The organism is Palleronia pelagia, assembly GCF_900110115.1.
In the GTDB taxonomy this organism is placed as follows: domain Bacteria; phylum Pseudomonadota; class Alphaproteobacteria; order Rhodobacterales; family Rhodobacteraceae; genus Palleronia; species Palleronia pelagia.
On record NZ_FOCM01000005.1, the window covers coordinates 56212 to 109860 of the forward strand.

Genomic DNA, 53649 nt, shown 5'->3' on the forward strand with positions numbered 1-53649 from the left:
GCGCGGGCAAGATGAAGGGCCTGCTCGACACCACGCGCGAGACGCCCGCCGATACGGCCGAGGAAGAACAGGTCTCGGGCCTGATGATCCGCGCCATGATCCAGGCGGCCCGCGCCGATGGCGAGATCGACCAGGCCGAGCGCGCCACGCTGATGGAGATCATCGGCGACAGCGACCCGCAGGAGACGGCATTCATCCAGGCGCAAATGACCGCGCCCGTCGATCCCGAGGCGCTGGCCCGCGACACGCCGCAGGGCCACGAGATCGAGGTCTATACTTCCGCCGTGCTGGCCATCGATCCCGACAACCGCGCCGAAGCCGTGTTCCTCGACACGCTGGCCAAGGGTCTGTCGCTGGGCCAGCAGCAGGTGAACGATATCCACGACGCGCAGGGCAAGCCGCCGCTCTACACGGTCTGAACACGCGTGCCGGTTCCCTACCTCGTCTACGACGTCTTCACCGACCGCCCGTTCGGCGGCAACCCCCTGGCGGTTTTCCCCGATGCCAGCGCGTTGCCGCAGGACCGGCTGCAAACCATCGCGCGGGAGTTCAATTTTTCCGAGACGGTGTTCCTCTTCCCCGCGGAAGACGCCACCGCCCGGCTGCGGATTTTCACGCCCTTGCAGGAGGTGCCCTTCGCCGGGCACCCGCTGATCGGCGCGGCGGTCGCGCTGGGTGATGCGGGCCACGGCCCCCAGCTGTCCCTGGCCCTGCGGGATGGGACCGTGACGGCACAGATCGCGGACGGGCGCGGGGAGTTCACCCGCACCACCCCGCTCGAGATCCTGCACCGGCCCGACCCGGCCCTGGTGGCCCGCTGCCTGTCGCTGCCGCCGCACTCGATCCGCGGCGCGGTCATGGCGTCGGTCGGGCTGCCCTTCGTCCTGGCCGAGATGACATCGCTGCAATGTCTCGACGCCTGCCTGACCGACATGGACGCCTTCCGACGCGGCCAGGCGGCCTATCCGTCCGAGTTCGATTTCGCCGTCCTCGCCTACGTGCGCGATGGCGAGCGGGTGGACGCGCGGATGTTCGCGCCGCTCGACAACATCCCCGAGGATCCGGCCACGGGCAGCGCGGCGGCGGCCCTGGGCGCCTACCTGCGCGGCGACGCGGCCGAGCTCAGGCTCGAGATCCGGCAGGGCGAAGCCATGGGCCGGCCCAGCCGCATCGGCGTGATCGCGACACCGGACGGTGTCACGATCTCGGGCCGTGCCGTGCGGGTCATGGAAGGCCGGTTGCTGGTCTAGCGGCCGGATTTGCGGTGGTCGCCGATCGCAACCGGCGATAGACAGGGCACGCCTTGAGACGCCGGGGGCCGCATGTCAGACACCATCCTCGACCGTTGCGCCGCGCACGGTCTGCGCATGACCGAACAGCGCCGCACCATCGCGCGGGTGCTCGAGGACAGCCGCGACCACCCGGATGTCGAAACCCTGTACGGCCGCGCCGTCGAGGCGGATCCCAACATCTCGATCGCCACCGTCTACCGCACCGTGAAGCTGTTCGAGGAAAGTGGCATCCTGGAGAAGCACGAATTCGGCGACGGACGCGCCCGTTACGAGGATGCCGAGCGCGATCACCATGATCATTTGATCGACCTGCAATCAGGGGACGTGATCGAATTCGTCGATCCCGAGATCGAGGAACTGCAGGAACGCATTGCAAAGCGGCTCGGATACGAGCTGAAGGGCCACAAGCTGGAGCTCTACGGCGTGCGGCGCCGGAGCTGAGCCGGCCTGCCCCTCCGTTGACCGAATGACGGCCGTGGGCCACTGATGGCCATGCGGCGCGCGCGACAGTCGACGGCGCCGCCAGTCTTAACCGATCGACGGGGTCACGATGGACAATTTGCGCGCCATTGCGCTCATGTGCGTGGCCATGGCCTGCTTCGCGATCGAGGACATGGTCATCAAGATCGTCGCGCGGGACCTGCCGACCTGGCAGATCTTCTTGCTGATGGGCGGCGTGGGCCTTGTCATGTTCGCAAGCCTCTGCCGCCGCCATGGCCTGCCGTTGATCTCGCGCGCGTTCCTGCATCCCCTGGTCCTGGTGCGGAATACCGGCGAGATCATCGCCGCACTGGGATTCGTCACGGCATTGACACTGGTCGAGCTGTCGCTGGCCACGGCGATCCTGCAGGGCACCCCGCTTGCGGTCACGGCCGCAGCGGCCCTGGTGCTGGGCGAACAGGTGGGCTGGCGCCGGTGGGTGGCGGTCGGGCTGGGCATGGTGGGTATCCTGATCATCCTCGACCCGTTCGGCGCGGATTTCCGCCCCGAGGCCCTGCTGGCGCTGCTGGGGGTCCTTGGCCTGGTGTTGCGCGATATCGCGACCCGGCGCATCCCGCAGACGATCCCCACCCCGCAGCTGACCTTCTGGGGCGTCTCGTCCTACGTGCTCTGCGGTGTCATCCTGTTCCCATTCCAGCCCGGCGTGGTGGTGCCCGCGCCCGCGACCTGGGCGGTCCTTGTCGGCGGCGCGGTTATGGGCGCCAGTGGCTACTGGGCCCTGACCACGGCCACGCGCCTGGGCGAGGTCTCGGCCGTCGTGCCCTTCCGCTATACCCGCCTGATCTTCGCCATGGCGCTGGGGGTTCTGGTTCTGGGCGAACGACCCGCGGCCACGACCCTTCTGGGCGCGGCGCTGGTCGTGGGCACCGGCCTTTACACCGTGCTGCGCGAAAGACGGCTGGCCCGCGCGGCCGCCGCCCCCGCATGTTAGCGCAATAGCTTTCATCGCCACCGGCCCTGCGCTAGGTATCGGGCAACGCAAGCCATACCGACAGGAGAGACCCATGAGCACGATCATCGACATCATCGGCCGCGAGATCATCGACAGCCGGGGCAACCCGACGGTCGAGGTGGACGTGGTGCTCGAGGACGGGACCATGGGCCGGGCCGCCGTGCCCTCGGGCGCGTCCACCGGCCAGCACGAGGCGGTCGAGCGCCGCGACGGCGACAAGTCGCGCTACATGGGCAAGGGTGTGCTCGAGGCCGTGGCCGCCGTGAACGGAGAGCTGGCCGAGGGCCTGGTGGGCATGGATGCGACCGAGCAGCAGGCCATCGACGCCACGATGATCGAGATGGACGGCACCGACAACAAGGGCCGCCTGGGCGCCAACGCTATCCTCGGCGTCTCGCTGGCCACGGCCAAGGCCGCCGCCGAATATACCGGCCAGCCGCTGTTCCGCTACGTGGGCGGCACGGCCGCGCGGGTGCTGCCGGTGCCCATGATGAACATCATCAATGGCGGCGAGCATGCCGACAACCCGATCGACATCCAGGAATTCATGATCATGCCGGTGAGCGCGGGCAACATCCGAGACGCCGTGCGCATGGGCTCCGAGGTCTTTCACACCCTCAAGAAGGAACTGTCGGCCGCCGGCATGTCCACGGGCCTGGGCGACGAAGGCGGCTTCGCGCCCGAGCTGGGCTCGACCCGCCACGCGCTGGATTTCATCCTGAAATCCATCGAGAAGGCCGGCTACACCCCCGGTGACGACATCATGCTAGCCATGGATTGCGCCGCGACCGAGTACTACGAGAACGGCAAGTACGAGATGAAGGGCGAAGGCGCGACGCTGAGCTCGGAAGAGAACGTCGCCTACCTGGAAAAGCTGTGCAGCGACTACCCGATCCTGTCGATCGAGGACGGCATGTCCGAGGATGACTGGGATGGCTGGAAGATGCTGACCGACGCCCTGGGCGGCAAGGTGCAGCTGGTGGGCGACGACCTGTTCGTCACCAACCCCAAGCGACTGGCGGACGGCATCAAGAAGGGCTGCGCCAACTCGATGCTGGTGAAGGTGAACCAGATCGGCACCCTTTCCGAGACGCTCAGGGCCGTCGACATGGCCCACCGGGCGCGCTTCACCAACGTCATGTCCCACCGCTCAGGCGAGACCGAGGATGCGACCATCGCCGACCTGGCCGTGGCCACCAATTGCGGGCAGATCAAGACCGGATCGCTGGCACGCTCGGACCGGCTGGCGAAATACAACCAGCTCATCCGCATCGAGGAGATCCTGGGCGAGTCGGCCGAGTTCGCCGGTAAGTCGATCCTGCGCTGATGCTGGGAGAAGGTCACCACGACGTCCCGAAAGGCATGCTGGCGGCGGTGGTCACGCATCTCGTGTGCCACCGTCCCGCGCCGGCGCAACCCGCCCCGGCGGGTGTGCGGCTGAGGCGCGAGACGCGGATGCCGGCGGCCACCTACCGCGACCTGTTCCGGCTGATCGGGCGCGACTGGCTGTGGACCAGCCGCCTGATGCTGGGCGACGAAGACTTGCTGGACGTGATCCTGGACCCGAAGGTCGAGCTTTACCTCGTCGAAAGCGATAACGGCCCCTTGGGCTTGGTCGAGCTGGACTTCCGCGAAGAGAACAACCCGCAGATCGCCTTTTTCGGGCTGACCCCCGCGGCGGTCGGGCGCGGCATCGGATCGTGGCTCATGCCCGAGGTGCAGCGCCGCATCTTCGACCGCGGCGCCAAGACCGTGCGGCTGAACACCTGCTCGCTCGACAGCCCGAAGGCGATCCCGTTCTACATGAAGCACGGGTTCGAGGCCGAGCGGCGCGAGGTCAACATCTTCCCCGACCCGCGCGCCATCGGCGTGCTGGATTCCGAGGCCGCGCCCATGGTCCCCGCGTTGTGAGCGCGCCTGCCGCGCTGATCTTCGACGTGTTCGGCACCTGCGTCGACTGGCGGGCTTCGGTGGCCCGCGACGTGGCGAACGCGATCCCGTCGGTCGATGCCTTCGCCTTCGCGGACGCGTGGCGCGGCGAGTATGACCCGGCGATGGAGCGGATCCGCTCGGGCGGGCGGGGCTACGTGCCGCTGGACGACCTGCACCGCGAGAATCTGGACATCGTGCTGGACCGGTTCGGCGCCTCCTGTGCCGATCCGGACGCCTTGAACCACGCGTGGGAACGGCTGGATCCCTGGCCCGACACCGTCGCCGGGCTGACGGCCCTGAAGGCGGGCCACATCATCGCGCCCTGCTCGAACGGGTCGATCGCGTTGATGACGCGTCTGGCCAAGTGGGGCGGCCTGCCGTGGGATTGCATCCTCGGGGCAGAGATCGCGCGCGACTACAAGCCCAAGGCCGAAGTCTACCTTACCTCCTGCGCCGCGCTGCGGCTGACGCCGGGCGAGGTGATGATGGTCGCCGCCCATAACGGCGACCTGCACGCGGCACGGGCGGCGGGGCTTCTCACCGCCTTCGTCCCGCGCCCGACCGAGCATGGAACGTCTCAGACGACCGACCTTGCGGCCGATGGCGACTGGAACCTCGTGGCGCGCGATTTCAACCACCTGGCCGAACTGCTGTCATGACCGCCGACGAGATCGTCGCACAGCTGGACCTGCGCCCTCATCCCGAGGGCGGGCATTACCGCCGGACATGGGAAGGTCCCGAGACGCCGCGCGCCAGCGGGACCTGCATCTACTTCCTGCTGAGGGACGGTGAGGCCAGCCACTGGCACCGGGTCGACGCCACCGAGATCTGGCATTTCTACGCCGGCGCGCCGCTGACCCTGTCCATCGCCGCCGACGAGGACGGCCCGGCCACCGACCATACCCTGGGCCCGGACCTGGCCGCCGGCGCCGCGCCGCAGGTGATCGTGCCACAGGACCACTGGCAGATGGCGCGGGCGCATGGCGGCTGGACGTTGGTGGGCTGCACGGTCAGCCCGGGCTTCCGGTTCGAGGGTTTCACGCTGGCGGCGCCGGGTTTCGATATTCCGCGCGGCTAACCTTCAGCACCCGAACGGAAAAAGGGCCCCGCGCGGGGGCCCTTCCTCAAGTCGTCTTTCGCAGGCCGGATCAGTTCCAGAAGCCTTCGTCGACGCCTTCAAGCTCTTCCAGCTCTTCTTCGCTGCGGTTGGTGACGTAGCCATAGGTGGCATCGTCCACCGCGACGAGGTTCACGTCTTCGACGGGGATCATGACCGTCTTGTCACCTACGTCGAGGAAGCCGCCGATCTCGGCCACGATGCCGATCATCTGGCCCGACTTGTTGAGGACCAGGTCCTCGATCTCGCCGATATTGGTCCAGTCGCCGCTGACGGCGTCATACATCGACCCTTCGACCCAGTCGTCCAGGCCGGCGGTGGTGTAGACATTGCCGCCGGTGATGTCGCGGCTGCGGATCAGGTCGGCGCTGTCGGCGTTGGCCATCTGGTTGTCGGTGGCGGTCATCGCGCCCTCCGACTGCATGCTGTCGCCGTTTTCCGAGCTGTGGTTCTCGGCGTGAACACCGGTCGCTGCGAGGCCAAGGGCGAGTGCGGTGGTGGTCAGAATTTTCATTGCTAAACCCTTTCTTGTTTCGATTTGCTGATGGACCAACGGACACCCCGCCCGGGGCAGTTCCTGAGGAATCTGCCAAGACCCTGAGAAAAGGGGTTATTTTTCATAGAACCAGGCCCCGCGGCGCCGTCTCGACCCGGACAGGATGTCACAGGACATAATTCGCCGCCGCGCGGCATCGGCACGCGACACCGGCGCGCCCTGCCCTATCTGTCGCTGCAACGCAGAACTCCAAGGCAGCAAGAAAACATGAACGCACGACACACCGATTCCCGCGCCCTGATCCTCGGCGGCACCCAGGGCGTGGGCCTCGCCATCGCGAAGCGGCTGATGGCCGAGGGCTGCGAGCACGTGGTCATCACCGGCCGCGACGCGGACAAGGGCAAGCGCGCGGCGGACGAGATCGGGGCGACCTTCGTTCAGGCCGATCTCGAGGACGTGGCGGGGACCATCGACACCGTGGACCGCGCGGCCGGGATCATGGGCCGGGTGGATACGCTGGTGGTGGCCGGCGCGCTGACCGACCGGGGCACGATCCTCGACACCACGCCCGAGCTGTTCGACCGCATCCTGAAGATCAACACCCAGTCGCCCTTCTTCGCGCTGCAGCGCGTGGCCCAACGGGCGCGCGAGGCCGGCCACAAGGCGGCCTGCGTGAACATCCTGACCATCAACATCCACGGCGGGCAGTCCTTCCTCGCCCCCTACGCCGCGTCGAAATCGGCCCTGGCGCTCATCACCAAGAACGCGGCGTCGGTGCTGGCCAAAGACCACATCCGGGTGAACGGCATCAACGTGGGATGGATGGAAACCCCGGGCGAGGCCGAGGTGCAGAAGAAGTTCCACGGCGGTGACGACGACTGGGCGCTGAAGGCAGCCGAGGGGCGGCCCATGGGCAAGCTGGTGCAGCCCGACAGCGTGGCGGGGCTGACGGCCTACCTGCTCAGCGACGACGCGGGCGTGATGACCGGCGCGCTGATCGATTTTGACCAGGTCGTGCCCGGCATGTATCCCGAGTAGGCTTCCCAGCCGAAGGACCGCAGCCGATGAAGATCCTGGACGGACAGCACCCGTTCTTCCGTCCGCTCTGGCGGCGGGTGGTGGTCACCGCCATCTGCGGCGCCTGGACGATCGTCGAACTCGTTTCCGGCAACACGTTCTGGGCCGGGGTCTTCGGCGTCATGACGGCGCTGTGCGTCTGGGAATTCTTCGTGGCGTTCAAAGGCGACGACGTGGACGGCGGCCCGGACAAATAAAAAGGGCCCCCGCGGGGGCCCTGAGTTTCGTTGACCAGGCTCTGTCATTGCTGCTCGATATAAATTTTTGCCTGTGGCCTGGCCGACGTCCAGGGCGAGCGCACCCGCCCCGTGACCGGTAATCACCCTAGATTGTTCCTTCTGGATCTGTCTGGGTTCGAAGCGACGAATTTTGTGCCACTACATGTTTCGCGAGTGTGGTAGCCAGGGTGTTGTCCACGCTCGACTTCCTTCACGAGTTTATGCCGTGGCATGTGCCCCCGCCCCGGAACATTGAAGCCAATGTTCAGACCAGTTGGGGTCTCCTTCGTCACCTTGATGTTTTTCTTGGCAGCCATGGTGGGCTCCTAAGTTGTCCACATACTGTCCTCCGCTTCGGAGAAACTGGTGGATAGAGACAAGCACGCTATTGATTGCTTAGTCCGCCGATGTTTCTTCGTCTTATCGACTCGTGAGAGCCGAACTAGCTTACCGGCAGCGTGCTAGGCGATTGCCGGATGAGCTGGGGGCCGATGCGCCAACATCGGTCCCCAACCCTCAATTTCTCAGCTGCACCCCGACGTCCCGCCGCAGGTGTTGCACTTCATGCAGGTGCCGTTGCGCACCAGAGTGTAGTTGCCGCACTCGCCGCAGGGGTCGCCCTCGTAGCCCTGCATCTTGGCCTTGGCGCGGGCGTCCATGGACACCGCCGGCTTGGTCTCGGTCGCCACGGCCACCGCCGCGTCGCCGGTGTCGAGCGCGCGCTCCTCGAAGGACCCGCCCTGCAGGACCACGAAGTCCTTGGGCGCCCGGCCCCGCAGGTACCCGGTCGAGGCGACCTGCCGCAGCACGTCCAGCGGCGAGGCACCGGCACTGTCGGGCACGTCCGAGAAGTTGCGCTTGCCCTCTTCCTCGCCCCGGCCCAGGTCGTCGAAGCTTTGACCTTCAGGCTTCACGTGGGCCAGGTCGCTGCGGTCGAGATAGCTGACGGCCAGCTCGCGGAAGATGTAGTCGAGGATCGACGTGGCATTCTTGATGCTGTCGTTGCCTTGCACCATGCCCGCCGGCTCGAACCGGGTGAAGGTGAAGGCGTCCACGAATTCCTCGAGCGGCACGCCGTATTGCAGGCCCACCGACACCGCGATGGCGAAGTTGTTCATCATCGCCCGGAAGCCGGCGCCTTCCTTGTGCATGTCGATGAAGATCTCGCCCAGGCGGCCGTCGCGGTATTCGCCGGTGCGCAGGTAGACCTTGTGCCCGCCGACGATGGCCTTCTGGGTATAGCCGCGGCGGCGTTCGGGCATCTTGTCGCGCCCGCGCGCCTTCTCGACCTCTTTCATCACCACGCGCTCGACGATCTTCTCGGCCAGCACGGTCGCCTTTTCCTGGGCGCTGCCGGTGGCGAGGGTCTCCTCGGCCTCGTCGTCATCGGCCACGAGGGCCGAGGCGAGCGGCTGGCTGAGTTTCGAGCCGTCGCGGTAGAGCGCGTTGGCCTTCACCCCCAGCGACCACGACAGCTCGTAGGCGCGCTGGCAATCCTCGATCGTGGCCGAGTTCGGCATGTTGATCGTCTTCGAGATCGCACCCGAGATGAAGCTTTGGGCGGCGGCCATCATGTGGATGTGGCTGTCGACGCTCAGGTACCGCTTGCCGGTCTTGCCGCAGGGGTTGGCGCAATCGAAGATGTGCAGGTGCTCATCCTTGAGGTGCGGCGCGCCTTCCAGCGTCATGGTCCCGCAGACATGGTCGTTCGCGGCGTCGATATCGGCTCGGCTGAAGCCCAGGTGGCGCAGCAGGTCGAAGGACGGATCGGTCAGCTTCTCGGCCGGGATGCCCAGCGTCTCGGTGCAGAAATCGGCCCCGAGGGTCCACTGGTTCATCACGAAGCGGATGTCGAAGGCGGACGGAAGCGCCGCCTCGATCTTGTCGATCTCGGCCTGGCCGAAGCCGTGGCCCATCAGCGACTGGTGGTTGATGCCCGGCGCGTTGCCCAGCGTCCCGTGACCCACGGCATGGCTGATGATCTGGCTGATCTGCGCGCTGCCGTAGCCGAGGTTTTCCAGCGCGTTCGGCACCGAGCGGTTGATGATCTTGAAGTAGCCGCCGCCGGCCAGCTTCTTGAACTTCACCAGGGCGAAGTCGGGCTCGATCCCGGTGGTGTCGCAATCCATTACGAGGCCGATGGTGCCCGTGGGGGCGATCACGCTGACCTGCGCGTTGCGGTAGCCATGGGTCTCGCCCAGCGACAGCGCCTCGTCCCAGGCCTGGGTCGCCAGCTCGACCAGCGTGGCGTCGGGGCAGTTATCGTGGTCCAGCGGGACCGGCTTGACCGCCAGCCCATCATAGCCGCTGGCCTTGCCCTGTGCCGCGGTGCGGTGGTTGCGGATGACACGCAGCATGTGCTGGCGGTTCTTGGCGTAGCCCGGGAAGGGTCCCAGTTCGCCCGCCATCTCGGCCGAGGTGGCGTAGCTGACGCCGGTCATCAGCGCGGTCAGCGCACCGCACAACGCGCGGCCCTGATCGCTGTCGTATCCCAGCCCCATGTTCATCAGCAGGCCGCCGATATTGGCATAGCCAAGACCCAGCGTGCGGAAGTCATAGCTGCGCTGCGCGATTTCCTTGGACGGGAACTGCGCCATCAGCACGCTGATCTCGAGCGTCACGGTCCACAGCCGCGTGGCGTGCATATAGTCCTCGGCCTGGAACACGCCGTCCTTCAGGAAGGTCAGCAGGTTCATCGACGCCAGGTTGCAGGCGGTGTCGTCCAGGAACATGTACTCGCTGCACGGGTTCGAGCCGCGGATCGGCCCGTCCTCGGGGCAGGTGTGCCAGGCGTTGACGGTATCGTGGTACTGGATGCCCGGATCGGCACAGGCCCAGGCGGCGTGGCCGACCTTTTCCCACAGGTCGCGGGCCCTCACGGTCTTCGCCACTTCGCCCGTCGTGCGGTTCATCAGCTGCCAGTCGGCATCGTCCTCGACCGCCTTCAGGAAGGCATCCGTCACGCGGATCGAGTTGTTGGAATTCTGCCCCGAGACCGAGTTGTAGGCTTCGCTGTCCCAATCCGTATCGTAGGTGGGGAACTCGATACGGTCGTAGCCCTGGCGGCCGTAATCCAGCACGCGCTTGATATAGGTCTCGGGGATCGACACCCGCTTGGCCGCGCGAATTGCGGTCTTGAGGGCGTCGTTCTGGGTCGGATCATAGGCATCTTCGGCCTTCCCGTCCCAGGATTTGAAAGCTGCGAAGATGTCGTTGAGATATTTCTCGTGCATCTTCGATCCGGCAACGATACTGGCGACTTTCTGTTCTTCCAGCACCTTCCAGTCGATGAAGGCCTCGATGTCGGGGTGATCCGCGTCCACGATCACCATCTTCGCTGCTCGACGGGTGGTTCCGCCGGATTTGATCGCGCCGGCTGCCCGGTCACCGATCTTCAGAAAACCCATAAGACCCGACGACCGGCCACCGCCCGACAGCGGCTCGCCCTCGGCACGCAGGCTCGAGAAATTGGTGCCGGTGCCCGAGCCGTACTTGAACAGCCGCGCCTCGCGGACCCACAGGTCCATGATGCCACCGTCATTCACCAGGTCGTCGCTGACGGACTGGATGAAGCAGGCATGGGGCTGCGGGTGCTCGTAGCTGGACTTGGACTTGGTCAGCTTGCCGGACTTGTAGTCGACATAGTGGTGACCCTGCGCCGGGCCGTCGATGCCGTAGGCCCAGTGCAGGCCGGTGTTGAACCACTGGGGCGAGTTCGGCGCGGCCTTCTGGGTGGCCAGCATGAACCGCATCTCGTCGTAATAGGCGCGCGCGTCCTCTTCGCTCGAGAAGTAGCCGCCCTTCCAGCCCCAGTAGGCCCAGGCGCCGGCCAGACGGTCGAACACCTGCTTGGACGAGGTCTCGCCGCCCATTACGGCGCCGTCGTCGGCCTCGGAGCGCCACAGGAACTCGGGCACGCCGCGCTCCTTCACGCGGCGCAGCTTCGACGGGACGCCGGCCTTGCGGAAATACTTCTGGGCGATGACGTCGCTGGCCACCTGGCTCCAGCTCGTGGGCACTTCGACCGCGTCGTTGTGGAACACCACCGTGCCATCGGGATTGCGGATCTCGGACACCGTCGTGGTGAACTCCAGCTCCGCGTAGGCGTCCTGCCCGGCCTTGGTGAATTTGCGGTCGATCTTCATGTCAAATGCCCCGTCACTTTGGTTGTCAGCCCGCGGTGATCCGCGTGATTTTTCGTGCAAGCCATAGGACCGCCCCGGACATGAGGGGGGTGTGGGCCGAGGATGTGTGCGCATCCCCTGCCCTATGCGTATCCACTATATCTGGTGGTCGTCTGGCTTGCCCACACTTGGTGCAGTATCGGGCCGCCAGGGGTCAACGTAAAATTCGCCGTTATTCACAGCTAAAAAATGCCAAGGAACTTGATGAATTCGACGATCGCACATCCGATCGGAGAAAATCCCTTGTTTATAGTTAATTAGACAAGGTGCGCACAATCCGATGGCGATGAAGCTCGAATCACTGCCGCTGCGAAGCGGACGCGGTCAAGGTCGAACTGTGGGGATAACTGCCAGATTTCGTTGCAGTCAAAAAACGCTCCACCAGATGTGGAAGGCGTGGTCGGGGCGATAGGATTCGAACCTACGACCTACGGTACCCAAAACCGCCGCGCTACCAGGCTGCGCCACGCCCCGACGCGGCCTGCATAGACGCAGGCCCGCGCGATGGAAAGCCATTATCGGTGGGCTTCAACCCTCGGAGCAGGCCCAGGCGGCCACATCCTGTGGCAGCGCCGCGTGGCGCATCTGGGTGCCGGGCGTGATACCGATCTGCGCGGCCAGCCCGCCGTTGATCTCAAGCACGCTCAGCACCCCGTCACCCCCCGAGATCGAGGTCTCGTCCAGAGGCACGGCGTTCTCGTGCACCCGGGTCACGGTGCCGGTTTCGTCGGCGAAGATCATGTCCAGGGGAATCAGCGTGTTGCGCATCCAGAAAGACGCACTGCGCGGGCTTTCGTAGACGAAAAGCATCCCCTTCCCGCGCGGCATGTCCTCGACGAACATCAGACCCCGGGCGCGTTCCTGCGGATCATCGGCCAGGTCCACCCGGAACGAGGCTTGCCCGAAATCGCCCCGCAGCTCGACCACGCCATTGCGGCAGTCCGCCTGCGCCGCTCCGGCCAGCAACACGGACCCGAGCGCGAAGATCAGTCGGTGGAATTGATTGCGCTTTCCCATAAGCTCACATGCGTCGCCAGACGCCCCCTCTCGCCGATGGCCACGCGAATGGCGACCGCTTCTCCCGGTTGCAGATCCGCCAGCGTCGAGCGGCGCAGCACGTCCACGTGAATGAACACGTCATCACTGCTGCCGAACTCGTTGGCGAAGCCGAACCCCTTGGACCGGTCGAACCATTTTACGCGCGCGGGCACAAGAGGCCCGCCCGGATCAACGACCTGCGGCTCGGAGAGAGGGGCGCCCAGAGGATGTTCGGAGGGGTCCGGCGGCTCGATCTCGAGCACGGAGTGAGCCTGTTTTCCCCGATGGGTTTCGATCACGCGGATCCGCACTCGCGCGCCCTCGGCCACCGAGCTTTGACCAAAATTTCGCAGGACATTGGCATGGAGCAATATGTCTCCGGTCACATCGGGCGCAGTGACAAAGCCGAATCCCTTCGACGTGTCGAACCACTTGACGTGGCCGATGATGACTTCCCCGTCCTCACCTCCGGTGTGAGTCATAATGCACCACGGCGGGTTCTCCGCCGTCCCTTAAATTTCAGGTACCCTCTCCACTCGTCATGACAACGAATACGTAATGCTTTGATTTATACTATGGGAAAAGACGTAGTGTCCGCCAGCCCCTGCCGCTCGGCTCGGGGCTCCAAACTTCGCGATCGTGGAGCCGGTGCGCGCCATCTGCCCAAAATTCAATCGATTCAGGCCGCAAGCGGAAGCCGCCCCAGTGCGGCGGGCGACCCGGATTATCGCCAAGCGTGTTTCGCGCTTCCGCCACTCGCGCCTCAAGCGTTTCACGGCTGTCAAGCGGCCGCGATTGCAGCGACGCCCACGCCCCCAGCCGAGACCCGAGGTCGCGCGAGGCATAGTAAGAATCCGACTGTGCGGCCTCGACCCGCGAGACTGTCCCGCGCACCCGGATCTGCCGCCGCAGCGTTTTCCAGTGGATCACGAAGGCCGCCCGGCCCGACTGCGCCAGTTCCTGCCCCTTGGTGCTGTCGTAATTGGTGTAGAAGACGAAGCCGTCCTCCTCGATCTCCTTCAACAGCACGATCCGTACGTTTGGCATCCCGTCCGCGTCGACACTGGCCAGCGCGATGGCGTTGGAGTCGTTCGGTTCGGACGCTTCGGCCTCGGTCAGCCAGTCACGGAACAGCGTGACGGGATCGCTGGCGCCGAAGATGCTTGAGGTCTGGGTCATGATGAGCGTTCACCCGCGTCTTGAAGGGGTCTGGCAGATACCCTAAGCCTTTTGCGAAGCATAGGAAATGGCAGGGACGGCACCATGGCGAACGATCTGATGGCGGGCAAGCGGGGCCTGATCATGGGCCTGGCCAACGATAAATCCATCGCCTGGGGCATCGCCAAGGCGCTGGCCGACGCGGGGGCCGAGCTGGCCTTTTCCTACCAGGGCGAGTCGCTGAAGAAGCGCGTGGGCCCTCTGGCCGAAAGCCTGGGCTCGGGCATCGTTCTGCCTTGCGACGTGAGCGACGGCGCCAGCATCGACGCGCTGTTCGACGACCTGAAGGAACGCTGGGGCAAGCTGGATTTCGTGGTCCACGCCATCGGATTCTCGGACAAGTCCGAGCTGCGCGGCCGCTATGTCGACACCAGCCCCGAGAATTTTCGCATGTCCATGGACATCTCGGTCTATTCCTTCACGGCCGTCATGCAGCGGGCCGAGAAGATGATGACCGACGGTGGGTCGGCCCTGACGCTCACCTATTACGGCGCGGAACGGGTCATGCCCCATTACAACGTCATGGGCGTGGCCAAGGCCGCGCTCGAGGCGTCCGTGCGCTACCTGGCCGAGGACCTGGGCAAGGACGGCATCCGCGTGAACGCGATCAGCGCGGGGCCCATCAAGACCCTTGCGGCCAGCGGCATCGGCGATTTCCGCTACATCATGAAGTGGAACGAGTACAACTCGCCGCTGCGGCGCAACGTGACCATCGGCGACGTGGGCGGATCGGCGCTGTATCTGCTGAGTGAACTGGGCGCGGGCACCACGGGCGAGGTTCTGCATGTCGACGCGGGCTATCACGTGGTGGGCATGAAGGCCGTGGACGCGCCCGACATGAGCAAGATGTAGAGTAGACAGGTGTCGCTGCTGGCTTTCTTCGGCGTCGCGCTGGCGCATCTGCTGGCGGCGATCAGCCCCGGCCCGTCCTTCGTGCTTTCGGTGCGCACCGCCATTGGCGAGGGATTCCGCCCCGCCGCCGGTCTGGCCCTGGGGTTCGGTATCGGCGCCATGCTCTGGGCCACGGCGGCGCTGGCCGGCTTGGCCCTGGTGTTTGAAATCCTGCCGCCCGTCTTCGTCGCGCTGAAGGTTCTGGGCGGGCTGTTCCTGGTCTGGCTTGGCATCACCATGTGGCGCCATGCTCCTGCCCCTCTGCCCACGGTCGACGCTGGCCAGGCCCCGCGCGGCACCCTTGCGGCCATCCGTCTGGGCGTGGCCGCGATGCTGGCCAATCCGAAACCGGCAATCTTCTTCGGTGCGGTTTTCGTGGGCCTCGTCCCCGCCGCCGCAGGGGTGCTGGACAAGGCCTTGGTTCTTTTCAACATCCTGTGGGTCGAAACGGCCTGGTACCTGCTGGTCGCCTGGGCGTTTTCGCAGCCCCGGGCACGCGCGGCTTACGGCCGGGCGAAAACGACGCTCGACCGCGGCTTCGGTGGACTCCTTGCCGCGCTCGGGGCAAAAGTCGCGCTAGGCTGAGCAAGGGTGACGCAATGACCGAACGACTGCCCCACGAAAAGGGATTCCACGTGTCGTGGGACCAGATCCACCGCGACAGCCGGGCGCTGGCCTGGCGGCTGGACGGGGCCGGCCCCGACGGTAACGCGGGCGACAAGGGGGGCGGCTGGCGCGCCGTGGTCGCCATCACCCGCGGCGGCATGGCGCCCGCGATGATCGTCGCGCGCGAGCTCGATATCCGCACGGTCGATACGATCAGCGTGAAAAGCTACGATCACCAGACCCGCTCGAAGGCCCACGTGCTGAAGGCGCCGGACGCCGAGATGATGGGCGACGGCACCGGCATTCTCGTGGTCGATGACCTGGTGGATTCGGGCAAGACGCTTGAGCTGGTGCGCGAGATGTATCCCAACGCGCATTTCGCCACCGTCTACGCCAAGCCCAAGGGCCGCCCGCAGGTGGACACCTACATCACCGAGGTAAGCCAGGACACGTGGATCTTCTTCCCGTGGGACATGGCGATGCAGTACGTCCCGCCCTATCGCGGCACCGACTGAGGCCTTGGCCACGCTGCGCGACGCGAGCGACGACGACGCCGACGCGATTGCGCGGCTCTGGCATCAGGGCTGGATCGACGCGCATGCGGGGCTGGTACCGAAGGCGCTCGAGGCGACGCGTACCCTGCCCGAGTTCCGCGCCCGTACACGCACCCTCATCCCGCTGACGCGGGTCGCCTGGCGCGACGGATCGGTGGCCGGATTCACGATGGTGAAGTCCGACGAGCTCTACCAGATGTACGTGGGCGAGGCCGCGCGCGGCACGGGCATCGCGCCGGACCTGATCCGCGATGCCGAGGGGCGCATCGCGGCGGCGGGTCACGATGCGGCGTGGCTGAACTGCGCGATCGGCAACGAACGCGCCGCGCGGTTCTACCGGAAATGCGACTGGAAGTATGAGGCCCGCGTGATCGACCATGTCGACACGTCCGCGGGCCCCTTCGCCATGGATCTCTGGCGGTTCGTGAAGCGTCTGGCCTAGGCGTCCAGCTCGGCCTTCACGATCTTCTCGATATCGTCGAGCTGGTGGTTGGTCAGGTTCTTGTCGATTTCGGCGATCACCTTGCTCTTGACCTCCTTGTGCAGGTCGTCGCGCAGCTTGCCCAGCACATTGGGTGCCGCGACCAGAACGATTTCCTTGAACGCGCCCTTATGCGCCCGCTTGTAGAGCATGTCGGACAGGTCCGAGGCGAAGCGTTCCTTCGCGAGCTCGTGCCAGTCCGTATCCTCGAAGGCCGAGCGCTGTCCGCCGTTGCCGTCCCCCGCCATCCCGTCGGCCATGCGGCCGCGACGGTTGGCCGACTGTTCACGGTCGGGCGGATTTTCCTGCTCTTCCTTCGTGAGGACGGTCAGGTAGGGATCGTCGTGATCGGTCTGGTTCTCGAGGATCAACGCCTTCTCGCCGTCGGCGATCAGCACCCAGGTGCCCTTGGTCATCCGTGCCATGTCAGTCGTCCTCCCCGGTGCCGTGGTGACCGCCGAGATTGCCCTCGCCCTTCTCGTCGGACTTGGTGACGCGGGTCGCGCCCTCGCCGTGCTTCACGGTGTCTTCCAGGTCGCGGGTGCCGACCTTGCGCTCGAGCTCGCCATCGGCGCGGCCCGAATGCGAAGGGGTCGCGGCGTCGCCGGTGAATTCTTCGGTCTCGCTTGTGCCGTCCTTGGATCGGTGCCGTTCGGCCATATCGGACTCCTTTATTTGTTCAGTGTATCAACCCTGAACACGGGCCGGAGTTCCGTGGATCAGCCTTCGCTGCGGGCCTTGTCGATCAGCCATGCCAGCGCATCCGGCGCGCCCACCCGCGCCCGCTGCGCGCCGACCTTCAGAACCAGCGGCGCGGCCTCTTCGACCCGCTCCCACAGCCATTCAGCGGCTTCTGTGCTGTCGGCCTCGGGGGTGAGGATCAGGCTGGCGGTCAGGCGGAAGGCATCTTCGCCGTCCAGCGCGGTCTGCATGTCCACCGGCTGGAACGCCACGCCGCCCGGCGCGCGCATGGGGGCGCGCAGCACGGCCGTGGTCTCGGCGTCAATGGATTCGAAGACGATCAGCATGGAAGCCGCCCTAGCATGGCGCGGAAAGAATGGCGACCGGCGCCCACGACCCACCGCTGTGCCCGAACAGAAGACGGCCGCACCTCCGTCAGGAGATGCGGCCGCCGTTTTCTCTCACACCTTGTCGGTGCGGGATCGTCACATGCGCGAGGCGACGTTTTCCCAGTTCACCAGGTTGTCGAGGAAGTTCGACAAGTAAGCGGGACGCTTGTTGCGGAAATCGATGTAGTAGGAGTGCTCCCACACGTCGCAGCCCAGCAGAGCGGTCTGGCCGAAGCAGACGGGGTTCACGCCGTTCTCGGTCTTGGTGACCTTCAGGCTGCCGTCGCTGTCCTTGACCAGCCACGCCCAGCCAGAGCCGAATTGACCGGCGCCGGCGGCGGAGAAGTCTTCCTTGAATTTCTCGACCGAGCCGAAGCTGTCGGACAGGGCCTTTTCCAGCTCGCTGGGCATCTTGCTGTCGTCGCCCGACATCATTTCCCAGAACTGGTTGTGGTTCCAAAGCTGGCTGATGTTGTTGAAGATGCCCGACTGCGCGGTGGCGCTGGGGTCGTAGGTGCCCTTGATGATCTCTTCCATCGACTTGCCGTCCCACTCGGTCCCGGCGATGGCCTTGTTACCATTGTCGACATAGGCCTTGTGGTGGATGTCGTGGTGGTATTCCAGCGTCTCGCGGCTCATGCCCTTATCGGCCAGCGCGTCGTGGGAATAGGGAAGATCGGGAAGTTCGAAAGCCATATCGGTTCCTCCGTTTGCTGTTATTCGTGGCGGCTGTCGGGTGGGCGTGCGGCATCCTGCCGCGGCCCGGCGTCTCATCCGACCAACGACATAGCCCAATCAGGGTTCCGGGAAACCCTCGAAATACCCGACGCGCCCCGCCGGGTCGGCGGCGGTCTTCAGCAGGTCGAAGACGTAGCGCGCGACCGACCGGAAACAGACCAGATCGGCCGTCTGCGCATCGCGCAGAAAGAAGGCGCCCGGTACCTGCGCCAGCCGCGTGCGCCGCGCCATGCCGACGGGCAGCCCGGCGGGCGAGACGTCGGCGGGCGTCAGCTTGGCCAGCGTGTCGCGAAGGGCGGGTCCGGTGAGGCGGAACAGGCTGCGGGCGTCCGACATGTCGTGGACCAGCGCATGGGTTCCGGCCAGCTTGCCCTGCAAATCCCGCGCCGCACCGGCCGCATCCGCGTAGGGCAGCAGGATCAAGAGCTCGTCGGGCGACATCCAGACGGTCGTGACCTCGCCGCTCCAGGCCGCGTGGAGCGGCGCGGGGATGTCGTGGCCGGTCAGCGCACTCACCGCGTCGCGCAGGGTCGCGTCGCCCAGGTCACCGCGCAGCGAGATCATCCCCTGCCCCGTCAGCTCGGCCACGCGGACCGCGCCGTCGAAACTTGCGCCGTCCAGCGCCGTTTGCACGTCAAACATCCTGTTTCTCTCCGTTCGGGTCGAAGAACACGGGCGAGCAGATCCGGGCGGGAACCTCGGACCCGTCGGTCATGGCGAAATTCACGACCTCGCCGATCCGCTCCGGCCCGCGTTCGACCAGCGCCATGGCGATGCCACGGCCCAGCGTGGGCGAATGGTAGGACGACGTCACGCGCCCCTGCATATTGCGCTGCCCGTTGGCGTTCGTGCCCTCGGCCACCGCGTAGGCGCCATCGGGAAGGACCGATCCGTCGAGCGTTTCCAGCCCCACCAGGCGCCAGCGGTCGTCCGCGGCCAGGAAGCTGCGCTGTTGCCCGCGCTTGCCGATGAAGTCGTCCTTCTTCTTCGAGATCGCCCAGTCCAGCCCCAGGTCCTGCGGGATCACCGTGCCGTCGGTCTCGTCGCCGATCATGATGAAGCCCTTCTCGGCCCGCATGATGTGCAGCGCCTCGGTCCCGTAGGGCATGACGCCAAGCGCCTCGCCGGCCTCGACCAGCTTGTCCCAGAGCGCCCGGCCCCGGTTGGCGGGCACAGCCACCTCGAAGCTCAGCTCGCCCGAGAACGAGATGCGGAAGACCCGCGCGGGGATGCCGGCGATGGTGCCGTCCACCCAGCCCATGAAGGGCAGCGCGTCCTTCGACAGGTCCATCCCGCCAAGGCTGTGCAGCAGGTCCCGCGCCTTGGGGCCCACCACCGCGATCTGAGCGAACTGCTCGGTCGCGTTCAGGGTGAAGACCTTCCAGTCCCACCACTCGGTCTGGAGCCACTCCTCCATGTGGGCATGGATGCGGTCGGCCCCGCCGGTGGTGGTGTGGCACAGGAACGTGTCCTCATCCAGCCGCGCGACCACGCCGTCATCCACCAGGAATCCGTTCTCGTTGCACATGAGGCCATAGCGGCATTTGCCCGGCTTCAGCGTGGACATCATGTTGGTATAGAGCATGTCCATGAAGCGCGCCGCGTCCGGCCCCTTCACGATGATCTTGCCCAGGGTCGAGGCATCCAGCAGGCCCACGTTCTGCCGCGTGTTCTTCACCTCGCGCTGGACCGCGTCGTGCACGCTTTCGCCTGACCGGGGGAAGGCATAGGGACGGCGCCAGTGGCCCACCGGTTCCCACGTGGCGCCGTGCGCCTCGTGCCAGTCGTGCATCGGCGTGCGGCGCAAGGGCTGGAAGATCTCGCCGCGGGCCTCGCCCGCGATCGACGCCATGGAGATCGGCGCGTAGGGCGGGCGGAAGGTGGTGGTGCCGACGTTCGGGATCTCTTCACCCAGTTCCTGAGCAAGGATAGCGAGGCCATTGATATTGCTCAACTTCCCCTGATCCGTTGCCATGCCCAGAGTCGTGTAGCGTTTGGTATGCTCGACCGAAACGAAGCCTTCCTGCGCGGCCAGCTGCACGTCGCTGACCTTCACGTCGTTCTGGAAGTCCAGGAACATCTTCGACCGCAGCTCGTATGACGCGCGCGCGGGCATCATCCAGCACGCGGCCAGCGGCGCCTCGGCCGCGACCTCGACCGCCGGCGCATCCGCCGACACGTCCACCAGCGCCGCGATGCGGGCGGTGGCCGAGCCGAGGGCGACATCGCCCTGCAACGTGCCCGCCGCCGCGCCCACGGCGGTGACGAAGGCGCTGCCGTCGGCGCCTGTGGGCGCGCGGTCGGGATCGGGTGCGAAATGGGCCTGCGCGGCGTCCCAGGTGTTCTTGCCGCCGCAATGGGACCACAGGTGCGGGACCGGCGACCAGCCGCCGGACATGGCGACCGCGTCGCAGACGACCTCTTCGGTCACGGCGCCCTCGCCGTCCTGGGCGCAGAGCGCCACGCCCTCGACCCGCTTGCCGCCCTTGACCTTGGCGATGGCGGTCCCGGCCTCGATCCGGACGCCGCGCGCGCGGGCCTGCTCGGGCAGCGCGCCGGTCACCTCGGGCCGTGCATCGACGATCAGCGGCACCGACAGCCCCGCGTACAGCAGCGCCAGCGCAGTGCGGTAGGCATCATCGTTGTTGGTGGCGATGACGGTGCGCTTGCCCGGCGCGACACCGTAATTCACCACGAAATCGCGCACGGCCGACGCCAGCATGACCCCCGGCACGTCGTTGCCCGCGAAGGGGATGGGCCGTTCGATGGCGCCGGTCGCGGTTACGATATGGCCCGCGCGGATCCGCCAGAGCCGCTGGCGCGGCCCCTCGGGCACGCCGTGCGACAGCGTCTCGTGGGCCAGGAGGTAGCCGTGGTCATAGACGCCGGCGCCCATGGTCTCGCGCCGCATCTGCACGTTTTCCATGGCCGCGAGATCGGCCACGGCCGCGTCGATCCAGGCCTGCGCCGGGCCGCCGTCGATCAGGTCGCCGTCGACCGGCGCGCGGCCGCCCCATTGCGCCGTCTGCTCCATCAGCAGGACGGTCTTGCCCGCGCGGCCCGCGATCAGCGCCGCCTGCAGGCCCGCGATGCCGCCGCCCACGATGGCGATATCCACGTTGACGTTGAAATGCTCGTAACGGTCCGGGTCCGGCCCCTCGGGCGGACGACCCAAGCCGGCCGATTGCCGGATCACCGGCTCGAACACGTGCTTCCAAGCGGGGCGCGGGAACAGGAACGTCTTGTAGTAGAACCCGGCGGGCAGGAAGCGCGACAGCCGCGCGTTGATGGCGCCCACGTCGAACTCGAGGCTGGGCCAGTGGTTCTGGCTTTGGGCCGTCAGCCCGCCCGTGAGCGGTTGTTGGGTGGCGCGCTGGTTCGGCTCGAACCGCTCGCCTCGGCCCACGCCCATCAGCGCGTTGGGTTCTTCCGGTCCGGCGGCCATGACGCCGCGCGGGCGGTGATACTTGAACGACCGCCCCATGAGCATCTGGTCGTTGGCCAGCAGCGCCGAGGCCAGCGTGTCGCCCTTCACGCCCTTCAGGTGCCGCCCGTTGAAGCGGAAGGACACGGGCGTGGTGCGGTCGATAAGCCGGCCGCCGGTGGACAGTCGCAAGCTCATGCCGTCTCTCCGAAGTTGCGCCAGGACCAGCCGGGATGCACGGCGCTGATGGCGTCGCGGATCTGCTGCGGCGGCTCGGTCGTCTGGGCCTTGTAGGTGCCGAAGACCCGCAGCGTCGTGGTCGAGCGGGCGGCGTGGAACCACTTGCCGCAGCCGTGGGCATGGCGCCAGCGCTCGAAATGCACGCCGCGCGGGTTCTCGCGCAGGAACAGGTATTGCTCGAACGTGTCCGCGTCGCTGCCGGGGCCGTGGCGGGTCAGGTGTGCCTCGCCGCCAGCGGTGAGCTCGGTCTCGTCACACTGGACGCCGCAATAGGGGCATTGGAGGGTCAGCATTTCAATCGCCTTTCCTTCGACCAGATGGTTTGCTGAACCAAATCGGCACTGAAAAGCTAACCCGATGAGTTTCCGCAGACTTTCGAGCTGCCTTCCCCTCGATTGCTAGGCTTCCTTCGACAACACCAATTAACGGTGCTTTCAAGTCGACAGATCCTTCACCAGCACCTGATCCCGATACAGACTTCTGAACCTGAACTGAAATGTCGAAGTCGATCTGTTGAAAGGGCAAACCGGCGTCTTTCGTACCATTGCCAGACGCGCCGATTGGAAATCGTGATTCCGCGGCCGCGGACGCCACACCTTCACTTATTTCCATCAACGCTTGTTGCACGAAATCTTTCAGCGAAATAGTCATCAATGCGCCACCCCCGCCGCGACCGACTCGTCGATGAAGCGGCCCTCGCGGAAGCGTTCCAGCCCGAAGGCGTCGGTCAGGGGCGAATGGCCCTTGGCCATCAGCTCGGCCATGGCCCAGCCGGACCCCGGCGTCGCCTTGAAGCCGCCGGTGCCCCAGCCGCAGTTGATGAAGCAGCCGTCCAGCGGCGTCTTCGACAGGATGGGCGAGCGGTCGCCGGTCACGTCCACGATCCCGCCCCACTGCCGCAGCATCTTGAGGCGCGAGATCATCGGGAACGTCTCTACCAGCGCGCGCACGGTCTCCTCGATATGGTGGAAGGATCCGCGCTGGGTGTAGTTGTTGTAGCCGTCGGTGCCGCCGCCGATCACCATCTCGCCCTTGTCGGACTGGCTCATGTAGCCGTGGACGGTATTGGCCATCACGACCACGTCCATGCAGGGCTTGATCGGCTCGGAGACCAGCGCCTGCAACGCGACGGACTCGATGGGCAGGCGGAAGCCCGCCATCTCGGCCAGCGCGCCGGAATGGCCGGCAACGACGATGCCCATCTTCTTGCAGCCGATATCGCCGCGGTTGGTGGTGACGCCGGTGACGCGGCCGTCCTGCGACGTGATGCCGGTCACCTCGCATTTCTGGATGATGTGCATGCCCATGGCGCTGCACGCCCGGGCATAGCCCCAGGCCACCGCGTCGTGGCGGGCAGTCCCCGCGCGGGCCTGCCACAGCGCGCCCAGCACCGGGTAGCGCGGCCCGTCGATATTCATGATCGGGCACAGCTCTTTCACGCGCTTGGCGTTGATCCATTCGGTGGTCACGCCCTGCAGCGCGTTGGCGTGGGCCGTGCGCTTGTAGCCGCGGACCTCGTGCTCGGTCTGGGCCAGCATCATGACGCCGCGGGGGCTGAACATGACGTTGTAGTTCAGGTCCTGGCTCATGGTCTCGTAGAGACTGCGCGATTTCTCGTAGAGCGCGGCCGACGGATCCTGCAGGTAGTTCGAGCGGATGATCGTGGTGTTGCGGCCTGTGTTCCCGCCGCCCAGCCAGCCCTTCTCCAGCACGGCCACGTTGGTGATGCCGTGGTTCTTGCCCAGGTGATAGGCCGTGGCGAGACCATGACCGCCGCCGCCCACGATGATGACATCGTAGCTCTTGCGCGGCTCGGGATTCTCCCAGGCGCGGTCCCAGCCCTTGTGCTGGCGGAACGCTTCGCGGGCGATGGCGAAGGCGGAATAACGTGTCATGGTGCGCGCACCTTTGGGCTGGGGTCTGGCCCGCTATAGGACGGGCTTCGGGCCTTGTGCGGCAACCCAGCGGCACCTGCAATTCCATTTGCGACATGGCCCTCGCGACGCCGTGACGCGGGCTGGTGCGATCCGGGTTTTACCGGCGCGTGCGATTGGCTATGGAGGCGCGGCAAGAGAGGTTCGAAGGAATTCCGTGACGCTGTTCTGGCTCATAACGGGCGCGCTGGTGGTGCTGACGCTGCTGCCGGTGGTCATGGCGCTGCTGCGGGGCGGCGGCGATGGCCGCGGCACGGACCTGGCCATCTATCGCGATCAGCTGGCCGAGGTCGAACGCGACCTGGAGCGCGGCCTGCTGAGTGAGGACGAGGCCGCACGCACCCGTATCGAGGTGCAGCGCCGGATGCTCGACGCCGACCGGCGCGAGCGGGGCGTGGTGTCGCGCCTGCCGCGCGGCACGGCGCTGGTCTTCGGCGGGGTGATCGCGCTGTCGGCCGCGGCGGGGACCTTCGCGCTCTATTCCCTGCTGGGCGCGCCCGGCTATCCCGACCTGCCGCTGGCCGAGCGCATCGCGCAGGCCGATGCCGCGCGCGACCGCCGCCCCAGCCAGGCCGAGGCCGAGGCGCAGGCCGCCCCCATGATGCCCGAGCCGCCCGAACTGGACCCCGATTTTGACCGGCTGCTGACCCAGCTGCGCCAGGTGATGGACGAACGCCCCGACGATCTTCAGGGTTATCGCCTGCTGGCCAGGAACGAGGCCGCGATCGGCAATTTCCCGGCCGCCCGTGCCGCGCAGGAACGGCTGGTCGAATTGCTGGGACCGGACGTCACCGCCGAGGACCTGGCCATGTGGGGCGAGCTGATGGTGCTGTCGGCCGGCGGCTTCGTCAGCTCCGAGGCCGAGGCGGTGCTCGACCGGGCGCTGGCCGCCGACCCGCGCAACGGACGGGCGGCCTATTACAAGGGGCTCGCGCTGGCGCAGATCGGCCGGCCCGACCAGGCCTTCGCCATCTGGCGCGGCCTTCTGGAGCGCGGACCGGAAGAGGCGCCCTGGATCGAACCCGTCCGCGGCCAGATCGGCCAGGTCGCGGCCGCCGCCGGCATCCGCTACGACGCGCCCGCCCCCGCCGCCCCGCGCGGGCCCACCGCAGCGGACATGGAAGCCGCCGCCGACATGTCGCCCGAGGACCTGCAGGCGATGATCGGCAACATGGTCTCGGGCCTGTCGCAACGGCTGGCGACCGAGGGCGGACCGTCCTCGGACTGGGCGCGGCTGATCGTGGCGCTGTCGGTGCTGGGGCAGACCGACCGGGCGCGCGCGATCCTGGACGAGGCACGCGGCGTCTTCGCCGGCAGCCAGCCGGATCTCGACGCCATCGCCGCCGCCGCGGACCGCGCGGGGCTTTCCGAATGATCCACGACGCCATCGAGGATTTTGCCGCCGCCCTGCCGCCGCGGCGCGCGCTGGCGGGCCTGGACCTGGGCACCGCGACGCTGGGCGTGGCGGTGTCCGACGGGCTGCTGTCGGTGGCGACCCCGCTGCAGACGATCAAGCGCACCAAGTTCACCAAGGATGCCGACGCGCTGCTGGCGATCCTCGACGCGCGCGAGATCGGCGGCATCATCCTGGGCCTGCCGCGCAACATGGATGGCAGCGAGGGCCCCCGCGCCCAGTCGACCCGCGCTTTCGCCCGGAACCTGTCGAACCGCACCGACCTGCCCATCACCTTCTGGGACGAACGGCTTTCCACGGTCGCCGCCGAGCGCGCGCTGCTGGAAGCCGACACGTCCCGCCGCCGCCGCGCCGAGGTCATCGACCACGTGGCGGCGAGCTTCATCCTGCAAGGCGCGCTCGACCGGCTGCGCCACCTGAGAGACACGCCATGAAAGACGATATCCCGCGCCTGCGCAGCGGCATCGAAAGCCCCTGCATCAATATCTGCGTCATCCATCCGGCCGAGCGGATCTGCACCGGCTGCCTGCGCACCATCGACGAGATCGCGCAGTGGTCGCGCATGACGGATGACGAGCGGCGCGCGGTGATGGCCGACCTGCCCGACCGGGCCCCGCGCCTGAAGAAACGGCGCGGCGGCCGCGCCGCGCGGATGGGCCAGCGCTGATCCAGCGCGCGGGGGGGGGGCGCCGCTCCGGCCTGCCCGAGGCGTGCCCCCCGCAGGTATTTCGGGAAAGATGCAGGCCTCGTCAGCGGTTAATTCACGCCTGTTAGCGTGCTGCAGTTGCCGTCCCCCGTCGCTGGCCCTACCACTATGCGCGAAATCCAATCAGGGAGACGGCCATGAAGGCATCGCGCAAAGTCCAGAAGATCCTGTCCAACTACGAGGGCGATAGCCCCGGCGTGAAGGGCAACCTCTGCCGCATGCTGATGGAGGGGCGCCTGAAGGGCACCGGCAAGATGATCATCCTGCCCGTGGACCAGGGGTTCGAGCATGGACCCGCCCGCACCTATGGCCCGAACGCGCCGGCCTACGACCCGCATTACCACTACCAGCTGGCCATCGACGCGGGTCTCAACGCCTTCGCCGCGCCGCTGGGCATGCTGGAAGCGGGCGCCGACACCTTCGCGGGTCAGATCCCGACCATCCTCAAGATGAACTCGGCCAACTCGCTGATGTCCGGGACGGCCGGCAAGGACCAGGCGGTCACCGCCTCGGTCGATGACGCCCTGCGGCTGGGCTGCGCCGCCATCGGCTTCACCATCTATCCCGGCTCGGACGCGCAGCTGGGCATGTACGAGGAAATCGTCGAACTGCGGCGCGAGGCTGCCAGCGTCGGCATCCCAACGGTGATCTGGTCCTACCCGCGCGGCGAGGCGATCAGCAAGGACGGCGAGACGGCGGTGGACGTGGCCGCCTACGCCGCGCAGATCGCGGCGCTGATCGGCGCGCATATCATCAAGATCAAGCTGAGCACCGATCACCTGGAGGTGCCCGAGGCCAAGAAGGTGTTCGAGGAGCAGAACATCGACATCTCGACCCAGGCCGCGCGCGTGGCCGAATGCATGCGATCGGCCTTCGACGGGCGCCGGATCGTGGTGTTCTCGGGCGGGGCCAAGAAGGGCGAGGACGCGGTCTACGATGATGCGCGAGCGATCCGCGACGGCGGCGGCAACGGCTCGATCATCGGGCGCAACAGCTTCCAGCGCGAGAAATCCGAGGCGCTGGCGATGTTCGACAAGCTGGTCGACATCTACAAGAACAACGCCTGATACATCCCTGCATCGCGGCCCCGATATGGGATTCACAGGGGCCGCGATCTGTGCTTATGTTCCGCCCAAGGCGCCGCGGCAAGACGGCGCCACTGCATGAGGCGACCGATGGCACATCCCCGCAAGCAGCCCGCGCTGGGTCTTTTGATCTACTTCCTGCTGACCTTCGTGCTGGGGCTGTATTTCGCCTTCGCCTCGGTGCAGGGCGATTTCGGGCTGCTGCGCCGGATGGAGATCCAGGCCGAGCGCAACCAGCTTGAAACCGACTACGCGCAGCTGCGCGCGCAGGTAGCCGAGATGCGCAACAAGACGCGGCGCCTGTCCGATCGCTACCTGGACCTGGACCTGCTGGACGAACGCGCCCGCGACGTGCTGGGCATGGTGCGTAACGACGAGATCATCCTGCGCTGAGAGCGGGCGGGCGGACTCAGCCGCCCGCGAACAGGTGATCCATCACCACCGACGGCTGGGCGCAACCGGCCTCGCCCACGATGCGCGCGGGCACGCCCGCCACGGTCTTCATCGGCGGCACTTCTTCCAGCACGACGGAACCCGCCGCGATGCGCGAGCAGTGGCCCACCTTGATATTGCCGAGCACCTTGGCCCCCGCGCCGATCAGCACGCCATCGCCGATCTTGGGGTGACGGTCTTCCTCTTCCTTGCCGGTTCCGCCCAGGGTCACGGAGTGGAGCATCGAGACGTTGTCACCCACGGTCGCCGTCTCGCCGATCACGATGGAATGGGCGTGGTCGATCATGATGCCCTTGCCCATGCGCGCCGCCGGGTGGATATCGACCCCGAAGACCTCGGACACGCGCATCTGCAGGAAGTAGGCCAGGTCGCGACGTCCTTCTTTCCAAAGCCAGTGGGCCACGCGGTGGGCCTGCACGGCCTGGTAGCCCTTGAAGTACAGGATCGGCTGAAGGAAGCGGTGGCAGGTCGGGTCACGCTCGTACGTGGCGACCAGGTCGGCGCGCCCGGCCTCGGACAGGCCCGGGTCCGAGGCGTAGGCCTCGTCCGCGATCTCGCGCAGGATCTGCTCGGACATCTCGCCCGAACTGAGCTTGAGCGACATGCGAAAGCTCAGCGCCGAGGCGATGGACTTGTGGTGCAGGATCGACGAGTGGAACAGTCCACCCAGGACCGGTTCGTCCGCCGTGGCGGCCTCGGCTTCCGAGCGTATGCGTTCCCACACGGGGTCGATGGCGGTGATCGGGTTCGGTTTCAGGCTCATGCCGGGCCTTCCTTCGCAGCGGTCGGTCCCATGCATATAGGAAGCCGGGCGCCGCGGGAAAATGATTTCTCGCGACGCGCGTGATCAAGGCACGCGATGGTTACCGCGCACTGCGCCCTCAGCCGGTGATATCGCGCGTCGCGAAAGGCCCCGCCCCCCAGGCGCGCGACAGTTGTGCTACGCGGATCTGAATGCTGCCGGGCCCGGCATCGGCGGCCCGCTCGGCGGCACCGTAAGTCCAGCCCGGTGATGTTGTTTCGGCGCGCCGCACCACCATATCGTCGCGGAGGATTTCGACGGTGTAGGCCTCGATCTCCTCGCCCAGCGGCACGTCGAGTCCCTGCCAGCTATCGCCGTCGATCCGCGTACGCCGGATCCAGGTGACCTCGAGGTCACCCTCGCGCTCGTGCAGGCGCAAGTGAACGGGGCTGAGCGGCCGCAAGCCGACGCCCGAGAACGCTCGGATGGCCTGCCGGTAGCTGGGATGGTCCAGCGATCGCTCCACGGGACCCGCTCGATAGTACTTCGGCAAGCCACGGTCCGACAGCGACAGGTCCAGCTGCGTCATGCGCTCGTCGAGGATCACCACTGCACTTCCAGCGGGCCAGACCGGTGGCGTCACCGCGTCGGTGCCCCGCTGACCGCGCAGCCGGAACGACAGGTCCCACGTTCCCGGGCCCACCAGCGTAGCGTCGCGGAACTGCAGGATCTCCCACAGGTCATCATGCCCGCTGCCGATCGCCATGGCGTTCGCGCCGTTGAGAAACGCCACCTGCGTAGCGCTGGACAGCTGCCCCCGCACAAGCCGCACGCGCAGCGCGGGACCGCGGTCTGGCCGGCCCGATGGCGCACGGGCAAGGTCGGTTTCGGTCACGCCCACCGTGGCGGGTTGCTCGACCGTGGTGTTCAGCCTGTAGCCCGTCTCCTCGCGCGAGGAATAGACGGCCAGCCCCTGCCCCCACGGCGCGGCGCTGGCGGCCAGCCATGGCGCGTGGGGCACGCTGTCCTCCGCCAGCAGCGGCAGGTCCAGCATCAGCAACACGGGCGGCGGCGGCGCGCGGTAGGGGCTGACCGTGACGGGCCCATCGACGATGTCGGAGGGCGCGTAGATCTCGGGCTCGACCCGGACGGCCTGTAGCAGTTGCAGGCCAGACTGCTCGACCCGGTCGATGCGATACTGCCCACCGGCCGTGGCGATGACGTCGCCCGCCCCGAGATCCAGCCGCGAGGGCGGCAAGGCCAGGCGCAGCCGGTCGCGGCCCACCCGCGCCTCGGCCAGCCAGCGTTCGGTGATGGCGCGCCCCTCTGCGCGGCTCAGCAGCAGGGGAAGTTCCGTCTGCGCCGTGCCGTGGCTGCGCGTGTCGGGAAAGACGGCCTCCGCCGTGGCGGCGTCGAAATCGCCGTCCGCCCCCACGAAGAGCAGCTTCAGTCGGCCGACACGCTCGGGCTCGGGCGCGCGCAGGGCCAGGATGTCGCCGGGCAATTCGGGCGTGACGGCGACCTCCTCCGCGGTCACGGTCGCCGTGGTGTCCCCGGTGCGGGTGCGGAACACCAGCGCGCCGCCCCGCTCGATGGCGTCGAAGGCATAGGCCAGCATCGGCGGCTGCAGGGCAGACCGCGCGTCCGAGATGTCGGAGACGATATATCCGCGCAGCACCCCTTGCAGCGCGGTGGTGTCCAGCCGGTCCAAACCCGCCCGCGCGCAAATCTCGGTCACGACCGACGCGATCGTGCGATTGCTGGACCGGCCGGTGATCCAATGCCCCCGGTCGTAGTTCGCCGCATCGGCCCAAAGCGCCGCATCACCGGGAAAGGCTGGAAAGGGCCGCGCATCCCAGGCCCAGACATGGGCCCGCGACATGTCGACCATCGGCCCGCCGTAGAAGGGCGACACCGGGTTGTTCGCAGGGTCTTCCCAGAACGTGTGCATGGCGCGCAGGTATTGCACCTGGATGAAGTCATCGCGCTGCCCGTTCGAGAAATGCGGCAGGGCCGACTCGGACGACTTCGGGTCGAGGAACTTGTTGGGCTGGTTGGTGCCCTTGTCGATCGCCGCGCAACCCAGCTCGGTGAACCAGATGGGCTTGCTGCGGGCCACCCAGGCGGTCGGGGCCACCTGGCGCACGCCGCCGATCCGTTCGTGATGCGACAGGCCCCACCAGTTCGCCAGGTCCTTGTAGCGATACACCCACGGCTCGCCGAAGGCGCCGTCGGTGATCGGCGTGCGCTCCTGCGCGGCGCGCGCGTCGTCCGAGACGTAGAACCAGTCGTAGCCCTCGCCGCCCTGCACGTTGGCCATGAGGTAGTCGACGTTGTAGATCGACCCGGCCGCCGCGTCGGCCTCACCCTCGGTGCCGCGCCAATCCGACAGCGGCATGTAGTTGTCGATGCCGATGAAATCGATGTCGTCGCTGGCCCAGAGCGGATCGAGGTGGAAATACACGTCGCCCGATCCGTCCTGCGGCTGATACCCGAAATACTCGGACCAGTCGGCGGCATAGCTGATCTTGCAATCGGGCCCCAGGATCGCCCGCACGTCCGCCGCCAGCCGGATCAACTCGGCAACGGCGGGAAATCCGGCGGCGCCGCGGATCTGGGTCACCCCCCGCATCTCGGACCCGATGCAGAACGCGTCGACACCGCCGGCCCGCACGCACAGATGCGCGTAGTGCAGAATGAAGCGGCGATAGCCCCAGGCATCCGGATCGGGCCCGAGATATTGGATCGGGTCGGCCTGCGGGTCGTCGGCCGGATCCCCCTGGGCGTAAGGATTGATCGGGACGAAGCCGCCATCGAGCGGCGCGTTGGCGGCGGCCTCGGTCGTCTGGTGGCCCCCGATCGAGAAATCCGAGGCTTCGGCCGTTCCGAAGAACGCGGCCACCGCGTCATCGGCGGCGGCGCTGCCGTCGGGGCTGCCCGCCTGCCCGGGGGCCGACGGAAGGGTGATCCGGCCTCGCCACGGCAAGGCAGGCTGCTCGGAGGCCCCGTAGGGATCGGGCAGGCCGTTGCCCTCGTCCTGGTCCATCAGGATGAAGGGATAGAAGGTCACCGCCTGCCCCGCCGCCCGGAGGGCGCGGATCGCCTCGATCACCGAGGCGTCGGCGGGCGTTCCGCCGTAGATCGCCTGCCCGTCGCGCCGGGCCAGCACCTCCGCCTTGGACCGGCCGATGCCACCCGCGCGCCAGGCCAGCTCCTGTCCATCCGCCGCGGCCTGGTCGACCTTGGGCCGGACCTCGCACCGATCGCAGCGCAGGTCGTTGCCGAACCACGAGACCACCAGCGACGTCGCCGCGCAGCGGGGCAGCTCGCCCGTCAGCGCATCCAGCGAAGCGGCGAAATCGGTCTGTCCGGTGGGCGTGTTGACGTTGGCGTATCGGCTGATGCCCGGGTCGTTGCCGATCCGCACCGGCGTGGTGGCCAGCGCGTATTCCCCGGTGCCCGGCATCATCGCCACGGCCCGGACATGGCTGCTGAGGTCGCGGCGCGGGCCGTCGGCGTCCGCCTGTTCGGGGCGGATGACCTCGAAGCTGAACTGCGGAATGCGGTTGCCGAAGCGGTCCAGGGCCAGGTCCTCGATCACCACGTAGGCCAGGCCGCGATAGGCCGGCACGACATCCGGACCCAGCTCGGCCTGCATCCGGGGATCGGGCTGTTGGTCGGCACCACCATCGTAGACCCGCATGGTCAGGCTGCCGGGCTCGATCTCCTGCCCGTCGGCCCAGATCCGCCCGACGCGCCCGATCACGCCCTCGCACAGGCCCAGGGCCAGAGAGACGCTGTAGCTGTATTCCCGGACCTCGGGTGCCTTCGGCGCGCCCTTGCCGCCGCCCCCCGAGACGTTCACGTCCTCGACGAAGTCCGAGCACCAGATCACCTGCCCGCCCACGCGCATCCGGCCAAAGACGCGGGGGATCGCGTTGCCGGCCCCGGCGCCGGTCAGGCGAAAGCGGTCCACGCGTCCGGTCTCGACCGGATCGCTGCCGCCGCCCAGGATCGACTGGTCGATGACCCGGCCCAACGTGGCGCCTAACGCGCGGCCGATCACGACCGAGCTCAGTCCCAGCACCCCGCCGCCCAGCGACGCCCCGGCCGCCGCACCCACCGCGGAAAGAACGATCGTCGCCATCAGGTGTCTCCTTCGGGAAAGGTGAAGCGCGCCACGACCCGTCGGCGCCACGGCGCGCTCAGCGCGGTCTCGACCACGGCGTGGCCGGCAAACGCATGGATGAAGGTGGGCGTCTCGCCGCCCTGCCCCACGATGCCCAGGTGCTTGGCAACGGCGCCGTCGCGCATGCGGAACAGGAGAACCTGCCCGGGCGCCGGCGGTCCGGGCGGCGCATCCCGCAGGTGGCGACGCGCCGCGCGCCACAGATCCTCGCTGCGCTGCGGCTCGGACCAGTCGGCGGTATAGGGCGGCGGGACCAGGGGCTCGGCCCCGATCACGTCGCGCCAGACCCCGCGGATGAGGCCGAGGCAGTCGGTTCCGGCCGCACGGGTGCTGGCCTGGTGGATGTAAGGTGTCCCGATCCACGCCCGGGCGGCCGCGACGATGCGCGCGCTCATGCGGATGTCCCCCCGCCACGCCGCGGATACGCCATCAACCAATCCTCGCCGGGCAGGTGCGGGAAGCCCTGGAAATTCAAAAGGTTGTCGAATTTTACGCGGCAGGTCTCGGCCCGCTTGTCGCAGCCCGCCTCGAGCCGCACGCTGTCGCCGGGGGCGAGACCCGGACCGATGCTGTCCCACAACTCGATCTCGCGGCCCGTCTCGGTGACGCTGTCGCGCTTCACGATGCGCATCGCGCCCGACGCCGCGCCGGAGAGCACCACCAGCCGCCCCCGCTCGAAGAAGCGCGGCGCGAAGCCGTCGAGATCGCCGGGACCAAGCAGCCGGCCGTCCGTGATCGTTTCGACGGTCGCTGCCACGGCCAGCCCCAGCGCGTCGAGATCCACCCGGCAGGTGGCGTCCCCCAGGACCGCCGGGCACGGCGCCTGGTAGGTGCGCCCCTGCGGCTGGTTCAGCGCCTCGGTCAGTCCGCGCAACTCGGCGCGGAAGGCCCCGCCCGACCGCTCGATCTCGCCCAATGTCCCGGCAAAGACGACCTGCCGCGCGCCGGTATCCGTCCAGTCCACCAGCCAGGCCTCCACCTCGGCCCCGTCGAACCGGCCCGCGAGGATATCCGCCTCGGTCACGCCCGCGTCGCTCAGAACACCGACCGCTTCGGAGTTGTCCACCGACAGCCCGGTGCTGTGCTCGAACGCGCGCGCCGACAGCCCGTCCGACGCCGCGAAGTCGGTTCCGTCGAAGGTCAGCGGCAGGTCATGGTCGGTGAAACCGAAGACCCGCCCGTCGCGGCGGATCACGCGCCAGCAGCGGCAGACGGTGCTCGCCCCGCCGCGCAGGCTGGCCAGGAGGTCGGGATTGAAGCCACTCATTGGCGCACCTCGACCACGGGAATATCCGGGATCTCTCCCGCCTCGAAAGTCGCGACCGAGGTAACGATGCGGTCGGTATCGAAGCGCGCAGGCACGTCGAATTCGAAGCCCGCGGTGATCAGCGCGCCGGCGGGCGGCACGTCGAACAGCGTCACAATGCCGGTCAGCGCGTCGAGCTCGAAATCGACGCCCTCGCGCAACGGGTCGTGTTCAATTCCGACGGTCACGGTCCCCGGCACCGGCTTGGTGATCGGCCGGCGATAGGCCGCGTCGCCCGCGCCATAGACCTTGCTCAGCTGAAAGACGCTGCCCGCGCCATCGGCCACCGCCAGGTCCTGGTCCAGGTAATCGGGGTCCTTCGAGGCCGGACAGGACTTGAAGTCCGCCCAGTCCTTCCAGCGAAACGCCCTCAGCGGCCCGCGCCGCGCCTCGAAAAACGCGACAACCTCCTGCACGTCGTCCAACGACCGCAGCCCGAGCCCCGCATCATAGCGCCGGCGGGAATGGATCCACGGCGTGTTACGCTCCTCGTGACCATTGGCCAGCGTTGCGACCTCGGTGCGCCGCTCGGGGCCCCCCAGGGCGCCGAAGCTCAGCGAGACGGGAAATCGGACATCGTCAAAGGCCATGGGATCCTCTCATGCGGTCAGGTCGAACGGGATGCGCGCAGGGTGCCCGCCGCCGGGTTGGCTGCGGGCTAACCCTGCGTGCGGAGGTCTCAGCGGTTGCGCTGCCCCTGGGACAGAGCGCGGCCCATGCTGGCGGCGATCTGGCTCTGGCTGCGGCGGAAGCCTTTGACATCGGGGGTGCTGACATTGATCGTCACCTGCACGGGGCGGCCGCCGCCGCTGGCCGCGACGCCTAGCCGTCCGTCGGCCCCGCGTGTCAGCGGCATGATCGCCTCCGGCCCCGCCTCGCCCATCAGGCCGGCGCCGCCGCGCATGGGAAAGGCAGTGGCGCCCGACACGACCCCGCCGCCGGCCTGCGGCAGCGCGCGGCCCTGCGAGAAGGCGCCCCCTTCGGCAAAGGGCATCAGCCCAGTCACCACCCCCTCGACCCCTGTGGCCAGAACGCCGCCCACATGTCTGGCCACGGGGTTGATCGCGGCGTTGTAGGCGGCGTTCACCATGGACTGCGCCACGCCCTGCAACGCATCGCTCAGCTTTGCGCCGTCGAAAACCAGTCCCTCGAAACTGCGCTTCAGCCCGCGCGAGATACCGCGCGACAACGTTCCCACCTCGCGCGAAGTGTCGGCCACGGTGGACCCCATGGCGCGCAGTTCCGCGTCGAAGGCGGCCAGCACGGCTCGGGTGCCGCCCACCGTGTCCTCGATGGACAAGAACATTTCCTCGATCTGGTCGGGGTCGGATCGGTCGGTCATGGGGACTCCTTTTGGTCATCGGGAAAGGCGGCGGACAGCTCGGCCAGGCGGCTGCGCCCCAATGGCGCGGCCAGGCGGCCCTCCCCCACCATCACCATCAGTTCGGCCGGGCTCAGCGCCCAGAACTCGGCGGGCCTCAGACCCAGCCCGTGCAGTCCGGCGCGCATCAGGCCCGGCCAGTCCAGCTGCGGCCCGCTCATGCGCCCGGCGCGCGGAAAGCGCGGGCAAGAAGCTGCCCGGCGGCGGTGGCGGCGGCCATCGGCCCGCCCTCGATTTCGACGGTCAGCAGGTCGCGCGCCTCGCCCTCCCAACCGCCGCCGCGCAGCCCCGCGGCGATCAGCGCCAGTGTGTCGCGGGACGAGAACGCCCCACTTTCCAGCCGCGCCACCAGGTCCGGCAGGCTGTCGTCGCCCAGGGCCTCTTCCAGCTCGGCCAGCGCGCCCAGGGTCAGCTTGGCCACGTGGCGCCGGCCATCCAGGACCAGCGCGACTTCGCCTGCATGGGGGTTGGCCATCATAGTGCCGTGAACAGCAGGCTGCCCGCCGAGGCGAGGCTGATCTCGTAGGTCGCCTCGCCGTCGTAGCTGCCGGAATATTCGATCGTGGTGATCTGGAACGGTCCCTCGACCACCCCGAAATCGGGGATCACGATCTGGAAGCGCGGCGTCTCGCTGTCGAAGAAGACCTGGCGCGCACGTTCGTCGGTGGCGTCGTCCTTGAACACCCCCGCGCCCGAGATCGTGGCCGATTTGACCCCGGCCCCGCCGAGGATCTCGCGCCAGCCGCCGGTGCTGTCCAGGGTGGTCACGTCCACCGTTTCGGCGTTGAAGGACATGCGCGTGGCGCGCAGGCCCGCGACGGTCTCGAATTGCGACTCGCCGTTCATGTCGAGTTTCAGAAGAAGGTCCTTGCCGTTCTGTGCAGCCATGGGATGTGCTCCGGTCGTCAGGGTTTCAGTTGTCTTCGGTGCGCGCGCGAAAGCGCAGGTCGATGCGGCGCTGGGTGTCGCTGCCGGTCCGCCGGGCCTGCGCGCGCAGGAACCACAGCCCCACGACACGGCCCCGGCTCAGGCTCAGCGGCGACAGCAGAAGTGCGTCGGAAATCGCGGCCGCGGCGTCCTTGGCCGCGGCGAAGCCAGGCCTGTCCGACACGACGGTGATGGTGAAATCGTGCCGCGCGCCGCCGCCGTCGCGGTCGGACCGGTCGCGCGCGATCTCCTCGCCGATGGCGACGTAAAGAGACGGGACGCTGCCGGGCGGCACGGCGTCGAAGACCGCGTCACCGACGATGGCGGCAAGCCCCGCGTCTCCGGACAGCCGCGCGAAGACCGCTGCCTGCAAGGGGGCGGACAGGGCATAGATCATGGCGCGACCTCCTCTTCGGCGAAGATGTCCAGGTAAAGCGGGCCGTCGCGCGACTCGGTGACTGCGCGGATGTCGAAGACCCGCGTGCCGTCCCGCAGCCTCTGGCCGGCCAAGGGCCGCGACACCGCGCCCTGGGGGGCCGCGCGCACCGTGATGCGATAGCCCACGCGGCTCAGGCTCAGCTCGACGCCCGCGGCCAGCCGGCCCGTCCGCGGGGCCACCCGGGCGAACAGGTCGCCAAGGGCCACCCAGCTGCGGTCATAGCCGCCGCGCCCGTCTGCCGTGGTCTCGGGCGCCTCCAGCGTCAGGCGTCGGTCCAGGATCACGCCGCCCATGTCACATGCCCCCCAGCAGGCGGTGCGGACGGTGCGGCGCCAGCAGCGCCTGCACTCCCGGCGGCAGGGTGCCCTCGGCCGCCCGGTCCTCGTACCGCGCGGCCGCAAGGCTCAGCACGGCCAGGGCCAGGTCCGACGGCGCGTCGCTCCAATCATCGGCAAAACCCGCGCGGAAGGTCACGGCCGCGCTGCCGCCAACGGGGATCTGCGGCAGAACGAAGCCCCGCGCCACCAGCGCCGGACGCTGCGCGTCCCGGTCCACCCGGTAGGCGTCGGGCGCGATCGCCTGCGCGCTGCCATCGATATCGGTGATCGTCAGGCCCTCGACCGACACCAGCGGACCCCGGGGCAGCACCTGCCGGCCCGGGTCACGCCACGCATGGGTGGTCCAGACGAAGTCACGGATCAGAACCGCCTTGGCGCAAAGCCGCTCGACCTCGGCCAGGCTGGCGCGCAGCACCTGCTCCAGCAGGGCATCCTGGGCGTCGTCATCGGTGAAACCGGTGCCCAGGCGCAGATGCGCCTGCAAACCGGGAATGGGCAGCCGCGCGGTGCTGAGCGGCGTGGGCTCGACAAGGTACATCTGCTGTCTCCTGAAGATGGGGGCGCGGCGTCCGGCCGGTGGCGTAGGGTGCCCGCCCCTGCATCGCGCAGGGGCGGGCCGCCCGGATCAGGAGACCGCGAACTTCAGCAGCTTGATCGCCGCGAAGTCGCTGACGTCACCGCCCACCCGCTTGGTCGCGTAGAACAGCACGTGGGGCTTGGCGCTGAAGGGGTCGCGCAGGATGCGCAGGTCGGGACGCTCGGCCACGGTGTAGCCCGCCTGGAAGTCACCGAAGGCCACGGCCATGGCGCCGCTCGAGATGTCGGGCATGTCCTCGGCCACCAGCACGGGATAGCCCAGCAGCCGCGCCGGCTCGCCCGCGGCCAGCCCGTCGGACCACAGGAAGCGACCGTCGCCATCCTTCATCTTGCGCACGACGCCGGCGGTTTTCGAATTCATCACGAAGGTCGCGTTCGCGCGGTACTCGGCCCCAAGGGCATAGACCATCTCGACCAGCGCGTCGGCATCGCCGAAGGCCCCGTCGACGCCGGTGGCCACGTAGCCCAGGCTGTCCCAGGCCCACGATGCGTTCTCCACCGCCGCGTGGTCGAGGAAACCGCGCGGCTTGTCCACGCCGTCGCCGCTCACGAAGGCCGCCGCCTCGGCACGGGCGAACTTGTCGGCGATCTTGCCGGCCAGCCAGCCCTCGATATCGAAGGCCGCGTCGTCCAGCAGGCGCTGCGACGCCTTGGGCAGGGCCGACAGCTCGTGCAGGGGGATGGTGATGCGGTCGACCTGGGGCGTCGCCGTCTCGGACGGGCTGGCGGTCTCGGTCGACCAGCCCGCGCCCATGTCGGTGGTATCGACCAGCACGTCGAACGACGTCGCTTCGACGTTGACGACATTGGCGATCCGCCGCACCGACGCGGTGGAGCGCAGGACCGAACGGACCGTGTCGCTGGTCACCGGATCGACCAGGTAGCCGCCATCGCCGGCCACGGCGGTGTTCAGCGCCTTGCCCTCCAGCGCCAGTCCCCGCAGCGCGTCATCGTCGCCCGAGCGGACATAGGCCTCGAACGCCTTCTGGTGGGGCGCGGCCTCGTCGGCGGCGGTGGACAGGACGGGGCGGCCCGTCAGGCGGGTCTTGCGGTCAAGCTGGGTCATGCGGTCTTCCTGTTGTTGCATCCGGGTCGTCATCTGGGCCTGAAAGCCCCTGAGATCGCTGACGAAATCAGCCATCGCGCTTTTCATTTCGGTGGTGGCGTCGGGCAAGGCGCTGCCCTGCCCGGCCGAAGCCGGGGTGTCGGTCTCGCTCATCTTTGGTCCTTTCCGGTGGGGTTTGGTCTACGGGGCCGTCCGGCCCAGGGCGGCCGAAGCGCCGCGCAGCACCTTGGCCATCTCGCGAAGCGGATCGGGTGCGGGGCCCTCGCCCTTCACGCCCGCGACACGCGCCTCGGGCAGCATGGGGAAGGTCACCAGCGACACCTCCCACAGCTCGAGCTCGGACAGCAGCCGCCCGGCGGTGCCGTCCTTCGTGGCCCGCTTCGTGCGATAGCCGATCGACAGTCCGTCGATGGCCCCCGCGGCGATCAGCGCCGCCGCCTCGCGCCCGCGGTCCAGGTCGGTCAGGATCCGGCCTTTCACGAACAGCCCGACGGCGTCCTCGTGCACCTCGTCCCAGACGCCGATGGGCTGGGCCGGGTCGTGCTGCCACAGCATCTTCACCTGCCCGCCCCGCGCCGACAGCGCGGCCAGCGACGCGGCGTAGGCGCCGGGCGCCACGGTGTCTCCGCCCTGGTCGCGGGCCCCGAAGACCGAGGCATAGCCTTCGATCAGGTGCCCGTCCGTCAGTGTCATGCCGGTCGCGCCGGCGCAGAACTTGTGTTCCAGTGTCATCGCAGGATCCCCCTTCATTCCGCGGTCAGCCCCAGCAGCGCCCGTTTCTCGGCCTTGCTGAGGAAGTCGGCCTCGGCCACGCGGCGCCATTGCGCCTCGCGCTCCAGCGCCAGCGCCGGCACCTGGTCGAGATCCACGCGAAGCTCGGCCGCCTCGCCCGCAAAACCCGACAGCCAATGCCCCAGCGCCCCCGCCACGCGGTTCGCCATGGGCAGAACCGTCAGGCGGAAAAAGGCGCGATTGGCCTCGGCGTAATTGGCGTAGGTCGCGTCGCCGGGGATCCCCAGCATCATCGGCGGCACCCCGAAGGCCAGCGCGATGTCGCGCGCCGCGGCGTCCTTGGTCTTGTGGAACTCCATGTCCGAGGGCGAGAAGCCCATGGGCTTCCAGTCCAGCCCCCCCTCCAGCAGCATCGGCCGCCCGGCGTTGCGCGCGCCCTGGTGGTGCGCCTCCATCTCGGACACGAGGCGGTCGTACTGGTCCGGCGCCAGCATCCCCTCGCCACCCTGGTAGACGATGGCGCCCGAGGGCCGCGCGGCGTTGTCCAGCAGCGCCTTCGACCAGCGCGCGGCGGCGTTGTGCACGTCCATCGCGGTGGCGGCGGCCTGCATCGGCGACAGGCCGTAGTGGTCGTCCTGCGGGTGGAAGGCCTTCACGTGGCACACGGGCGAGACGCCGTCCTCGACACGGAACCGGTGCTTGCGGCCGCCCACCGCGTATTCGTAGGCAACGGGCCAGCCGTCGGCGCCGGGCACCACGCTCATCCGGTCCGAGCGCAGGACGTGCAGCTCGACCGGCAGACCGCCCTCGCCCACCGCCTCGACATAGCCGTCGCCGGACAGCAGCAGCTGGCCGTAGAGCGCCTCGAGCCATTCCGACCGGCCCTGCCCCGCGTTGGGCCGTGCCACGAGCTCCAGCAGGGGGTGGCGGTCATACCGTCCGGCCGAACCGTGCAGCACCAGCGGCAGCGCCGCGGCGGCCTCGGCGATCAGCTTCACGCAGCGAAAGCCCACCGGATTGCCGAGAAATCCGTTCCGCGTCAGCGATCCGGTGTCGCGCGGGCTCCAAGGCCACACGGCCCGCACCGCCATAGGCGATGCCGGGCGGGGTCAGGCCGCCAGTGGCGCTGGCCTTCGTGGCCCCGGGCGCATCCGCCGCACGTTTGAGAAAGTCGAACATGGCGTCTCCTCGTCTGCTGTCCGGGCATGGCTGGCCCGCCGTCGCGCGGGGCGGGCCCCGGCGACCTGTCATCGTCGTCGTCCTGTCTGCGGGTCGCGGGGGCTCAGCCCCCGCGCGGGGCTAGACCGACCTCACCTGCGGCGTGGCCCGCGGCTGTCCCAGCATCAGCTCGGTCAGCGCCCAGACCAGCGCATCCACCCGGTCGGGGCTGCCCTGGCCGTGAAATCCCGATATCGCCATCTGGCACATCTGATCCTCCAATTCCGCGTGCAGACCCAGATGCGCCACGCGTCCCTGTTCGTAGAGTGCGGCCACCGGCTCTGCCCGAACAGACTTACCCCGGCTGGCGTGAACGCCGCGGTAACTCACCGTACGGTCCTCCTGGCGGATGATCTCCTCGACCATGTCGCCGCCCTGGTTGACCTCGGCCACCAGGCGATCGGCGCCGTGGCGGTGATAGGCGGCGATGGCCACGCGGGCCCAGCCGTTGGGGCCAAGGCCCTGCACGCTGCAATCCTCGATCACCACGGCCGATCCATCGGGCAGCACGCCTGCCACGACGATGCCGCAGGTATCCGCGTTGCGCCCGCCCGTCACCGGCGGGTCCACGGCGACCACGACACGGGCGGGTGCCGGGTGCTCGGACACGCGGGTCCCGTCGATCATCGCCCGCGTCCACAGCGCGCCGTCGACCTCGTCCAGAAGGCAACCCTGAAGCTCCTGCTGGCCCAGCCGCGTGTCGCCATAGCGCGACAGGATCTCGTGCAGGAACGACGCCGCCAGGTGCGCGCGGTTGTCCAGCGTGGTGGCGTGGGTCGTCACCGTCGACGGCATGTCCAGAAGCCGTTTCAGCACGCCCACGTTGCGCGGTGTCGTCGTCACGCATTGGCGCGGATCGTCGCCCAGCCGCAGGCAGAATTGCAGCATGTCCCACGTCTCGTCCGCGCGGCGCCACTTGGCCAGCTCGTCCACCCAGGCCGCGTCGAATTGCGGGCCCCGCAGCGCCTCGGGCTCCTGCGCGGAATACGCCTTTGCCTCGGCGCCGTTGGGCCAAACCAGCCGCCGCTTGCCCGCCTCCCAGACCGGGCGGCGGTCGGGCGGCGCGCAGGCCAGGATGCCGCTGTCGCCGAAGACCATGACGTCGCGCACCTGGTCGAAGGTCTCGCCGACCAGCGCCACGCGCCGGGCGCGCCCGGGGTCGGTCGCGCGGTTGCCCTCGACCTGCGCGCGCACCCATTCGGCACCCGCCCGTGTCTTGCCGGCACCGCGCCCGCCCAGGATCACCCAGCTGCGCCAGTCGCCATCGGGCGGCAACTGGTGGTCCATCGCCCAGAACTCGAACAGGTAGGGCAGCGCCAGAAGCGCCTCCTCGCCGAGATCAGCCAGGAAGGTCTCCTGCGTCTTGCGCGGACCGGATGCGATCAAGGCGGCGCCCGATTTCAGCGCGTGCGGCTTCCATGTCGAAGGAGCCGTCGTCGCCGGCTCCGGCCTGGCGTTTCCAGAAATCATCGAGTCGTTTCCTTTCGTCGTAGACGGTCTGCACCGAGCGCGAGACCATGGTGACCACCCGCCGGAACTCGGTCTCGGAGTAGCTTTCCGAGGCGCGAAGCGACGCCCGCATCTCGTGCAGGTCGAGGATGACATCCTCGTAATTGGCCACCGCCACTTTCAGCAGACGCTCGGGGTCGATGTCGCAGCTGCCCGCGATGGACTCGCGATCCCGTGTGGCCATGCAGCTGTCTCCCGCGGTCTGGATCCCTGAACGCGAAACGGCGGCGAACCGATCAGGTCCGCCGCCGCCTATGCATCGCGTTCCTTGCGATCACACTCGCAAGAACCGTTTAAGAGGGGATGTCAGCTCCGCGCGGTCAGTTCGACTGCCGCTCGGCCTCGATGGCGCGCCAGCGCGCCACGTTCTCGTTGTGCTCGGCCAGGGTGCGGCCGAAGGCGTGCCCGCCGGTACCGTCCGCCACGAAATACAGCAGGTCGGTTTCGTCGGGGTTCAGCGCCGCCTCGATGCTGGCCAAGCCCGGGTTCGCGATGGGAGTCGGCGGCAGACCGTCGATCTGGTAGGTGTTGTAAGGGGTCGCGGCATCCAGCTCGCTGCGGCGCAGGCCACGGCCCAGGACACCCTCGCCGTTGGTGATGCCGTAGATCACCGTCGGGTCGGTCTGAAGCCGCATCCCCTCGCGCAGGCGATTGACGAAGACGCTGGCCACCTGCCCACGCTCTTCCGGCACACCGGTTTCCTTCTCGACGATAGACGCCATGGTCAGCGCCTCGGCGGGCGTGTCGTAGGGCAGGCCCTCGGCGCGGTTTTCCCACGCGGTGGACAACCGGTCGCCCTGCCGTTCCTGCATCAGCGCCAGCAGGTCCTCGCGGATGGCGCCCGGCCGCACCTCGTAGCTGTCGGGCGCCAGCATCCCCTCGGGCGGCACGCCCGCGACATCGCCCGACAGGAAATCGGCGGCTTTCAAAGCCTCGACCACCTGCCACGAGGTCACGCCCTCGGCCATGGCGATGCGGAAGCGCGTGTCGTTCCGGTCGGCCACCTCGGTATAGGCTTCGGGCGCCTCGGCTTCGGCCGCCGGATCGAACTCGGCCACGATGTCGAACCGCCCCGTGGCCGGGTCCAGTTCGCGTACGCGGATCTCGCTCTCGGTCACGCCGATGCGGTACACGACCTCGGTCCCGCAGGTGCTTTGTCCCTCGGCGGTGATCTCGCCCACGATATCGGCCATGGACGCGCCTTCGCGGATCAGGAAGCTGCCCGCTTTCAGATCGTCCGAGCGTTCGGTGTAGGTCGCGCCCAGCCGCATGATCTGCGGTGTGTCGACCGCACCGCGGGCCGCCAGCTCTTTGCTGACGCGGCGCATGTTCGATCCGGGCTCGACCCGCAGGCAGATCGCCTCGGCCAGGGGACCCGGCTGCTCATAGGCGCGCTTGCCCCAGGCCACCACGCCACCCACCGCCAGAAGCGCGACGATCAACAGCGACAATCCGTTGGCGGCGACGTGTTTCCACATCAGGCATCGACCTTTCGCATGATGAGGGCCGCATTCGTGCCGCCGAACCCGAACGAGTTCGACAGGACGCAGTCGATCTTGCGCTCGACCTTCTTCAGCGGCGCCAGGTCGATCACGGCGTCCTCGGGGGGCGACTCGAGGTTCAGGGTCGGCGGCGCCACCTGGTCGCGCATGGCCAGGATGCTGAAGATCGCCTCGATAGCGCCCGCCGCACCCAGAAGGTGGCCGGTCGACGACTTGGTTGACGACATGGTGGCGTTCTTCGCCGCGTCGCCCAGCAGGCGCTGGACCGCGCCCATCTCGATCGTGTCGGCCATGGTGCTGGTGCCGTGCGCGTTGATGTAATCGATCTGCGACGGGTCGATGCCGGCGCGCTTCACGGCCGCGCGCATGGCGCGCTCGGCGCCCTCGTGATCTGGCGGCGGCGCGGTGATGTGGTGCGCGTCGCCCGACAGGCCATAGCCGATGACCTCGGCATAGATCTTGGCGCCCCGCGCCTTCGCCCGCTCGTAATCCTCCAGGACGACAACACCCGCGCCCTCGCCCATGACAAAGCCGTCGCGGTCGGCGTCCCAGGGACGGCTGGCGCGCTCGGGGTCGTTCCTGTGCTTGGTCGACAAGGCCTTGCAGGCGTTGAACCCGGCGATTCCGATTTCCGAGATCGGGCTTTCGGTTCCGCCGGCAACCATGACGTCGGCATCGCCCAGCTGGATCAGCCGCGCGGCGTCGCCGATGGCGTGCGCACCGGTGGAACAGGCGGTGACGACGGCGTGGTTCGGGCCCTTGAAGCCATGCTTGATGCTGACCTGCCCCGAGACCAGGTTGATCAGCGCGCCGGGGATGAAGAACGGCGACACCCGACGCGGGCCGCGCTCCTTGATCATCACCGCCGTCTCGGCGATGGATTGCAGCCCGCCGATGCCCGATCCGATCATGACGCCGATATCCAGCTTCTCCTCGTCGCTGGCATCACCGATTCCGGCATCCGCGATGGCCTGGTCGGCTGCCGCCACGCCGTACAGGATGAAATCGTCGACCTTGCGCTGTTCCTTGGGCTCCATCCACGCGTCGGCGTCGAAGGTGTCATCGGACCCGTCGCCGCGGGGGACTTCGCAGGCGTAATCGGTGGCCAGGTGCGAGGCGTCGAAGCGGCTGATCGTCCCCGCCCCCGATTGCCCGTCCAGCAGCCGCCGCCACGTGGGCTCGACCCCGCAGGCCAACGGGCTCACCATTCCCAATCCGGTCACAACTACGCGTCGCATGGGCGCTCCTCGATCGATCTTGCCAGGTTTTTGCCTGATACACGGCCCGTCTTCCCAAGGAAAGAGCCCCGGGCGATCGCCGCCGATCCCGGCTCAACCTTGCCGGAGACCTTCAAGCCACTGGCGGGAAACGTAAAACGCGCCCGCCGGAGGTCCGGGCGGGCGCGCGCAATACACGTCTGGCGCGTGGCCTCAGACGGCTTCCTTGATGAACTTCACGGCATCGCCGAAGGTCTGGATGGTCTCGGCCGCATCATCGGGGATCTCGATGCCGAATTCCTCTTCGAACGCCATGACCAGCTCGACGGTGTCCAGGCTGTCGGCGCCCAGATCGTCGATGAACGAGGCGTTCTCGGTCACTTTTTCCTCTTCCACGCCCAGATGCTCAACCACGATCTTCCTGACGCGCGTCTCGATATCGCCTTCGCTCATACTGTATCCTCTTGTCCTTTTTCGGGGCGTCGCCCGCTTAGTGGTTTGGCCGCTTGCGGCCCTGGATGGGTTCAGGTCATTTCGCCGCATTGCCATGGGCGCCGCCGACCGGAAGGGCTCGAAGCCGCCTATAGCATAGGATATTTCCGAGGCAAACGTCTAAGCCGCGTGTGAAACCGCGGCTCAGACCATCGCCATGCCGCCATTCACGTGCAGAGTCGCACCGGTGACATAGGCCGCCTCGTTGCTGGCGAGGTACAGGACCGCGGCCGCGATCTCGTCTGGGGTGCCCATGCGGCCGACGGGAATCTGCGCCAGCATGCCGTCGCGCTGCTTGTCGTTCAGCTTGTCGGTCATGGCGGTCTCGATGAAGCCCGGCGCGACACAGTTCACGGTGATGCCCCGGCTCGCGACCTCCTGCGCCAGCGACTTCGACATGCCCACCATACCGGCCTTCGCGGCGGAATAGTTGGCCTGCCCGGGGTTGCCCGTCTCGCCCACGATGGACGAGATGTTGACGATCCGCCCCCAGCGGGCCTTCATCATGCCGCGCAGGCTGGCCTGGCTCAGCTTCATCACCGCTGTCAGGTTCACATCCAGCACCTGCGCCCAGTCGTCGTCGCCCATGCGCATCATAAGCCCGTCGCGGGTGATGCCGGCATTGTTGACCAGGATGTCCAGCGATCCCATGGCCTCGGCCGCCTGCTTGGGCAAGGCCTTCAGCGCGTCGTCGTCGCCCAGGTCGCACGGCAGGGCAAAAGCGCCCTCGCCAAGCTCGGCCGCCAGCCCATCCAGCGGCCCCTGTCGCGTCCCGGACAGGCCAACCTTGGCACCGGCGCCATGCAGCACCCGCGCGATCTCGCCGCCGATCCCCCCCGAGGCGCCGGTCACCAGCGCCGCCTTGCCATTCAATTCAAACATGTCATCCTCCCTCATTCCTTAGGCAGGTCGTCAATTCCCCAACGCCGCCCTTACCTCGTCGGCTGTGCCGACTTGCCGCGTTTCGATGGCCCGGTCGATCCGCCGGATCATTCCCGAAAGCGCCTTGCCGGCGCCCACTTCCCAGATTTCCGTGACGCCATCGGCGCCCATGCGCTGAACGCTCTCGCGCCAGCGCACCGACCCGGTGACCTGCTCGACAAGCAGGCGGCGGATCTCGTCGGGATCCTGCACCGGCGCGGCGGTGACATTCGCCACCACCGGAACGGCCGGCGCCGCGATGCTCACACCAGACAGAGCGTCGGCCATGGCGTCCGCCGCAGGCTGCATCAGCGCGCAATGAAACGGTGCGGACACCGGCAGCAGCACGGCGCGCTTGGCGCCCGCCTCCTTGGCCAGCTCAACCGCCCGCTCGACCGCCGCCTTGTGGCCCGAGATCACGACCTGGCTGGGATCGTTGTCATTGGCCGCCTGGCAAACCTCGTCGCCCGCCGCCCGGTCGGCCACGTCACGCGCCGCCTCGAAATCGAGGCCCAGAAGCGCGGCCATGGCGCCCTCGCCCACCGGCACCGCCTTCTGCATGGCGGTGCCCCGCAGGCGTAGCAGCCGCGCGGCGTCGGCCACGCTGAGCGCCCCGGCCGCCGCCAGGGCCGAGTATTCGCCAAGCGAATGCCCCGCCACCATAGCGGCGCGGTCCATGGTGAAGCCCTCGGATTCCAGCGCGCGGAAGGCGGCCAGCGACGTGGCCATCAGCGCGGGCTGCGCGTTAGCGGTCAGCGTCAGGTCGTCGGCCGAGCCGTTCCAGATCAGCTCGCTCAGCTTTTCCCCCAGCGCCTCGTCGACCTCGTCGAAGACCGCCCGCGCGGCAGGAAAGCTGTCGGCCAGGTCACGGCCCATGCCCACCGTCTGCGCGCCCTGCCCGGGAAAAACCAATGCCAACGCCATGCAACTGCTCCGTTCCGCGATAATTCCGCACCGCATAAACGTTGCGTCACCCGGGCGCAATCATTGCCGATCCGCGCACAGACGCTCTGCGGTCGGGCGCGTTGCGCGCGCAGTGCAGGCGGCTAACTTCCCGGCAAACTTCGTTCGGAGCACCGAAATGCAACTGGCCAATACAGACGTTACCTACGGAACGATCACCAAGACCTTCCACTGGCTGATCGCCCTTCTGATCCTCACGAACATCCCGCTGGCGTGGTTGGGCGAGAATCTGCCGGACCAGACATCGCAGGACATCGCCCGGCTGTCCGTGATCTGGTCCACGCACAAGACCATCGGCGTGGCCGTGTTCTTCGTGGCGCTTCTCCGCATCCTCTGGGCTTTGACCCAGCCCAAGCCCGCGCCGGTGCATCCCGACCGCCGGGCCGAGACGCTTCTGGCCGAAACCATTCACTGGTGCCTTTACGCCGCGCTGGTGGTGGTGCCGCTCTCGGGCTGGATCGGCCACGCCGCCAGCCAGGGCTACGCGCCCATCTGGTGGCCCTTCGGCCAAAGCCTGCCGCTGGTCCCCCGCTCGGACGCGGTGGAAGAGGCAGCGAAGCTCACCCACTGGCTCTTCACCTGGATCCTGATCGTGTCGCTGGGCCTGCATATCGCGGGCGCGCTGAAGCATGCGCTGATCGACCGCGACAGCACCCTGTCGCGCATGTGGTTCGGGCGGGCCGACCTTGGCCGCATCGCCCCGGCCGAGCATCCCGGCGCCGCCATGCTGCTGGCCGCCACGATCTACGTCTTCGGTGGCGTGTCGGTGCTGGCCCTGGCCTATGAACCCGTCGAGGCGCCCGAGGTCGCCGAAGCGGCCCCCGCCGCGGCCACGGGCGGCAACTGGCAGGTCGAAAGCGGCGATATCGGGATCACCGTCCAACAGATGGGGTCGGCCATCCAGGGCGGCTTCGCCGACTGGACAGCCGAGATCGACTTCACCGAAGAGGTGCAGGACGGCACTCACGGCACGGTGACGGTCGAGATCGACATCCCCAGCCTCACGCTTGGGTCGGTCACGTCGCAAGCGCTCGGACCCGATTACTTCGCGGCCAACGACCACCCGGTGGCGGTCTACGAGGCGACGATCCTGCCCGCGGAGGATGGCTACCTCGCCGAGGGCACGCTGTCGCTCGCCGGGCAGGAATCGCAGGTCGACCTGCCCTTCACCCTGACCATCGACGGCGATACCGCCACGATGAACGGCACCACGACGCTCGACCGGCGCAACTTCGGGATCGGCGACAACCAGACCGATCCCAGCACGCTGGGCTTCACGGTCGATGTCGACATCGCGGTGACCGCCACCCGCGCCGACTGACAGCCGGACACGGCGGAGACGAAAAAAGCCCGGCGAAATCGCCGGGCTTTCCTTTTGGCGCAATGATCGCCGATCTTACGACGCGGTGCCTTCGGCCTGCATCGCCTCGATGGAGATGTGCACCTGCACCTCGTCGCTCACATAGGGCGCGAACATGCCGACGTTGTAATCGCTGCGCAGGATCGTCGTGGTGGCGTCGAAACCGGCCCAGGGCTTGCCTTCCATCGGATGCTCGCCGGCCTGGTTCAGGGTGGCTTCCAGCACGACTTCCCTCGTCACGCCGTTCATGGACAGGTCACCGGTGATGTTCGCGGTGCTGTCGCCGGTCACCTCGATCCCGGTCGAGGTGAAGGTGACCATGTCGCCTTCCTCGGCGCCGAAGAAATCGTCGGACATGAAGTGCTCGAAACGGCCTTCCCAGCCGGTGAACATCGACCGGACGGGGAACGAGACCTCGACGCTCGAATTCGCGGGATCTTCCTGGTCGAACTGGATGTCGCCCTCGAAGCCCGAGAACATGCCCCAGGTGGTCGAGAAGCCCAGGTGCTCGTACGAGAACAGGATCTGGCTGTGGCTGCTGTCGAGCTCGTAGGCGACGGGCTCGGCGATGGCGGCGGGGGCGGCAAGGCCAAGGGCCAGCGCGGTCGTGGTCAGAAGACGGGTCATGAAAACCTCCTTGAATGGACGACGGTCTGTCGATGCACCGACAGCTAGTCGAAGCCGGGGGAGGCTCAATTCAGCATGGGATCACAAGTTCTGAGCGGTGGCGCACACTTATCAGCCGAAGCTGCGCGCCTCTCGCATCCGCGCGCGGCCCACCAGCGATGTCAGCATGGCCTCGGTGGTCCGGACCGACGCGCCGCTCAGCTGCGCGTGCAGTCTTTCCAGCGCCGGATCACTGTCCGAGCCCAGGTAGATCGCATCGCGGCCCTCGGCCAGGCGCGCATAGAGATGGCTGGCAGCGCGGCCTTCGCGCTCACGCAGTATGAAGAAGCTTTCGATCCGGCAGAGCGGAATCCGTTCGATCACCTGCGGCGGGCCACGAAAAGCCGATTGCACGATCTCCAGCCGACCGGCGCGCCGGTCGATCCGGGTCCCGACCCGCACGCCCAGTCGGGCGGAGCGGGCCAGGAGGGCCGCGGCCCAAAGGCCGGCCAGGCTTACAGCCGCCTTCAGCACCAGCAATGGCGCCAGCCAGACGGCACCCGGCAGCACCCACATCCCGACCACCATCGCACCCAGCCCCGCGGCCGCGACCAGCATCCCGCCCTCGACCGTCCGGGCGTTCCGGGTGATCCAGGTGTCGCGATGCAGAACGATCGCATCTTCGCGTTCCTCTAGCCGCAAATGCTCGACCGTGCAGCGGTTGTAGAGATTATTGAGAAACGAAAGGATCATGCGAACGCCCCCACTGGTCACGCGCCGGTTTTCCGGGCGAATTCGGGCGCAACTTTGACGGTCGCAAAGCTTTTGCAGGACGCCTGCCTCGGGCCTTGCATCGCGGGCCGAAGGGCTCTATGTCCCGGCCACTTCCGCGAAGACGATGAACGGCGCAGCCTCTCGTGTCCGGGGCGCGGAAGCCTCATATCCCGGACTTTGAAATGCGCCCGCAACAGAACTGGAAAGTCCATGCCCCTCTACGAGCATGTCTTCATTTCCCGTCAGGACCTGTCGAACGCGCAGGCCGAGGGACTCATCGAACATTTCGGCACCGTGCTGTCGGACAACGGCGGCAAGCTGGTTGATCAGGAATACTGGGGCGTCAAGACAATGGCGTTCAAGATCAACAAGAACCGCAAGGGCCACTACGCCTACCTGCGCACCGACGCCCCCGCCGAGGCCGTGCAGGAGATGGAGCGCCTGATGCGTATCCACGACGACGTGATGCGCGTCCTGACCATCAAGGTCGACGCCCACGAGGAAGGCCCCTCGATCCAGATGCAGAAGCGCGACGACCGCGACGACCGCCGGTCGCGTCGCTAAGCCCAGGAAAGGACAGAACACATGGCTGCAAAACCGTTTTTCCGCCGCCGCAAGGTCTGCCCCTTCTCGGGCGACTATGCACCCAAGATCGACTACAAGGACACGCGCCTGCTGCAGCGCTATGTCAGCGAACGCGGCAAGATCGTGCCGTCGCGCATCACCGCCGTCTCGGCCAAGAAGCAGCGTGAACTGGCCCGCGCCATCAAGCGCGCCCGCTTCCTCGCCCTGCTGCCCTACGCCGTGAAATAAGGAGGACGGACCATGGACGTTATTCTTCTCGAACGCGTGGCGAAGCTGGGCCAGATGGGCGACGTGGTGTCCGTCAAGGAAGGCTACGCGCGCAACTACCTGCTGCCGCAGAAAAAGGCGCTGTGGGCCTCCAAGGCCAACGTCGCCGCTTTCGAAGACCAGAAGGCGCAGCTCGAGGCCCGCAACCTCGAGACCAAGAAAGAAGCCGAATCGCTGGCGACCAAGCTGGACGGTCAGCAGTTCGTCGTCATCCGCTCCGCTTCGGACGGTGGCGCGCTCTACGGCTCGGTCTCGACTCGTGACGCCGCCGACGCGGCGACCGAGAACGGCTTCGATATTGACCGCAAGCAGGTCGCGCTGTCGGCCCCGATCAAGGAACTGGGCCTGCACGACGTGATCGTGACCCTGCACCCCGAGGTCGAGGTGACGATTCAGCTGAACGTCGCCCGTAGCCCCGAGGAAGCCGAGCTTCAGGCCCAGGGCAAGTCGATCCAGGAGCTGGCTGCCGAGGAAGAGGCCGCCGCCGAGTTCGAAATCCAGGAACTGTTCGACGACATCGGCGCCGCCCAGCTGGACGAGTTGGAAGAGCCGGTCGAGCAAGAGACCGACCAGCCCGCCACCCAGGACAAGGCCGAGCTGGATGAGAAGCTGAACGACGACGACTGATCGTCCTTCCTTCCGGAATGACAACGCCGCGCGGTTCTTCCCGCGCGGCGTTTTTCTTTTTTGGAACTGCGGCCTAAAGGAAATCCACGATCCCGCCTTCAACGCGAAGGCTCGCACCCGTGGTGGCCGAGGCCTGCTCCGAGCAGGTGTAGACGATCATGTTCGCCACCTCCTCGACCGTGGCGGTGCGCTGGATGATCGTCGTCGGGCGTTCCTGCTGCGCGAACCGCGCGCCGGCCTCCTCGATGCTTTCCCCGGTTTCCTTTACGTTATCCTCGATCATCGCCTTCACGCCGTCGGACAATGTCGGGCCCGGCAGGACCGAGTTGACGGTGACCCCCGTCCCGGCCAGCCGCTTGGCCAGCCCGCGCGCCAGCGCGATGTCGGCGGTCTTGGACACGCCGTAATGCACCATTTCGGTCGGGATGTTGAAGCCCGACTCGGACCCCAGCATCACGATGCGCCCCCAGCCGCGATCGACCATCCCCGGCGCCAGCGCACGCGACAGGCGCATGGCGCTCATCACGTTTACCTGCCAGTGCCGGTCCCAGATGGCGTCGTCGGTCTCGAAGAAATCGACCGGCTGAAAGATGCCGGCGTTGTTCACCAGGATATCGACGCGCTCCACATCGCTGATCAGCCGGTCGCACCCTTCCGCGGTGCCCAGGTCCGCGGCGTAGGCGCTGCCGCCGATCTCCTTCGCCCGGGCGTCGGCCTCGGCCGCGTCGCGGCCCGTCACGATCACGTGGGCGCCGGCGTTCGCCAGCCCCTGTGCCGTGGCCCAACCGATGCCCTTGGTCGATCCGGTCACCAGGGCGCGCTTGCCGTCCAGGGATATTTTCATGCTCCGCTCTCCGTTCTGACTGTCTTTGCAGCCCGACGTGGCGCGGTGGCACGGTTTGCCAAGGCGAAGCGCGACCCGGCAAGCAAAAAGGCGCGACCCAGCGGGCCGCGCCTTCTTGGATTCATCGAAGCGGTGTCGCTTACGCCGCGGCCTCCTCGGCCTCCAGCTGTTCGACAGCCTTCTCGAGCTCTTCCTTGCTGACCTCTTTCTCGGTCACGTCGGCCTGGTCGAAGACGTAATCGACGACCTTGTCCTCGAACAGCGGCGCCTGCAGCTGCTGGCGGGCCTGCGGGTTGTTCTGGACGAACTCGAAGAACTGGCGCTCCTGGCCCGGGTACTGCCGCGCCTGGTTCATGACGGCCTGCGTCATCTCGGCGTCGGTGACCTGGATCTCGTGCTTGCGGCCCAGCTCGGCCAGCAGCAATCCCAGGCGCACGCGGCGCTCGGCCAGCTTGCGGTGCTCGTCCGTGGGCTCGATCTTCTCGTGATCGTGGCCCTGCACGTCGGGGTTTTCCTCGTGCCACAGCTGGTGGGCGATCTGGTCGGCCTCGGCCTGCACCAGGCTCGGGGGCAGGTCGAAGGACACCTTGTCGTCCAGCTGGTCCAGAAGCTGGCGCTTCATGACGGCGCGCGCGGCCTGCCCGTACTCGGCGCCCAGGCGCTCGCGGATCTGGCCCTTCAGCGACTCCAGGTCCTCGGCGCCGAACTGCTTGGCCAGCTCGTCGTTCACCTCGGCCTTGGCGGGCTTCTTCACCTCTTTCACGGTGCAGGCGAAGACGGCTTCCTTCCCGGCCAGGTGCTCGGCCTGGTAGTCGGCGGGGAAATCGACCTTCACCTCGACCTCTTCACCGGCCTTGGCGCCCTTCAGCTGATCCTCGAAGCCGGGGATGAAGCTGTTCGAGCCCAGCACCAGCGGGTAATCCTCGGCGGTGCCGCCTTCGAAGACCTCGCCGTCGATGGAGCCGGAGAAGTCGATCACGACCTGGTCGCCATCGGCGGCCTTGCCTTTCTTGGTCTCGAAGCTCTGGGCGCTTTCGGCCAGCTTTTCCAAGGCTTCGTCCACGGCCGACTCGTCGGGGGTGACGACCATCTTTTCCAGCTTCAGCTCCGAAGCATCGAACTCGGGGATCTCGGGCAGCGCCTCGTAGGTCATCTCGACCTCGATATCGTCGCCTTCCTTCCAGTTCTCGTTGGTCATCTTGACGTCGGGCTGGGCGGCCGGGCGGTCGCCGCTTTCCTCGAAATGCTTGGACATGGCGCCGTCGACGGCTTCCTGCATGGCCTCGCCCATCAGGCGCTGGCCGAACTGCTTCTTCAGCAGCGCCATCGGCACCTTGCCCTTGCGAAAGCCCTTCATCTCGACTTCGGGCTGGGCTTCTTTCAGCTTCTCGTCGACCTTGGCGTTCAGCTCGTCGGCGGTCACGGT

62 protein-coding genes, 1 tRNA gene and 1 pseudogene (2 of these 64 cut by a window edge) are annotated in these 53649 nt (G+C 67.6%); 23 read left to right on the forward strand and 41 right to left on the reverse strand.

The genetic code is table 11. The features are described from left to right. The 8 genes from BMX96_RS11740 to BMX96_RS11775 all read left to right on the forward strand — a co-directional run. A protein-coding gene (locus BMX96_RS11740) for a DUF533 domain-containing protein (RefSeq protein ID WP_091845681.1) crosses the window boundary here: on the forward strand, positions 1-419 show its 3' portion. It extends 277 nt beyond the left edge of the window; the window shows 419 of its 696 coding nt (coding positions 278-696); its start codon lies beyond the left edge, outside the window; it ends in the stop codon at positions 417-419. 6 nt (positions 420-425) lie between these two features. Further along, the gene (locus tag BMX96_RS11745) at positions 426-1250 is read left to right on the forward strand and encodes a PhzF family phenazine biosynthesis protein (protein ID WP_091845682.1); all 825 of its coding nucleotides are present in this window, start codon (positions 426-428) and stop codon (positions 1248-1250) included. A gap of 72 nt (positions 1251-1322) precedes the next feature. Further along, positions 1323-1733: a Fur family transcriptional regulator gene (locus BMX96_RS11750; RefSeq protein WP_073125563.1), complete on the forward strand. Its 411-nt coding sequence runs from the start codon at positions 1323-1325 to the stop codon at positions 1731-1733. A gap of 109 nt (positions 1734-1842) precedes the next feature. Continuing rightward, entirely contained in the window at positions 1843-2724 is an 882-nt protein-coding gene (locus BMX96_RS11755) for a DMT family transporter (RefSeq protein ID WP_091845683.1), read from the forward strand. A 73-nt stretch (positions 2725-2797) separates the two neighbouring features. Further along, positions 2798-4072: a phosphopyruvate hydratase gene (eno, locus tag BMX96_RS11760; RefSeq protein ID WP_091845684.1), complete on the forward strand. Its 1275-nt coding sequence runs from the start codon at positions 2798-2800 to the stop codon at positions 4070-4072. Beyond that, positions 4072-4656, forward strand: a complete 585-nt coding sequence (locus BMX96_RS11765; RefSeq protein WP_091845685.1) for a GNAT family N-acetyltransferase — start codon at positions 4072-4074, stop codon at positions 4654-4656. The genes eno and BMX96_RS11765 overlap by 1 nt, the downstream gene beginning before the upstream one ends. After that, a complete protein-coding gene (locus tag BMX96_RS11770; protein ID WP_091845686.1) occupies positions 4653-5336 on the forward strand; it encodes a haloacid dehalogenase type II in 684 nt (227 codons plus the stop codon). The genes BMX96_RS11765 and BMX96_RS11770 overlap by 4 nt, the downstream gene beginning before the upstream one ends. Then, positions 5333-5755 (forward strand): cupin domain-containing protein, encoded by a 423-nt coding sequence (locus tag BMX96_RS11775; protein WP_091845687.1) that lies wholly within the window; start codon positions 5333-5335, stop codon positions 5753-5755. The genes BMX96_RS11770 and BMX96_RS11775 overlap by 4 nt, the downstream gene beginning before the upstream one ends. A gap of 70 nt (positions 5756-5825) precedes the next feature. Here the strand turns inward: BMX96_RS11775 and BMX96_RS11780 are convergent, their stop codons facing one another. Then, positions 5826-6308, reverse strand: a complete 483-nt coding sequence (locus BMX96_RS11780; RefSeq protein WP_091845688.1) for a PRC-barrel domain-containing protein — start codon at positions 6306-6308, stop codon at positions 5826-5828. Positions 6309-6557: 249 nt separating this feature from the next. Between BMX96_RS11780 and BMX96_RS11785 the strand changes: the two genes are divergently transcribed. Next, positions 6558-7328: an SDR family oxidoreductase gene (locus tag BMX96_RS11785; protein WP_091845689.1), complete on the forward strand. Its 771-nt coding sequence runs from the start codon at positions 6558-6560 to the stop codon at positions 7326-7328. Between the two features lie 26 nt (positions 7329-7354). Next, positions 7355-7564, forward strand: coding sequence for a hypothetical protein (locus tag BMX96_RS11790; RefSeq protein WP_091845690.1), 210 nt, complete (start codon positions 7355-7357; stop codon positions 7562-7564). Positions 7565-8109: 545 nt separating this feature from the next. On the opposite strand, the gene BMX96_RS11800 is transcribed toward BMX96_RS11790, so the two are convergent. From BMX96_RS11800 to pdxH, 5 genes are all read right to left on the reverse strand, one after another. Further along, positions 8110-11730 carry a vitamin B12-dependent ribonucleotide reductase gene (locus tag BMX96_RS11800; RefSeq protein WP_091845692.1) on the reverse strand — a complete coding sequence of 1207 codons (3621 nt, stop codon included), beginning with the start codon at positions 11728-11730 and terminating at the stop codon, positions 8110-8112. A 436-nt stretch (positions 11731-12166) separates the two neighbouring features. Further along, positions 12167-12243 (reverse strand) — tRNA-Pro (locus BMX96_RS11805). A 54-nt stretch (positions 12244-12297) separates the two neighbouring features. Beyond that, a complete protein-coding gene (locus BMX96_RS11810) occupies positions 12298-12786 on the reverse strand; it encodes a DUF192 domain-containing protein (RefSeq protein WP_091845693.1) in 489 nt (162 codons plus the stop codon). After that, positions 12756-13289, reverse strand: coding sequence for a cold-shock protein (locus BMX96_RS11815; RefSeq protein WP_091845694.1), 534 nt, complete (start codon positions 13287-13289; stop codon positions 12756-12758). The genes BMX96_RS11810 and BMX96_RS11815 overlap by 31 nt, the downstream gene beginning before the upstream one ends. Positions 13290-13380: 91 nt before the next feature. Further along, positions 13381-13986, reverse strand: coding sequence for a pyridoxamine 5'-phosphate oxidase (gene pdxH / locus BMX96_RS11820; protein ID WP_091845695.1), 606 nt, complete (start codon positions 13984-13986; stop codon positions 13381-13383). A gap of 84 nt (positions 13987-14070) precedes the next feature. On the opposite strand from pdxH, the gene fabI reads away from it, so the two are divergent. The 4 genes from fabI to BMX96_RS11840 are packed head-to-tail and all read left to right on the forward strand — an operon-like array spanning position 14071 to position 16518. Beyond that, on the forward strand, positions 14071-14877 hold the full coding sequence (fabI, locus tag BMX96_RS11825) for an enoyl-ACP reductase FabI (protein WP_091845696.1): 807 nt from the start codon (positions 14071-14073) through the stop codon (positions 14875-14877). A 9-nt stretch (positions 14878-14886) separates the two neighbouring features. Next, positions 14887-15501, forward strand: coding sequence for a LysE family translocator (locus tag BMX96_RS11830; protein ID WP_091845697.1), 615 nt, complete (start codon positions 14887-14889; stop codon positions 15499-15501). 14 nt (positions 15502-15515) lie between these two features. After that, complete coding sequence (gene gpt / locus BMX96_RS11835; protein WP_091845698.1) at positions 15516-16037, forward strand: xanthine phosphoribosyltransferase; 522 nt, start codon at positions 15516-15518, stop codon at positions 16035-16037. 4 nt (positions 16038-16041) lie between these two features. Continuing rightward, the gene (locus BMX96_RS11840; RefSeq protein ID WP_091845699.1) at positions 16042-16518 is read left to right on the forward strand and encodes a GNAT family N-acetyltransferase; all 477 of its coding nucleotides are present in this window, start codon (positions 16042-16044) and stop codon (positions 16516-16518) included. Here BMX96_RS11840 and BMX96_RS11845 read toward each other — a convergent pair. The 9 genes from BMX96_RS11845 to BMX96_RS11880 form a co-directional block, all read right to left on the reverse strand. Further along, positions 16515-16982 (reverse strand): host attachment family protein, encoded by a 468-nt coding sequence (locus BMX96_RS11845; RefSeq protein ID WP_091845700.1) that lies wholly within the window; start codon positions 16980-16982, stop codon positions 16515-16517. The two genes, BMX96_RS11840 and BMX96_RS11845, sit on opposite strands and share 4 nt — an antisense overlap. Before the next feature lies 1 nt (position 16983). Continuing rightward, a complete protein-coding gene (locus BMX96_RS11850; protein ID WP_073125513.1) occupies positions 16984-17217 on the reverse strand; it encodes a hypothetical protein in 234 nt (77 codons plus the stop codon). A gap of 59 nt (positions 17218-17276) precedes the next feature. Continuing rightward, positions 17277-17585, reverse strand: coding sequence for a hypothetical protein (locus tag BMX96_RS11855; protein ID WP_091845701.1), 309 nt, complete (start codon positions 17583-17585; stop codon positions 17277-17279). A 138-nt stretch (positions 17586-17723) separates the two neighbouring features. Then, positions 17724-18323 (reverse strand): superoxide dismutase, encoded by a 600-nt coding sequence (locus BMX96_RS11860; protein WP_091845702.1) that lies wholly within the window; start codon positions 18321-18323, stop codon positions 17724-17726. A gap of 99 nt (positions 18324-18422) precedes the next feature. Next, positions 18423-19007, reverse strand: a complete 585-nt coding sequence (locus BMX96_RS11865; protein ID WP_091845703.1) for a sarcosine oxidase subunit gamma — start codon at positions 19005-19007, stop codon at positions 18423-18425. Beyond that, positions 19000-21987 (reverse strand): sarcosine oxidase subunit alpha family protein, encoded by a 2988-nt coding sequence (locus BMX96_RS11870; RefSeq protein ID WP_091845704.1) that lies wholly within the window; start codon positions 21985-21987, stop codon positions 19000-19002. The genes BMX96_RS11865 and BMX96_RS11870 overlap by 8 nt, the downstream gene beginning before the upstream one ends. Next, positions 21984-22322 carry a sarcosine oxidase subunit delta gene (locus BMX96_RS11875; protein ID WP_091845705.1) on the reverse strand — a complete coding sequence of 113 codons (339 nt, stop codon included), beginning with the start codon at positions 22320-22322 and terminating at the stop codon, positions 21984-21986. Before BMX96_RS11875 ends, BMX96_RS11870 begins: the two co-directional genes overlap by 4 nt. 1 nt (position 22323) lies before the next feature. After that, positions 22324-22680, reverse strand: coding sequence for a trypco2 family protein (locus tag BMX96_RS19335; protein WP_139210080.1), 357 nt, complete (start codon positions 22678-22680; stop codon positions 22324-22326). Next, positions 22680-23924 carry a sarcosine oxidase subunit beta family protein gene (locus BMX96_RS11880; protein ID WP_091845706.1) on the reverse strand — a complete coding sequence of 415 codons (1245 nt, stop codon included), beginning with the start codon at positions 23922-23924 and terminating at the stop codon, positions 22680-22682. Before BMX96_RS11880 ends, BMX96_RS19335 begins: the two co-directional genes overlap by 1 nt. A gap of 196 nt (positions 23925-24120) precedes the next feature. On the opposite strand from BMX96_RS11880, the gene ccmI reads away from it, so the two are divergent. The 5 genes from ccmI (at position 24121) to BMX96_RS11905 (ending at position 27561) form a co-directional block, all read left to right on the forward strand. Then, positions 24121-25338, forward strand: coding sequence for a c-type cytochrome biogenesis protein CcmI (gene ccmI, locus BMX96_RS11885; protein WP_236737044.1), 1218 nt, complete (start codon positions 24121-24123; stop codon positions 25336-25338). After that, complete coding sequence (gene ruvX / locus BMX96_RS11890) at positions 25335-25811, forward strand: Holliday junction resolvase RuvX (protein ID WP_091845708.1); 477 nt, start codon at positions 25335-25337, stop codon at positions 25809-25811. Before ccmI ends, ruvX begins: the two co-directional genes overlap by 4 nt. Beyond that, entirely contained in the window at positions 25808-26044 is a 237-nt protein-coding gene (locus BMX96_RS11895; protein ID WP_091845709.1) for a DUF1289 domain-containing protein, read from the forward strand. Before ruvX ends, BMX96_RS11895 begins: the two co-directional genes overlap by 4 nt. A gap of 176 nt (positions 26045-26220) precedes the next feature. Further along, positions 26221-27150, forward strand: a complete 930-nt coding sequence (locus BMX96_RS11900) for a class I fructose-bisphosphate aldolase (RefSeq protein WP_091845710.1) — start codon at positions 26221-26223, stop codon at positions 27148-27150. Between the two features lie 108 nt (positions 27151-27258). Then, positions 27259-27561, forward strand: coding sequence for an FtsB family cell division protein (locus BMX96_RS11905; protein WP_175481727.1), 303 nt, complete (start codon positions 27259-27261; stop codon positions 27559-27561). Positions 27562-27577: 16 nt separating this feature from the next. Here the strand turns inward: BMX96_RS11905 and cysE are convergent, their stop codons facing one another. The 22 genes and pseudogenes from cysE to fabD all read right to left on the reverse strand — a co-directional run bounded on the left by cysE (position 27578) and on the right by fabD (position 47121). Continuing rightward, entirely contained in the window at positions 27578-28384 is an 807-nt protein-coding gene (gene cysE / locus BMX96_RS11910; protein ID WP_073125473.1) for a serine O-acetyltransferase, read from the reverse strand. Between the two features lie 118 nt (positions 28385-28502). Then, positions 28503-32510 carry a baseplate multidomain protein megatron gene (locus BMX96_RS11915; protein ID WP_091845711.1) on the reverse strand — a complete coding sequence of 1336 codons (4008 nt, stop codon included), beginning with the start codon at positions 32508-32510 and terminating at the stop codon, positions 28503-28505. Beyond that, entirely contained in the window at positions 32510-32947 is a 438-nt protein-coding gene (locus BMX96_RS11920; protein WP_091845712.1) for a C40 family peptidase, read from the reverse strand. Before BMX96_RS11920 ends, BMX96_RS11915 begins: the two co-directional genes overlap by 1 nt. Beyond that, positions 32944-33819 (reverse strand): DUF2163 domain-containing protein, encoded by an 876-nt coding sequence (locus BMX96_RS11925; RefSeq protein ID WP_091845713.1) that lies wholly within the window; start codon positions 33817-33819, stop codon positions 32944-32946. Before BMX96_RS11925 ends, BMX96_RS11920 begins: the two co-directional genes overlap by 4 nt. Further along, complete coding sequence (locus BMX96_RS11930) at positions 33816-34448, reverse strand: DUF2460 domain-containing protein (RefSeq protein WP_091845714.1); 633 nt, start codon at positions 34446-34448, stop codon at positions 33816-33818. The genes BMX96_RS11925 and BMX96_RS11930 overlap by 4 nt, the downstream gene beginning before the upstream one ends. Positions 34449-34537: 89 nt before the next feature. Next, positions 34538-35200 carry a phage tail tape measure protein gene (locus tag BMX96_RS11935; protein WP_091845715.1) on the reverse strand — a complete coding sequence of 221 codons (663 nt, stop codon included), beginning with the start codon at positions 35198-35200 and terminating at the stop codon, positions 34538-34540. Then, entirely contained in the window at positions 35197-35400 is a 204-nt protein-coding gene (locus tag BMX96_RS11940) for a rcc01693 family protein (protein ID WP_091845716.1), read from the reverse strand. The genes BMX96_RS11935 and BMX96_RS11940 overlap by 4 nt, the downstream gene beginning before the upstream one ends. Continuing rightward, entirely contained in the window at positions 35397-35714 is a 318-nt protein-coding gene (locus BMX96_RS11945; RefSeq protein ID WP_073125447.1) for a gene transfer agent family protein, read from the reverse strand. The genes BMX96_RS11940 and BMX96_RS11945 overlap by 4 nt, the downstream gene beginning before the upstream one ends. Next, entirely contained in the window at positions 35714-36127 is a 414-nt protein-coding gene (locus BMX96_RS11950; RefSeq protein WP_091845717.1) for a phage major tail protein, TP901-1 family, read from the reverse strand. The genes BMX96_RS11945 and BMX96_RS11950 overlap by 1 nt, the downstream gene beginning before the upstream one ends. Positions 36128-36152: 25 nt before the next feature. After that, positions 36153-36563 (reverse strand): DUF3168 domain-containing protein, encoded by a 411-nt coding sequence (locus tag BMX96_RS11955; RefSeq protein ID WP_091845718.1) that lies wholly within the window; start codon positions 36561-36563, stop codon positions 36153-36155. Next, a complete protein-coding gene (locus BMX96_RS11960; RefSeq protein WP_091845719.1) occupies positions 36560-36898 on the reverse strand; it encodes a head-tail adaptor protein in 339 nt (112 codons plus the stop codon). Before BMX96_RS11960 ends, BMX96_RS11955 begins: the two co-directional genes overlap by 4 nt. A gap of 1 nt (position 36899) precedes the next feature. Beyond that, complete coding sequence (locus BMX96_RS11965) at positions 36900-37481, reverse strand: head-tail connector protein (protein ID WP_091845720.1); 582 nt, start codon at positions 37479-37481, stop codon at positions 36900-36902. A gap of 87 nt (positions 37482-37568) precedes the next feature. Next, on the reverse strand, positions 37569-38759 hold the full coding sequence (locus tag BMX96_RS11970) for a phage major capsid protein (RefSeq protein WP_091845721.1): 1191 nt from the start codon (positions 38757-38759) through the stop codon (positions 37569-37571). A gap of 27 nt (positions 38760-38786) precedes the next feature. Next, a complete protein-coding gene (locus BMX96_RS11975) occupies positions 38787-39338 on the reverse strand; it encodes an HK97 family phage prohead protease (RefSeq protein ID WP_091845722.1) in 552 nt (183 codons plus the stop codon). 14 nt (positions 39339-39352) lie between these two features. After that, positions 39353-40517, reverse strand: a pseudogene (locus BMX96_RS11980) (phage portal protein). A gap of 120 nt (positions 40518-40637) precedes the next feature. Further along, the gene (locus tag BMX96_RS11985; protein ID WP_236737064.1) at positions 40638-41960 is read right to left on the reverse strand and encodes a DNA-packaging protein; all 1323 of its coding nucleotides are present in this window, start codon (positions 41958-41960) and stop codon (positions 40638-40640) included. Continuing rightward, entirely contained in the window at positions 41896-42249 is a 354-nt protein-coding gene (locus tag BMX96_RS19930) for a hypothetical protein (RefSeq protein ID WP_236737045.1), read from the reverse strand. The genes BMX96_RS11985 and BMX96_RS19930 overlap by 65 nt, the downstream gene beginning before the upstream one ends. 136 nt (positions 42250-42385) lie before the next feature. Beyond that, positions 42386-43543 (reverse strand): endolytic transglycosylase MltG, encoded by a 1158-nt coding sequence (gene mltG / locus BMX96_RS11990; RefSeq protein WP_091845724.1) that lies wholly within the window; start codon positions 43541-43543, stop codon positions 42386-42388. Continuing rightward, positions 43543-44805, reverse strand: coding sequence for a beta-ketoacyl-ACP synthase II (gene fabF / locus BMX96_RS11995; RefSeq protein ID WP_091845725.1), 1263 nt, complete (start codon positions 44803-44805; stop codon positions 43543-43545). The genes mltG and fabF overlap by 1 nt, the downstream gene beginning before the upstream one ends. Positions 44806-44997: 192 nt before the next feature. After that, positions 44998-45237 (reverse strand): acyl carrier protein, encoded by a 240-nt coding sequence (locus BMX96_RS12000; RefSeq protein WP_073125418.1) that lies wholly within the window; start codon positions 45235-45237, stop codon positions 44998-45000. A 183-nt stretch (positions 45238-45420) separates the two neighbouring features. Continuing rightward, positions 45421-46158, reverse strand: coding sequence for a 3-oxoacyl-[acyl-carrier-protein] reductase (fabG, locus tag BMX96_RS12005; protein WP_091845726.1), 738 nt, complete (start codon positions 46156-46158; stop codon positions 45421-45423). 30 nt (positions 46159-46188) lie between these two features. Then, positions 46189-47121, reverse strand: a complete 933-nt coding sequence (gene fabD / locus BMX96_RS12010; protein ID WP_091845727.1) for an ACP S-malonyltransferase — start codon at positions 47119-47121, stop codon at positions 46189-46191. A gap of 157 nt (positions 47122-47278) precedes the next feature. Between fabD and BMX96_RS12015 the strand changes: the two genes are divergently transcribed. Next, positions 47279-48481 (forward strand): cytochrome b/b6 domain-containing protein, encoded by a 1203-nt coding sequence (locus BMX96_RS12015; protein ID WP_091845728.1) that lies wholly within the window; start codon positions 47279-47281, stop codon positions 48479-48481. Positions 48482-48556: 75 nt separating this feature from the next. On the opposite strand, the gene BMX96_RS12020 is transcribed toward BMX96_RS12015, so the two are convergent. Further along, a complete protein-coding gene (locus BMX96_RS12020) occupies positions 48557-49147 on the reverse strand; it encodes a YceI family protein (protein WP_091845729.1) in 591 nt (196 codons plus the stop codon). A gap of 111 nt (positions 49148-49258) precedes the next feature. After that, positions 49259-49879 carry a hypothetical protein gene (locus tag BMX96_RS12025; protein ID WP_091845730.1) on the reverse strand — a complete coding sequence of 207 codons (621 nt, stop codon included), beginning with the start codon at positions 49877-49879 and terminating at the stop codon, positions 49259-49261. A 231-nt stretch (positions 49880-50110) separates the two neighbouring features. Here BMX96_RS12025 and rpsF point away from each other — a divergent pair, with 231 nt between their 5' ends. The 3 genes from rpsF to rplI are packed head-to-tail and all read left to right on the forward strand — an operon-like array spanning position 50111 to position 51379. Further along, entirely contained in the window at positions 50111-50464 is a 354-nt protein-coding gene (gene rpsF, locus BMX96_RS12030; RefSeq protein WP_073125400.1) for a 30S ribosomal protein S6, read from the forward strand. Between the two features lie 21 nt (positions 50465-50485). Continuing rightward, on the forward strand, positions 50486-50713 hold the full coding sequence (rpsR, locus tag BMX96_RS12035; RefSeq protein ID WP_091845731.1) for a 30S ribosomal protein S18: 228 nt from the start codon (positions 50486-50488) through the stop codon (positions 50711-50713). 12 nt (positions 50714-50725) lie between these two features. Then, a complete protein-coding gene (gene rplI, locus BMX96_RS12040) occupies positions 50726-51379 on the forward strand; it encodes a 50S ribosomal protein L9 (protein WP_073125396.1) in 654 nt (217 codons plus the stop codon). A 73-nt stretch (positions 51380-51452) separates the two neighbouring features. On the opposite strand, the gene BMX96_RS12045 is transcribed toward rplI, so the two are convergent. Both BMX96_RS12045 and tig read right to left on the reverse strand, forming a co-directional pair. Next, positions 51453-52223 (reverse strand): SDR family NAD(P)-dependent oxidoreductase, encoded by a 771-nt coding sequence (locus tag BMX96_RS12045; RefSeq protein ID WP_091845732.1) that lies wholly within the window; start codon positions 52221-52223, stop codon positions 51453-51455. A 139-nt stretch (positions 52224-52362) separates the two neighbouring features. Continuing rightward, on the reverse strand, positions 52363-53649 hold the 3' portion of the coding sequence (tig, locus tag BMX96_RS12050; RefSeq protein ID WP_073125390.1) for a trigger factor. The gene runs 51 nt beyond the window's last position; the window shows 1287 of its 1338 coding nt (coding positions 52-1338); its start codon lies beyond the right edge, outside the window; it ends in the stop codon at positions 52363-52365.

Excerpts from the sequence above, each read along its gene's own strand:
- BMX96_RS11810 (WP_091845693.1), bottom strand. The coding sequence starts at position 12,786 with ATGGGAAAGCGCAATCAATTCCACCGACTGATCTTCGCGCTCGGGTCC.
- BMX96_RS11765 (WP_091845685.1), top strand. The coding sequence starts at position 4,072 with ATGCTGGGAGAAGGTCACCACGACGTCCCGAAAGGCATGCTGGCGGCG.
- BMX96_RS11920 (WP_091845712.1), bottom strand. The coding sequence starts at position 32,947 with ATGAGCGCGCGCATCGTCGCGGCCGCCCGGGCGTGGATCGGGACACCT.
- BMX96_RS11845 (WP_091845700.1), bottom strand. The coding sequence starts at position 16,982 with ATGGCACGGATGACCAAGGGCACCTGGGTGCTGATCGCCGACGGCGAG.
- BMX96_RS11940 (WP_091845716.1), bottom strand. The coding sequence starts at position 35,400 with ATGAGCGGGCCGCAGCTGGACTGGCCGGGCCTGATGCGCGCCGGACTG.
- fabI (WP_091845696.1), top strand. The coding sequence starts at position 14,071 with ATGGCGAACGATCTGATGGCGGGCAAGCGGGGCCTGATCATGGGCCTG.
- BMX96_RS11850 (WP_073125513.1), bottom strand. The coding sequence starts at position 17,217 with ATGGCCGAACGGCACCGATCCAAGGACGGCACAAGCGAGACCGAAGAA.
- BMX96_RS19335 (WP_139210080.1), bottom strand. The coding sequence starts at position 22,680 with ATGACTATTTCGCTGAAAGATTTCGTGCAACAAGCGTTGATGGAAATA.
- BMX96_RS11860 (WP_091845702.1), bottom strand. The coding sequence starts at position 18,323 with ATGGCTTTCGAACTTCCCGATCTTCCCTATTCCCACGACGCGCTGGCC.
- BMX96_RS11930 (WP_091845714.1), bottom strand. The coding sequence starts at position 34,448 with ATGGCCTTTGACGATGTCCGATTTCCCGTCTCGCTGAGCTTCGGCGCC.
- BMX96_RS12000 (WP_073125418.1), bottom strand. The coding sequence starts at position 45,237 with ATGAGCGAAGGCGATATCGAGACGCGCGTCAGGAAGATCGTGGTTGAG.
- BMX96_RS11880 (WP_091845706.1), bottom strand. The coding sequence starts at position 23,924 with ATGACACGTTATTCCGCCTTCGCCATCGCCCGCGAAGCGTTCCGCCAG.
- ruvX (WP_091845708.1), top strand. The coding sequence starts at position 25,335 with ATGATCCACGACGCCATCGAGGATTTTGCCGCCGCCCTGCCGCCGCGG.
- BMX96_RS11815 (WP_091845694.1), bottom strand. The coding sequence starts at position 13,289 with ATGACTCACACCGGAGGTGAGGACGGGGAAGTCATCATCGGCCACGTC.
- BMX96_RS11925 (WP_091845713.1), bottom strand. The coding sequence starts at position 33,819 with ATGAGTGGCTTCAATCCCGACCTCCTGGCCAGCCTGCGCGGCGGGGCG.
- eno (WP_091845684.1), top strand. The coding sequence starts at position 2,798 with ATGAGCACGATCATCGACATCATCGGCCGCGAGATCATCGACAGCCGG.
- BMX96_RS11895 (WP_091845709.1), top strand. The coding sequence starts at position 25,808 with ATGAAAGACGATATCCCGCGCCTGCGCAGCGGCATCGAAAGCCCCTGC.
- BMX96_RS11950 (WP_091845717.1), bottom strand. The coding sequence starts at position 36,127 with ATGGCTGCACAGAACGGCAAGGACCTTCTTCTGAAACTCGACATGAAC.
- BMX96_RS11905 (WP_175481727.1), top strand. The coding sequence starts at position 27,259 with ATGGCACATCCCCGCAAGCAGCCCGCGCTGGGTCTTTTGATCTACTTC.
- pdxH (WP_091845695.1), bottom strand. The coding sequence starts at position 13,986 with ATGACCCAGACCTCAAGCATCTTCGGCGCCAGCGATCCCGTCACGCTG.
- BMX96_RS11750 (WP_073125563.1), top strand. The coding sequence starts at position 1,323 with ATGTCAGACACCATCCTCGACCGTTGCGCCGCGCACGGTCTGCGCATG.
- BMX96_RS12025 (WP_091845730.1), bottom strand. The coding sequence starts at position 49,879 with ATGATCCTTTCGTTTCTCAATAATCTCTACAACCGCTGCACGGTCGAG.
- fabG (WP_091845726.1), bottom strand. The coding sequence starts at position 46,158 with ATGTTTGAATTGAATGGCAAGGCGGCGCTGGTGACCGGCGCCTCGGGG.
- BMX96_RS11915 (WP_091845711.1), bottom strand. The coding sequence starts at position 32,510 with ATGGCGACGATCGTTCTTTCCGCGGTGGGTGCGGCGGCCGGGGCGTCG.
- BMX96_RS11780 (WP_091845688.1), bottom strand. The coding sequence starts at position 6,308 with ATGAAAATTCTGACCACCACCGCACTCGCCCTTGGCCTCGCAGCGACC.
- BMX96_RS11965 (WP_091845720.1), bottom strand. The coding sequence starts at position 37,481 with ATGTACCTTGTCGAGCCCACGCCGCTCAGCACCGCGCGGCTGCCCATT.
- BMX96_RS11785 (WP_091845689.1), top strand. The coding sequence starts at position 6,558 with ATGAACGCACGACACACCGATTCCCGCGCCCTGATCCTCGGCGGCACC.
- rplI (WP_073125396.1), top strand. The coding sequence starts at position 50,726 with ATGGACGTTATTCTTCTCGAACGCGTGGCGAAGCTGGGCCAGATGGGC.
- BMX96_RS12020 (WP_091845729.1), bottom strand. The coding sequence starts at position 49,147 with ATGACCCGTCTTCTGACCACGACCGCGCTGGCCCTTGGCCTTGCCGCC.
- BMX96_RS11955 (WP_091845718.1), bottom strand. The coding sequence starts at position 36,563 with ATGATCTATGCCCTGTCCGCCCCCTTGCAGGCAGCGGTCTTCGCGCGG.
- BMX96_RS12015 (WP_091845728.1), top strand. The coding sequence starts at position 47,279 with ATGCAACTGGCCAATACAGACGTTACCTACGGAACGATCACCAAGACC.
- BMX96_RS11800 (WP_091845692.1), bottom strand. The coding sequence starts at position 11,730 with ATGAAGATCGACCGCAAATTCACCAAGGCCGGGCAGGACGCCTACGCG.
- BMX96_RS11935 (WP_091845715.1), bottom strand. The coding sequence starts at position 35,200 with ATGACCGACCGATCCGACCCCGACCAGATCGAGGAAATGTTCTTGTCC.
- BMX96_RS11755 (WP_091845683.1), top strand. The coding sequence starts at position 1,843 with ATGGACAATTTGCGCGCCATTGCGCTCATGTGCGTGGCCATGGCCTGC.
- cysE (WP_073125473.1), bottom strand. The coding sequence starts at position 28,384 with ATGAGCCTGAAACCGAACCCGATCACCGCCATCGACCCCGTGTGGGAA.
- BMX96_RS11870 (WP_091845704.1), bottom strand. The coding sequence starts at position 21,987 with ATGAGCTTGCGACTGTCCACCGGCGGCCGGCTTATCGACCGCACCACG.
- BMX96_RS19930 (WP_236737045.1), bottom strand. The coding sequence starts at position 42,249 with ATGGCCACACGGGATCGCGAGTCCATCGCGGGCAGCTGCGACATCGAC.
- mltG (WP_091845724.1), bottom strand. The coding sequence starts at position 43,543 with ATGTGGAAACACGTCGCCGCCAACGGATTGTCGCTGTTGATCGTCGCG.
- rpsF (WP_073125400.1), top strand. The coding sequence starts at position 50,111 with ATGCCCCTCTACGAGCATGTCTTCATTTCCCGTCAGGACCTGTCGAAC.
- fabF (WP_091845725.1), bottom strand. The coding sequence starts at position 44,805 with ATGCGACGCGTAGTTGTGACCGGATTGGGAATGGTGAGCCCGTTGGCC.
- BMX96_RS11865 (WP_091845703.1), bottom strand. The coding sequence starts at position 19,007 with ATGTTTGACGTGCAAACGGCGCTGGACGGCGCAAGTTTCGACGGCGCG.
- BMX96_RS11900 (WP_091845710.1), top strand. The coding sequence starts at position 26,221 with ATGAAGGCATCGCGCAAAGTCCAGAAGATCCTGTCCAACTACGAGGGC.
- rpsR (WP_091845731.1), top strand. The coding sequence starts at position 50,486 with ATGGCTGCAAAACCGTTTTTCCGCCGCCGCAAGGTCTGCCCCTTCTCG.
- gpt (WP_091845698.1), top strand. The coding sequence starts at position 15,516 with ATGACCGAACGACTGCCCCACGAAAAGGGATTCCACGTGTCGTGGGAC.
- BMX96_RS11775 (WP_091845687.1), top strand. The coding sequence starts at position 5,333 with ATGACCGCCGACGAGATCGTCGCACAGCTGGACCTGCGCCCTCATCCC.
- BMX96_RS11875 (WP_091845705.1), bottom strand. The coding sequence starts at position 22,322 with ATGCTGACCCTCCAATGCCCCTATTGCGGCGTCCAGTGTGACGAGACC.
- BMX96_RS11855 (WP_091845701.1), bottom strand. The coding sequence starts at position 17,585 with ATGCTGATCGTCTTCGAATCCATTGACGCCGAGACCACGGCCGTGCTG.
- BMX96_RS11790 (WP_091845690.1), top strand. The coding sequence starts at position 7,355 with ATGAAGATCCTGGACGGACAGCACCCGTTCTTCCGTCCGCTCTGGCGG.
- BMX96_RS11975 (WP_091845722.1), bottom strand. The coding sequence starts at position 39,338 with ATGACACTGGAACACAAGTTCTGCGCCGGCGCGACCGGCATGACACTG.
- BMX96_RS11945 (WP_073125447.1), bottom strand. The coding sequence starts at position 35,714 with ATGGCCAACCCCCATGCAGGCGAAGTCGCGCTGGTCCTGGATGGCCGG.
- BMX96_RS12045 (WP_091845732.1), bottom strand. The coding sequence starts at position 52,223 with ATGAAAATATCCCTGGACGGCAAGCGCGCCCTGGTGACCGGATCGACC.
- fabD (WP_091845727.1), bottom strand. The coding sequence starts at position 47,121 with ATGGCGTTGGCATTGGTTTTTCCCGGGCAGGGCGCGCAGACGGTGGGC.
- BMX96_RS11960 (WP_091845719.1), bottom strand. The coding sequence starts at position 36,898 with ATGGGCGGCGTGATCCTGGACCGACGCCTGACGCTGGAGGCGCCCGAG.
- BMX96_RS11970 (WP_091845721.1), bottom strand. The coding sequence starts at position 38,759 with ATGAGCGAGACCGACACCCCGGCTTCGGCCGGGCAGGGCAGCGCCTTG.